The sequence below is a fragment of the Paenibacillus sp. SER-28 genome (genome assembly GCF_052906305.1).
The window spans coordinates 173,014-230,028 of record NZ_JBRECM010000004.1; the positions used below are offsets into that span (position 1 = coordinate 173,014).

At 45.1% G+C, this 57,015-nt stretch carries 60 protein-coding genes and 2 riboswitches (1 of these 62 only partly in view); of the genes, 31 read left to right on the forward strand and 29 right to left on the reverse strand.

The window, feature by feature from the left end; genetic code table 11:
* The 9 genes from ACUYLD_RS13265 to ACUYLD_RS13305 form a co-directional block, all read right to left on the reverse strand.
* Window positions 1-422, reverse strand: the 5' portion of a protein-coding gene (locus ACUYLD_RS13265) for an ABC transporter ATP-binding protein (protein ID WP_446675248.1). The gene continues 403 nt to the left of window position 1, outside the view; only the first 422 of its 825 coding nucleotides appear in the window; it begins with the start codon at window positions 420-422; the stop codon falls past the left edge of the window.
* A gap of 20 nt (window positions 423-442) precedes the next feature.
* Window positions 443-1,273, reverse strand: coding sequence for a nickel ABC transporter permease subunit NikC (gene nikC, locus ACUYLD_RS13270; protein ID WP_348622549.1), 831 nt, complete (start codon window positions 1,271-1,273; stop codon window positions 443-445).
* Entirely contained in the window at window positions 1,273-2,217 is a 945-nt protein-coding gene (gene nikB, locus ACUYLD_RS13275; protein ID WP_071558037.1) for a nickel ABC transporter permease subunit NikB, read from the reverse strand. Before nikB (ACUYLD_RS13275) ends, nikC (ACUYLD_RS13270) begins: the two co-directional genes overlap by 1 nt.
* Window positions 2,218-2,263: 46 nt before the next feature.
* A complete protein-coding gene (nikA, locus tag ACUYLD_RS13280; RefSeq protein WP_446675249.1) occupies window positions 2,264-3,889 on the reverse strand; it encodes a nickel ABC transporter substrate-binding protein in 1,626 nt (541 codons plus the stop codon).
* A 142-nt stretch (window positions 3,890-4,031) separates the two neighbouring features.
* Entirely contained in the window at window positions 4,032-4,808 is a 777-nt protein-coding gene (locus ACUYLD_RS13285) for an ABC transporter ATP-binding protein (protein WP_446675250.1), read from the reverse strand.
* Complete coding sequence (locus ACUYLD_RS13290; protein WP_446675251.1) at window positions 4,805-5,722, reverse strand: ATP-binding cassette domain-containing protein; 918 nt, start codon at window positions 5,720-5,722, stop codon at window positions 4,805-4,807. Before ACUYLD_RS13290 ends, ACUYLD_RS13285 begins: the two co-directional genes overlap by 4 nt.
* Window positions 5,722-6,537, reverse strand: coding sequence for a nickel transporter permease (gene nikC, locus ACUYLD_RS13295; protein WP_446675252.1), 816 nt, complete (start codon window positions 6,535-6,537; stop codon window positions 5,722-5,724). Before nikC (ACUYLD_RS13295) ends, ACUYLD_RS13290 begins: the two co-directional genes overlap by 1 nt.
* 14 nt (window positions 6,538-6,551) lie before the next feature.
* Complete coding sequence (nikB, locus tag ACUYLD_RS13300; RefSeq protein WP_446675253.1) at window positions 6,552-7,481, reverse strand: nickel ABC transporter permease; 930 nt, start codon at window positions 7,479-7,481, stop codon at window positions 6,552-6,554.
* Window positions 7,482-7,496: 15 nt separating this feature from the next.
* Window positions 7,497-9,077, reverse strand: coding sequence for an ABC transporter substrate-binding protein (locus ACUYLD_RS13305; RefSeq protein WP_446675254.1), 1,581 nt, complete (start codon window positions 9,075-9,077; stop codon window positions 7,497-7,499).
* Window positions 9,078-9,294: 217 nt separating this feature from the next.
* Window positions 9,295-9,498, reverse strand: a riboswitch (cobalamin riboswitch).
* A gap of 364 nt (window positions 9,499-9,862) precedes the next feature.
* Between ACUYLD_RS13305 and ACUYLD_RS13310 the strand changes: the two genes are divergently transcribed.
* Together ACUYLD_RS13310 and ACUYLD_RS13315 are read left to right on the forward strand one after the other, a co-directional pair.
* Window positions 9,863-10,054 (forward strand): hypothetical protein, encoded by a 192-nt coding sequence (locus ACUYLD_RS13310; RefSeq protein WP_446675255.1) that lies wholly within the window; start codon window positions 9,863-9,865, stop codon window positions 10,052-10,054.
* Window positions 10,055-10,720: 666 nt separating this feature from the next.
* Complete coding sequence (locus tag ACUYLD_RS13315) at window positions 10,721-11,404, forward strand: hypothetical protein (RefSeq protein WP_446675256.1); 684 nt, start codon at window positions 10,721-10,723, stop codon at window positions 11,402-11,404.
* A 509-nt stretch (window positions 11,405-11,913) separates the two neighbouring features.
* Here the strand turns inward: ACUYLD_RS13315 and ACUYLD_RS13320 are convergent.
* The 3 genes from ACUYLD_RS13320 to ACUYLD_RS13330 form a co-directional block, all read right to left on the reverse strand.
* Window positions 11,914-12,084, reverse strand: coding sequence for a hypothetical protein (locus tag ACUYLD_RS13320; RefSeq protein ID WP_254328087.1), 171 nt, complete (start codon window positions 12,082-12,084; stop codon window positions 11,914-11,916).
* Window positions 12,085-12,265: 181 nt separating this feature from the next.
* A complete protein-coding gene (locus ACUYLD_RS13325; protein WP_250260081.1) occupies window positions 12,266-13,573 on the reverse strand; it encodes a nucleobase:cation symporter-2 family protein in 1,308 nt (435 codons plus the stop codon).
* Window positions 13,567-14,184, reverse strand: a complete 618-nt coding sequence (locus ACUYLD_RS13330; protein WP_446675257.1) for a xanthine phosphoribosyltransferase — start codon at window positions 14,182-14,184, stop codon at window positions 13,567-13,569. Before ACUYLD_RS13330 ends, ACUYLD_RS13325 begins: the two co-directional genes overlap by 7 nt.
* A 157-nt stretch (window positions 14,185-14,341) precedes the next feature.
* Window positions 14,342-14,445, reverse strand: a riboswitch (purine riboswitch).
* A gap of 353 nt (window positions 14,446-14,798) precedes the next feature.
* Between ACUYLD_RS13330 and rhaB the strand changes: the two genes are divergently transcribed.
* From rhaB to ACUYLD_RS13355, 5 genes are all read left to right on the forward strand, one after another.
* On the forward strand, window positions 14,799-16,280 hold the full coding sequence (gene rhaB / locus ACUYLD_RS13335) for a rhamnulokinase (RefSeq protein ID WP_446675258.1): 1,482 nt from the start codon (window positions 14,799-14,801) through the stop codon (window positions 16,278-16,280).
* A 12-nt stretch (window positions 16,281-16,292) separates the two neighbouring features.
* The gene (gene rhaA, locus ACUYLD_RS13340) at window positions 16,293-17,549 is read left to right on the forward strand and encodes an L-rhamnose isomerase (RefSeq protein WP_446675259.1); all 1,257 of its coding nucleotides are present in this window, start codon (window positions 16,293-16,295) and stop codon (window positions 17,547-17,549) included.
* Between the two features lie 53 nt (window positions 17,550-17,602).
* Window positions 17,603-18,448: a rhamnulose-1-phosphate aldolase gene (gene rhaD / locus ACUYLD_RS13345; RefSeq protein WP_029518813.1), complete on the forward strand. Its 846-nt coding sequence runs from the start codon at window positions 17,603-17,605 to the stop codon at window positions 18,446-18,448.
* 197 nt (window positions 18,449-18,645) lie between these two features.
* Complete coding sequence (locus ACUYLD_RS13350; RefSeq protein ID WP_446675260.1) at window positions 18,646-19,539, forward strand: helix-turn-helix domain-containing protein; 894 nt, start codon at window positions 18,646-18,648, stop codon at window positions 19,537-19,539.
* 138 nt (window positions 19,540-19,677) lie between these two features.
* Window positions 19,678-21,948, forward strand: a complete 2,271-nt coding sequence (locus ACUYLD_RS13355; protein WP_446675336.1) for a GDYXXLXY domain-containing protein — start codon at window positions 19,678-19,680, stop codon at window positions 21,946-21,948.
* Between the two features lie 112 nt (window positions 21,949-22,060).
* Here the strand turns inward: ACUYLD_RS13355 and mmuM are convergent, their stop codons facing one another.
* Window positions 22,061-23,008: a homocysteine S-methyltransferase gene (gene mmuM, locus ACUYLD_RS13360; protein WP_254349852.1), complete on the reverse strand. Its 948-nt coding sequence runs from the start codon at window positions 23,006-23,008 to the stop codon at window positions 22,061-22,063.
* A gap of 319 nt (window positions 23,009-23,327) precedes the next feature.
* Here mmuM and ACUYLD_RS13365 point away from each other — a divergent pair, with 319 nt between their 5' ends.
* Together ACUYLD_RS13365 and ACUYLD_RS13370 are read left to right on the forward strand one after the other, a co-directional pair.
* The gene (locus ACUYLD_RS13365) at window positions 23,328-24,383 is read left to right on the forward strand and encodes an AEC family transporter (RefSeq protein WP_446675261.1); all 1,056 of its coding nucleotides are present in this window, start codon (window positions 23,328-23,330) and stop codon (window positions 24,381-24,383) included.
* Window positions 24,384-24,400: 17 nt separating this feature from the next.
* The gene (locus ACUYLD_RS13370) at window positions 24,401-25,420 is read left to right on the forward strand and encodes a 2-hydroxyacid dehydrogenase (RefSeq protein WP_235306733.1); all 1,020 of its coding nucleotides are present in this window, start codon (window positions 24,401-24,403) and stop codon (window positions 25,418-25,420) included.
* A gap of 50 nt (window positions 25,421-25,470) precedes the next feature.
* Here ACUYLD_RS13370 and ACUYLD_RS13375 read toward each other — a convergent pair whose 3' ends face one another.
* Both ACUYLD_RS13375 and ACUYLD_RS13380 read right to left on the reverse strand, forming a co-directional pair.
* The gene (locus ACUYLD_RS13375; RefSeq protein WP_322159011.1) at window positions 25,471-26,208 is read right to left on the reverse strand and encodes a response regulator; all 738 of its coding nucleotides are present in this window, start codon (window positions 26,206-26,208) and stop codon (window positions 25,471-25,473) included.
* Window positions 26,205-27,854, reverse strand: a complete 1,650-nt coding sequence (locus tag ACUYLD_RS13380; protein WP_254328076.1) for an ATP-binding protein — start codon at window positions 27,852-27,854, stop codon at window positions 26,205-26,207. The genes ACUYLD_RS13375 and ACUYLD_RS13380 overlap by 4 nt, the downstream gene beginning before the upstream one ends.
* 225 nt (window positions 27,855-28,079) lie before the next feature.
* On the opposite strand from ACUYLD_RS13380, the gene ACUYLD_RS13385 reads away from it, so the two are divergent.
* Entirely contained in the window at window positions 28,080-28,262 is a 183-nt protein-coding gene (locus ACUYLD_RS13385) for a hypothetical protein (protein ID WP_061829813.1), read from the forward strand.
* 97 nt (window positions 28,263-28,359) lie between these two features.
* On the opposite strand, the gene ACUYLD_RS13390 is transcribed toward ACUYLD_RS13385, so the two are convergent.
* The 3 genes from ACUYLD_RS13390 to rlmN form a co-directional block, all read right to left on the reverse strand.
* Complete coding sequence (locus tag ACUYLD_RS13390; protein WP_061829812.1) at window positions 28,360-29,292, reverse strand: dihydroorotate dehydrogenase; 933 nt, start codon at window positions 29,290-29,292, stop codon at window positions 28,360-28,362.
* A complete protein-coding gene (locus ACUYLD_RS13395) occupies window positions 29,273-29,974 on the reverse strand; it encodes a dihydroorotate dehydrogenase electron transfer subunit (protein ID WP_069290692.1) in 702 nt (233 codons plus the stop codon). The genes ACUYLD_RS13390 and ACUYLD_RS13395 overlap by 20 nt, the downstream gene beginning before the upstream one ends.
* Before the next feature lie 139 nt (window positions 29,975-30,113).
* A complete protein-coding gene (rlmN, locus tag ACUYLD_RS13400; RefSeq protein WP_446675262.1) occupies window positions 30,114-31,211 on the reverse strand; it encodes a 23S rRNA (adenine(2503)-C(2))-methyltransferase RlmN in 1,098 nt (365 codons plus the stop codon).
* Between the two features lie 316 nt (window positions 31,212-31,527).
* Here rlmN and ACUYLD_RS13405 point away from each other — a divergent pair, with 316 nt between their 5' ends.
* Window positions 31,528-32,397 (forward strand): AraC family transcriptional regulator, encoded by an 870-nt coding sequence (locus tag ACUYLD_RS13405; RefSeq protein WP_446675263.1) that lies wholly within the window; start codon window positions 31,528-31,530, stop codon window positions 32,395-32,397.
* A gap of 102 nt (window positions 32,398-32,499) precedes the next feature.
* Here ACUYLD_RS13405 and ACUYLD_RS13410 read toward each other — a convergent pair whose 3' ends face one another.
* A complete protein-coding gene (locus tag ACUYLD_RS13410) occupies window positions 32,500-33,396 on the reverse strand; it encodes a LysR family transcriptional regulator (protein ID WP_254349846.1) in 897 nt (298 codons plus the stop codon).
* A gap of 157 nt (window positions 33,397-33,553) precedes the next feature.
* On the opposite strand from ACUYLD_RS13410, the gene ACUYLD_RS13415 reads away from it, so the two are divergent.
* A complete protein-coding gene (locus tag ACUYLD_RS13415; protein WP_446675264.1) occupies window positions 33,554-34,294 on the forward strand; it encodes an SDR family NAD(P)-dependent oxidoreductase in 741 nt (246 codons plus the stop codon).
* 89 nt (window positions 34,295-34,383) lie between these two features.
* Here the strand turns inward: ACUYLD_RS13415 and ACUYLD_RS13420 are convergent, their stop codons facing one another.
* Entirely contained in the window at window positions 34,384-34,872 is a 489-nt protein-coding gene (locus ACUYLD_RS13420; protein WP_446675265.1) for a hypothetical protein, read from the reverse strand.
* 161 nt (window positions 34,873-35,033) lie between these two features.
* Window positions 35,034-35,384 (reverse strand): winged helix-turn-helix transcriptional regulator, encoded by a 351-nt coding sequence (locus ACUYLD_RS13425; protein ID WP_069290696.1) that lies wholly within the window; start codon window positions 35,382-35,384, stop codon window positions 35,034-35,036.
* Window positions 35,385-35,546: 162 nt separating this feature from the next.
* Between ACUYLD_RS13425 and ACUYLD_RS13430 the strand changes: the two genes are divergently transcribed.
* Window positions 35,547-36,257 carry an SDR family oxidoreductase gene (locus tag ACUYLD_RS13430; protein WP_165178166.1) on the forward strand — a complete coding sequence of 237 codons (711 nt, stop codon included), beginning with the start codon at window positions 35,547-35,549 and terminating at the stop codon, window positions 36,255-36,257.
* Between the two features lie 115 nt (window positions 36,258-36,372).
* Here the strand turns inward: ACUYLD_RS13430 and ACUYLD_RS13435 are convergent, their stop codons facing one another.
* On the reverse strand, window positions 36,373-37,101 hold the full coding sequence (locus tag ACUYLD_RS13435) for a YheC/YheD family protein (RefSeq protein WP_231109436.1): 729 nt from the start codon (window positions 37,099-37,101) through the stop codon (window positions 36,373-36,375).
* A 279-nt stretch (window positions 37,102-37,380) separates the two neighbouring features.
* Here ACUYLD_RS13435 and ACUYLD_RS13440 point away from each other — a divergent pair, with 279 nt between their 5' ends.
* From ACUYLD_RS13440 to ACUYLD_RS13455, 4 genes are all read left to right on the forward strand, one after another.
* Window positions 37,381-37,926 carry a glutathione peroxidase gene (locus tag ACUYLD_RS13440; protein ID WP_446675266.1) on the forward strand — a complete coding sequence of 182 codons (546 nt, stop codon included), beginning with the start codon at window positions 37,381-37,383 and terminating at the stop codon, window positions 37,924-37,926.
* A gap of 132 nt (window positions 37,927-38,058) precedes the next feature.
* Entirely contained in the window at window positions 38,059-38,637 is a 579-nt protein-coding gene (locus ACUYLD_RS13445; protein ID WP_061829804.1) for a TetR/AcrR family transcriptional regulator, read from the forward strand.
* A 30-nt stretch (window positions 38,638-38,667) separates the two neighbouring features.
* Complete coding sequence (locus ACUYLD_RS13450) at window positions 38,668-39,408, forward strand: SDR family oxidoreductase (protein WP_446675267.1); 741 nt, start codon at window positions 38,668-38,670, stop codon at window positions 39,406-39,408.
* Between the two features lie 36 nt (window positions 39,409-39,444).
* A complete protein-coding gene (locus ACUYLD_RS13455) occupies window positions 39,445-39,981 on the forward strand; it encodes a Crp/Fnr family transcriptional regulator (protein WP_069290701.1) in 537 nt (178 codons plus the stop codon).
* Here ACUYLD_RS13455 and ACUYLD_RS13460 read toward each other — a convergent pair.
* The 3 genes from ACUYLD_RS13460 to ACUYLD_RS13470 all read right to left on the reverse strand — a co-directional run bounded on the left by ACUYLD_RS13460 (window position 39,914) and on the right by ACUYLD_RS13470 (window position 41,920).
* The gene (locus tag ACUYLD_RS13460) at window positions 39,914-40,435 is read right to left on the reverse strand and encodes a DinB family protein (RefSeq protein WP_254349840.1); all 522 of its coding nucleotides are present in this window, start codon (window positions 40,433-40,435) and stop codon (window positions 39,914-39,916) included. The genes ACUYLD_RS13455 and ACUYLD_RS13460 overlap by 68 nt on opposite strands.
* 67 nt (window positions 40,436-40,502) lie before the next feature.
* Window positions 40,503-41,447, reverse strand: a complete 945-nt coding sequence (locus ACUYLD_RS13465; RefSeq protein WP_446675268.1) for a helix-turn-helix transcriptional regulator — start codon at window positions 41,445-41,447, stop codon at window positions 40,503-40,505.
* A 116-nt stretch (window positions 41,448-41,563) separates the two neighbouring features.
* Window positions 41,564-41,920 (reverse strand): nucleotide excision repair endonuclease, encoded by a 357-nt coding sequence (locus tag ACUYLD_RS13470; RefSeq protein WP_023991017.1) that lies wholly within the window; start codon window positions 41,918-41,920, stop codon window positions 41,564-41,566.
* A gap of 215 nt (window positions 41,921-42,135) precedes the next feature.
* Here ACUYLD_RS13470 and ACUYLD_RS13475 point away from each other — a divergent pair, with 215 nt between their 5' ends.
* From ACUYLD_RS13475 to ACUYLD_RS13485, 3 genes are all read left to right on the forward strand, one after another.
* Window positions 42,136-42,759 (forward strand): acetate uptake transporter, encoded by a 624-nt coding sequence (locus ACUYLD_RS13475; RefSeq protein WP_254328068.1) that lies wholly within the window; start codon window positions 42,136-42,138, stop codon window positions 42,757-42,759.
* Between the two features lie 110 nt (window positions 42,760-42,869).
* A complete protein-coding gene (locus ACUYLD_RS13480) occupies window positions 42,870-43,241 on the forward strand; it encodes a winged helix-turn-helix transcriptional regulator (protein ID WP_446675269.1) in 372 nt (123 codons plus the stop codon).
* 139 nt (window positions 43,242-43,380) lie between these two features.
* A complete protein-coding gene (locus tag ACUYLD_RS13485; RefSeq protein WP_016822569.1) occupies window positions 43,381-43,674 on the forward strand; it encodes a DUF1330 domain-containing protein in 294 nt (97 codons plus the stop codon).
* Window positions 43,675-43,881: 207 nt separating this feature from the next.
* Here the strand turns inward: ACUYLD_RS13485 and ACUYLD_RS13490 are convergent, their stop codons facing one another.
* Window positions 43,882-44,550, reverse strand: coding sequence for a hypothetical protein (locus ACUYLD_RS13490; protein ID WP_446675270.1), 669 nt, complete (start codon window positions 44,548-44,550; stop codon window positions 43,882-43,884).
* Window positions 44,551-44,707: 157 nt separating this feature from the next.
* On the opposite strand from ACUYLD_RS13490, the gene ACUYLD_RS13495 reads away from it, so the two are divergent.
* The 6 genes from ACUYLD_RS13495 (at window position 44,708) to ACUYLD_RS13520 (ending at window position 48,762) form a co-directional block, all read left to right on the forward strand.
* On the forward strand, window positions 44,708-46,246 hold the full coding sequence (locus tag ACUYLD_RS13495; protein WP_446675271.1) for an FAD-dependent oxidoreductase: 1,539 nt from the start codon (window positions 44,708-44,710) through the stop codon (window positions 46,244-46,246).
* 172 nt (window positions 46,247-46,418) lie between these two features.
* Window positions 46,419-46,670, forward strand: coding sequence for a spore gernimation protein GerQ (locus ACUYLD_RS13500; RefSeq protein ID WP_446675272.1), 252 nt, complete (start codon window positions 46,419-46,421; stop codon window positions 46,668-46,670).
* A gap of 41 nt (window positions 46,671-46,711) precedes the next feature.
* Entirely contained in the window at window positions 46,712-47,092 is a 381-nt protein-coding gene (locus ACUYLD_RS13505; RefSeq protein ID WP_250262153.1) for a spore coat protein, read from the forward strand.
* Complete coding sequence (locus tag ACUYLD_RS13510; protein ID WP_446675273.1) at window positions 47,089-48,225, forward strand: zinc-dependent alcohol dehydrogenase; 1,137 nt, start codon at window positions 47,089-47,091, stop codon at window positions 48,223-48,225. Before ACUYLD_RS13505 ends, ACUYLD_RS13510 begins: the two co-directional genes overlap by 4 nt.
* Before the next feature lie 31 nt (window positions 48,226-48,256).
* A complete protein-coding gene (locus tag ACUYLD_RS13515) occupies window positions 48,257-48,466 on the forward strand; it encodes a hypothetical protein (RefSeq protein ID WP_348621000.1) in 210 nt (69 codons plus the stop codon).
* Window positions 48,463-48,762, forward strand: a complete 300-nt coding sequence (locus tag ACUYLD_RS13520; RefSeq protein ID WP_274483253.1) for a spore coat protein — start codon at window positions 48,463-48,465, stop codon at window positions 48,760-48,762. The genes ACUYLD_RS13515 and ACUYLD_RS13520 overlap by 4 nt, the downstream gene beginning before the upstream one ends.
* 99 nt (window positions 48,763-48,861) lie before the next feature.
* On the opposite strand, the gene ACUYLD_RS13525 is transcribed toward ACUYLD_RS13520, so the two are convergent.
* Window positions 48,862-49,848 (reverse strand): aldo/keto reductase, encoded by a 987-nt coding sequence (locus ACUYLD_RS13525; protein WP_322159027.1) that lies wholly within the window; start codon window positions 49,846-49,848, stop codon window positions 48,862-48,864.
* Between the two features lie 175 nt (window positions 49,849-50,023).
* On the reverse strand, window positions 50,024-50,653 hold the full coding sequence (locus ACUYLD_RS13530) for a YfbR-like 5'-deoxynucleotidase (protein WP_069290707.1): 630 nt from the start codon (window positions 50,651-50,653) through the stop codon (window positions 50,024-50,026).
* 218 nt (window positions 50,654-50,871) lie between these two features.
* Between ACUYLD_RS13530 and ACUYLD_RS13535 the strand changes: the two genes are divergently transcribed.
* The 5 genes from ACUYLD_RS13535 (at window position 50,872) to ACUYLD_RS13555 (ending at window position 55,940) form a co-directional block, all read left to right on the forward strand.
* Window positions 50,872-51,567, forward strand: a complete 696-nt coding sequence (locus ACUYLD_RS13535) for a response regulator (RefSeq protein WP_446675274.1) — start codon at window positions 50,872-50,874, stop codon at window positions 51,565-51,567.
* Complete coding sequence (locus tag ACUYLD_RS13540; RefSeq protein WP_446675275.1) at window positions 51,560-52,564, forward strand: sensor histidine kinase; 1,005 nt, start codon at window positions 51,560-51,562, stop codon at window positions 52,562-52,564. Before ACUYLD_RS13535 ends, ACUYLD_RS13540 begins: the two co-directional genes overlap by 8 nt.
* Window positions 52,565-52,666: 102 nt before the next feature.
* Window positions 52,667-53,428, forward strand: coding sequence for an ABC transporter ATP-binding protein (locus tag ACUYLD_RS13545; protein WP_061829789.1), 762 nt, complete (start codon window positions 52,667-52,669; stop codon window positions 53,426-53,428).
* Entirely contained in the window at window positions 53,418-55,358 is a 1,941-nt protein-coding gene (locus ACUYLD_RS13550) for an FtsX-like permease family protein (RefSeq protein ID WP_446675276.1), read from the forward strand. The genes ACUYLD_RS13545 and ACUYLD_RS13550 overlap by 11 nt, the downstream gene beginning before the upstream one ends.
* Before the next feature lie 186 nt (window positions 55,359-55,544).
* On the forward strand, window positions 55,545-55,940 hold the full coding sequence (locus ACUYLD_RS13555; protein WP_336076570.1) for a hypothetical protein: 396 nt from the start codon (window positions 55,545-55,547) through the stop codon (window positions 55,938-55,940).
* 6 nt (window positions 55,941-55,946) lie between these two features.
* Here ACUYLD_RS13555 and ACUYLD_RS13560 read toward each other — a convergent pair whose 3' ends face one another.
* Window positions 55,947-56,921 (reverse strand): aldo/keto reductase family protein, encoded by a 975-nt coding sequence (locus ACUYLD_RS13560; RefSeq protein WP_446675277.1) that lies wholly within the window; start codon window positions 56,919-56,921, stop codon window positions 55,947-55,949.
* Between the last annotated feature and the right edge of the window lie 94 nt (window positions 56,922-57,015).

Consider the following 57,015-nt stretch of genomic DNA (forward strand, 5'->3'; position numbering starts at 1 on the left):
TTTTCCAGAGCCGTAATGGCAAGATCACGCGCCTGTCGTTTGGTTAATCCAGTGTGCGTACGGACCGTTTCCATAAACTGAGTTCCGATCGTATACACTGGCGTAAAGGCGCTCATCGGATTTTGCATAATAAACGCGATTTCCTTGCCCCGAATACGCCGCATTTCCTCGGCCGCCATTCCGTTCAGTTCACGCCCGTTCAGACGGACACTACCTTCCACGTCCATCGTCTGGCGATCCAGCAATTGGAGCAACGCTTTACAAGTCACCGTTTTGCCGCTTCCACTCTCACCGACAAGACCCAGAACTTGTCCCCTTTTCAGCTCAAAATGAGTTGGCTCCAGCAGAGATACCGCCCCGGCATCGGTTTTGAGCTTCACCTGTAAGCCGCTGACCTCCAGCACCTTCGCCCTGTCGTCCATCGTTGTAACTCACTCCTGTTTTACTGACGTTTGGCAATTCCGTATCGGTCGGACAGCGCCTCCCCCAATATATTGAAGGCCATCACCACCACCAGAATCATAACCCCCGGATAGATCATTAATTCCGGGTGACTGCGGATGTATCCCGTTCCCTCATGAATCATCGCTCCCCATTCGGGAGTCGGCGGTTGGATGCCCAAACCGAGAAAAGACAACGCAGAAATATCCATGATCGCCCAGCCCATTTCCAGCGTACCAATGACCACAATCGGCCTTAGTACATTTGGAATGATATGCCGGCGGATAATGGCCCCTGAGGAGGACCCGCTAATCCTTGCGGCAGCTATAAAATTCCGTTCTTTCAGACTGACGACCATATTGCGGCACATTCTGGCATAATACACCCACTGCACCATCATTAAAGCAAGCAGTACCTGCATGAGGCCCGGCCCAAAAATACCGACAATGCCCAGCACAAGCACCAAATTCGGAAACGCCATAATACCTTCGCAAAACCGCATCAACACACTATCGACCCAGCCACCCACATAACCTGCAAGCGACCCGATCACAACGCCGATACTAAGCGAGGACAGGAAAATTAATGTCGCAAAGCCGAGGGAAATCCGCGCTCCATACAGCAACCGGGATAAATTGCACCGACCCAAATGATCGGTCCCCAGCCAGTATTCTTTCGAAGGTCCCTCCAGCTTGTGCAGTAAATTGACTTTAACCGGATCATGGGGAGCCAGCCAAGGAGCTAGCGCCATAATGATAAAAAGAGCAGCCAGTACGACAGAGCAGACCACGATTACCTTTTGACTTTTGAACATTGTACGCAACCTTATCATCACTGCTCTGCTCGTCCCTTCGATGAAATTCGGGGGTCCATATACAAATGCACCAGATCAACGAGCAAATTGCATACGATGAACAGGCATGCCGCCAAAAACACATAGCATTGTATGACGGGAATATCCCGGTTAAAAATCGCTTCCACAAAATAACGGCCAAACCCGGGCCATGAAAACACCTGCTCCACAATAATTGTTCCGGTCAGAAGCTTGCCCAGATTCATACCCATACTTGTAATCAGTGGAGCAATGGCAATTTTCAGTACATGCTTGAGCATGATCACCCGCTCACGAATTCCTCTAGTTCTGGCATACTGCACATACGTTTCCTGAAGCTGCTCCAACACACTGGAACGCAGCAGGCGCGTATATAAAGCAATCAGAACCAGCGACAGGGTTAACGTGGGCAACACCAGATGCTGCCACGTTCCTCGCCCCTCTACAGGGAGCCAATCTAATCGGACAGAGAAAAAGAAGATTAACAAATATCCCAGCCAGAACTGGGGTATAGACGCGCCAAAATATGAAATTCCTCGACTAAGCATGTCGATCCAGCCATTTTTACGCATCGCCGCCAGCACGCCCAGCGGAATACTTACCACAATAGATAGCACCATACTGCTCACAGCCAATTCAAAAGTGGCGGGCAGCCGAACCTTGACCTCATCCCACACCGGCTTGTTGGTTAGATACGAAGTACCAAAGTCCAATTGACTGATTCTTTGAAGTGTATGCATATACTGCGTCAGCAAAGGCTGATCCAGCCCGAACTCATGTCTTTTCTGCTCCAGAATCTCTGGAGTAGGGTAAATATGAGCAGCCGTCAAATAGGCCTCGGCCGGATCAACTGGTGAAATATGAATGAGTGCAAAGGTAACGAGGGTGGCAAAGAGAACAATAGGAATGACCGCTACCATTCGCTTCCCGATATAGCTGATCATGAGTTGTCCTCCTATCCTGTAAACTACCGTTACCCATCGGCTTCAGCTACTTTCCGATTTCAATTCCCTCAAACGGATTTTCATCCCGATTAGCCGGGAATACAAAGTTTGTAATCTTTTTCTGGTACACTGCCGTTTTCTTAATATACGAAATAGGTACAATGGCAGATTGCTCCTGGAGCGTCTTCAGAATCGAAGCATACAGCTCTTGGCGCTTGGTTTCATCTGTCGATGAGAGCGCTTGGTGTACTTGCTGATCCAGGTCTTTCTTCATCGGAAGGGCGCTCAGCACCTCGGAAATTCCGAAGCTCTTCTTAGCAATAACATTAATAAAGGAATGCGGATCATAAGGCGCACCATAGTTGTACCAGAAGTACAGATCAAACTGGTTAGATCTAAGGCGCTTAATTTGAACCGTCAGCTCCAGTCCGGTCAGGTTCACTTTGACACCCAGTTCTCCCCATTCAGCCTGAATGGTTTCAGCCATCGCCTTTTGGATCGGATCAGTCTTATCAAAAATCAGCTCAAAATCCAGCTGTTGTCCGTCTTTTTCCCGTACTGTACCGCCTGCGGGCAGCTTCCAGCCAGCCTCATTCAGCAACGATTTGGATTTTTCCACATCATAGCCAACAGGCTGTAAGTTTACATTCGTATACGGATAGTTTTTGGATAAAACCGTATCGGCTGTTTCCTCCAGCCCCGAGGTTACACCTTCCACCATTGCCTGCTTGTTAAAGCCATGCTGGAGTGCCAGACGTACCCGAAGGTCTGCCAGCTTGGGATTGGATGAGTTGAGTAACAGGCTTCTTGTACCGACAGGCTCGGACAGCGTGGTAACATACTGATTCGTGTCGCGAAGCTGTTTGAAAGCATCCAGACTAATGACACCCTCTCCATAAATCAGATCCAGATCGCCTTTTTCAAAGGCTATTACACGGGTTTCGCCATCAGGAATGATTTTTACCGTAATTTTATCCACCTTTGGTGCAGTGCCCCAATAATTTGGATTACGCTTAAAGGTTGCATATTCATCTTGCTTGTATTCATCCAGCATCCAAGGCCCTGTACCTACAGGTTTCTTGATTCCTTTGGACGTATCTCCATCATCCGGGAACCCCGCTTCACCCAGAAAACGGAACGGGCGAACGACAGACAAATCCTGAAGCACTGGGTAGTATGGCTCTTTGAGCGTCATTCGGAAGGTGCTGTCATCTACAGCTTCAGTTTTGTCGAGAACGTCTACTATACCAAGCCAGCTGTGCGTCTTCTCATTTTTCATAATAGCGTCAAAGTTCTTTTTGACAATGGCTGCATTAAATAGCGTTCCATCCGAAAATTTCACACCTTTGCGCAGCTTAAATGTATATATTTTGCCGTCCTTGGAAATGGTCCAGGATTCAGCCAAAGCAGGCTCCAGCTTGCCTCCTTGCTTGTAGCTGACTAACGGCTCATAAACCATGGATTGTGCAAAAAGTTGGGAAGGATTATATACGTGAGGATTCATCGTACCAATGTCACGCGGCCACGATAGCGTGATCGACTTTTCATTGGCAGCTCCCTCAGTAGAGGTGGATGCAGGTGTGTTCTCCTGCTTCGCGCAGCCCAAAACAACGGATAATAAGAGGAGCGCCACCAACATAAGGGTGGCAGTCTTGCGGTGTCGAACGGACATCAATGTATTTCCCCTTTTCTATATATGTGATAATGATTATCATAATCATATTTAGAATAGGTACCACGTGCTATTTTGTCAACAACATTCGACAAGCCATCCTCTTATTTATTTTAAATTTGTAGAATATTAAATTTATGGCTTAATTCGCCAACGTTTGAAACAGAGCACGCGTGTACTCATGCTGTAACAAGTCTTTATCCCATTCCTTAAATATTTCCACGATCTCCCCCTGAACCATGACGGCAACGCGGTCACAAAACTGACGAGTAGATTGGAGATCGTGAGTGATGAATAGGTAGGACAACTCACGTTCCTGCTGCATTCTCTTAAGCATGCCCAGTACGGAAAACTGCGTTGTCGTATCCAGATTGGCGATCGATTCATCGAACAAGATAATATCCGGCTCCACCGCCAACGCTCGGGCAATACATACCCGCTGTTTTTGCCCGCCACTTAGTTGTGTTGGGTATTTTTCCAGACATTCCGTGTCCAGCCCCACAGATTCCAGTAAAGACTGGCAAATATCCAGTGTTTGCGCTTTTCGTCCGGGAAAATAATTGTGGATTGGCTCCTCCAAAATATCTCGTATGGTCATGCGAGGATGGAGCGAGGAAGACGAATCCTGTGCGACCAGTTGGATTCGTTTGTACAGATGGATATCCTTCATCCTTCCGGTGTGAATGGGCTGGTCATCCAGCCAAATCTCTCCTGAAGTCAACGACTCCAGCCCTAGAATACATTGTGCCAGCGTGCTTTTGCCACTTCCACTTTCTCCAACCAGTCCGAGACATTCCCCCTGTCGTAGCTCCAGACTCACCTTCTTCACGACCTGCTCGCTATCTTGCGTGCTGAACCAGCCTTTTCTCCGTTTGCGGACAGGGTATGCTTTGGTCACATTCTTCAATTCCAGCATCACTGGTGCATCCTTCCTTCCGGGCTCATCTCCAACACTCGATCTGCTATGCGACTCATCCCCTGGCGATCATGTGAAATCAGCAATATGGTGAGATCAAAGTCTTCTCTCAACTGTTGCAGCAATGCCAAGACCTTGTCCCGGTTGATAACATCCAACGCCGTAGTAGGCTCGTCGGCAATAAAGAGGCTCGGACCGGAGCTTAACATTGCAGCCAGCAGCACCCTTTGACACATGCCTCCGCTTAGTTCAAAAGGATATGACGACAAAATATGCTCAGGATTTGCAAATCCAACCTTGCGGAGCAGAGAGCGCAAATAGGCCTCCCGCACTGGAGTAGCACCTCCTCTGGCTATCTCCGTGGCACGGCTCAGCATCTGCCGCATCCGTGGCAGCACGCCCAGCGGGTGGACTTGCTGCGATGCAGTATGGGATGGGACAGCATCAGCGTGCCCCGGCTCCATCTGGTCATGCGGCATCCGACGCCGCCCGTGCAGTCTAAGCGTGTCCATCAGCTGGGCGCGGACAGTCCGGATCGGGTTCAACCCGCTCAGCGACTGTTGAATGAGCAGGGCAATATCCTCTCGGCGCAGCCTTTGCCAGCGCCGTTCCTGGAACGGGAGAATGTCTTCCCCGTTATAGTAGATACGCCCTTGCGTAACATTAATACCTGGCTCCAGCATGCCTGCGATTGCCTGTGCGGTCAGGCTCTTGCCGCATCCGCTCGGTCCGGTCAGGGCCACAATCTCCCCTGAATATATGGAAAAGCTCACATCACGCAGCAGTGGTTTGCTCCCACTTCCGCTTGCTCCTACGCCTGTGCGGCAGATTTCCAAATGTTCCACGTGTAACAACGGTTTTCGCCCTGCCACTTGCTCTATCGTATCCTTGCACCCAAGGGCTGTTTGATCCTCCACTATTTGGCCGCCCCCTTTTCCGAAAAGCGGTCGCCCAAAAGCTGGCAGGCAAGTACGAATAGCATAATCGCCAAGCCCGGGAAAATCATGACATGCGGAGCCACCTGAAAATACGAGGTTGCATCATGCAGCATCACGCCCCACTCTGGCTTGGGCGGCTGTACACCCAGTCCAAGAAAGGACAGCCCAGCGATCATCAGCACCACGCGTCCGATATCCCATACTGCATAAACCAACAACTGTGGCAACGCTTGTGGCAATACATAACGTCTCAGTATACGTACGTGTGAATTGCCGGATAAACGGGCATATCGAACGTAGTCCTCCTGACAGGCTTTTTGAACCAGACTACGGATATACCGGACATAGCCCGCCCACCGTACCGCAATAATCGCAAGGGTCATGTTAACAAAACCTGGACCCAAAATGCCCACAATTGCCACCGTTAAAATAATATCAGGAAAAGCCAGTACGCCGTCGATTCCCCGCATGATCAGCTGATCCACGCGTCCGCGCACATAACCAATGAGCAACCCTATAGGCAGACTGAAGCACAACGTAGCTACAGTAATTGCACATGCGATTAGCACGCTCATCCGAATCCCGTAAATTAGCCTTGACAGCACATCCCGACCCAGATGATCCGTACCGAAAGGATATTTCCGACTGGGAGGTGCCAGACGGTTCAAAAGATCCACTTGAAGAGGATCATGAGGAGCGACCCATGGAGCCAATAACCCAAGCAGCACGATCAGGCCAAACAGTACGCCTCCTGCCAGCAAGCTCCCTTGAAAGGAAAGCCGTATCTTTTTCATTTTCAGCTTCCCCCTTAACGCAAACGCAGCCTCGGATCTATCGCCGTCTGGACCACATCCACCAAACACTGAACTCCTACAATTAAAAATACGGCAAAAATAACATACCCCTGAATCACCGGATAATCTCGCTGTGTAATCGCATCTATAAAATAGTTGCCCAACCCCGGCCATGAAAAAATGGTCTCGACGATGACATTACCTGCCAGCATAAATGATAGATTGGTACCTAGCAGTGTAATTATAGGCAGAACCGCATGCTTAAATATCTCAAAAAACAGGATATGCATACGGGAAAAGCCTCGAGCCTTCGCTGCTTTCACAAAATTCCGGTCACCCAGCTCTAGCATTTGAGCGCGCAGTACACGGGCTTGCACAGCTCCCAAACCTGCGCCAAGAGTCAGCGCTGGGAGCACTAGATGTGTCCAATCCTCCCTTCCCATGGATGGGAGCCAGCCCAAGCGAACGGAGAACAGATAGATCAACAGAAACCCAAGCCAAAAAGAGGGGATCGACGATCCCAGCAGGGCGAACAGCCTGCCCAGACGATCCAATGGGCCGCTAATTTTTAACGAGGCAGCCAGCCCCAACCCCAGCGTAAGCACCGTCATGACGGCAAAGCCCGCAGCAGCTAGTTCCACAGTAGCAGGCAGTCTGTTCCACAGTTCGGCTAGCACGGATTCCTTGGATACATACGAGGTGCCCCAATGCCCTGTGAACACATCCCGCAGCCAGTTCACATATTGAATATGAAGCGGTTCGTTTAAGCCCAGTTCCTGCCGTAGCGTCGTCAACGCCTCCTCGGAGGCAGGGACATTATGCGCGGTGAGCAAAATGGTAGCAGGGTCTCCAGGAGCCAGCCGCATCAGTACAAAAGTCAGCGTGGATACAACGAATACAATGATGAGCAGCTGCGCCACACGTTCCAGTATAAAACGAATCATAGGATACGCCGCTCGTTATTCCGCAATATCGGATTGCGCTGTAATGTAGTAATACTCGATCGGATGGGGTGTAAAACCCTCTACCCCTTTTTTCACACCAAACACATTGTCAGGATGCACAATGAACGACTGTGGCAAATCCGTATCGATGATATCCAGCGCTTGTAGTGTCACAGCATTACGCTGCGCTGTATCCTTCGCCAGCTTCAAGCTGTTAAGAATACTCTCTAGCGGTTTGGAACTATAACGGCTTACATTGGCTTCGCTTTTCGAAGAATAAAACATGTCCATAAAATATTGTGGCTCTCCTGTATGAGCAGTAAGCATACTGTACATAGCAAAATCCCAATCGTTTTTGGTCAACGCCTCGTCGATATTTTCCACCTTGCGAATCTTGACCTGGATTCCCTCTTTCAGCAATTGGCTTTGGATGACCTCAGCCATAACAGAGAGCTCCGGACGCTGAGGAAAAGTCAGCAGCGTAACCTCGAACGGCTTGCCTTGCTTAGTCCATGTCCCTTGGGCGTCCTTCTGCCAGCCATCCTTCGTTAACAGCTGATCCGCCGTTCCGTCCAGCGCTTTACGCTCAACTTTACCGAAGGGAAGAATGCTCGGGAACGGACTGCTTGCTTCCGTACCGAAGCCCCTCATGACGGCGCTCACAATCGATGTGCGTGGAATCAGGCTGTCTACCACCTTACGGTTCGCCGCATCCTTGAATACTGGGGATTCCATATTGTACACGAGCATATGGGTGCGCAAGGAGGGAGCCGACAGCACTTGTAGCCTGTCGTTCTTTTTCAGTACCTCTGCGTTATCAACCGGAATATCCGTCGCTACGTCCACCTCGCCGGATTGCAGCGCCATCAGGCGCGAATTCCCGTCCGTAATGAACCTCATTGTCGCCTCAGCCAAACGGGCCTTCTCGCCCCAGTATCCGTCATAACGCTCTACGACCAAGGATTGGTCCTTGCTGAACGCTTTAATTTTAAAGGCGCCTGTCATCGCTGGGTAACTCTGCTCATCTTTCATCGATGCCACATCCAGTACAATCGTCGATGGATCAGCTAGATTGGACACCAACGCCGCATTCGGCTGGTTTGTCGTAATCTTTAAGGCCAGCGGGCCGCTTACATCAATGGACTTCACATTCAGTAAATCCTTCGCCAGATGGCTTTTCTCGATAGAGCGTAGCAAAGATGCTTTTACACTTGCTGCATCCATACTTTTTCCATTATGAAAAGTGACTTTATCCTGCAAGCTGAACGTCCAAACTGTAGGACTATCCTGCTTCCACTCCTTTGCCAGCCAAGCCACAGGCTCCAGCTTTTCATTCAAACGTACCAGTGTCTCACCTACACCGGATCGCATCACATCCCAGCTATTATCTCCGTGCGGGTCAACACCTGACGGTTTCCATGTATACGCCATTACCAGCTTTTTACCTGTCGCTGTTTGTTGTACTGACGCGTTCTCATCTTTGCCGGAGCTATTCGACGTCTTATTGCTAGTACATCCCGAAAGAGCCATAACTGCCAGTAACAGCATCACCCCTGTACATATCAACCATGAGCGCCTGCTACGATTGCTAATCATTCGATGAATCCCCCTCTATCTTGTAAAATCATATAAACCTAACGCAAAACGCGAAAAAAGCATTCCGGACCACTTGATCAGCAGTCAGAAATGCTTTCATTATAAAATGTCAAAACACACCTCGAAACCAACTCCAAAAACATAGAAGGGATCAGATCGGTTTCAGACATTCCGTATGCAGCACGCCTAACCACCTCCCCAGCATCCCGTGGGTCTGACAGTGATGTCAAAACAGGCAGGTCTCCTGACTCCAAGCGTATCTTTCAGGCCTTCCCGGTTCTTCACAGTTCCAGTGGCTGTTCTGAAAGCTCCAGCAGTATCCTGCTGATGCCTGTATACAGTGGCGGGCCCGTGTCGGAATCAACCGAACTTCCCTTTTAAGTGAACACGCTCAACAACTATCCACATGGTCTCAACAAAACCCCGTACATAGAGTCGTCCGGCTCACACCTGTTTTCTTCCTTTATTTCTTTCCATTACGATCTTATTTTGTTGTCACAGGCTTGTCAATAAATGCTGTATAATAATTTAAATTTGAACAATATAGTGAGAATGAAGGCAATGGCTATTCATTGCGTGCACGAAATGACGGTCATTCCGTCTCCCTCATGCTGTCCCGAAAACTGTACCAGACTACTTAATGAATCTAAAAGAGAAGCATAAACGAAAATTTAGCAGCGAGATTGCAGATCAATTGTACAAGCTATTAAAAAAGATACATTATTCCAAAGGCCTGAAAAAGCAGTTGGTTATTTCTTCTCCAAAAAATTGAGGAAGAAAAAGATTTGAAAAGCGACAAAACCAAAGAGTTGATCGGAAAATTAGTGAGCAAACCTTGTGGAATTTCTATTATAAGGATAACAGCATGGGGAGCAGCTACCAAACAAAAGAACTATATTGTTGATTCTTCTCAGACAGCCTTTGAGACAAATTTAACTATTAGAGAATTTACCCGTAAACATTCCTTAGTGAGTTAGAGAATGAGTTTGAAAAGCCTCCGGTGATTAGCCGGGGGCTTAATTTGTTAACTGACCATTTCCTGACAAGCCATGTCAGCGTGCCGTTTAGGTGCCTAGCAGTCCAGTTATTTTTTAGCTAGTAAGTGAGCGAAGCGAGGGATCTTGCAGGTCGTTCACAGCGTCGTACTGTAAACCAGGACGACGCGACGGCTTGCTTTAACGCTCGAAAAGTTGCGGAGCTAAAGAGTTTTGTACGAACAACCAAACGGGGAGGCACTTGCTATTAAACCGTCAGTTAATAAAAGGACCGTTGCGATCAATACGGCTCTCTTCTATCTTATTTTAAATTTTATCCATTAAATAAAATTATTTACAAACATAAAATTTACAGGTAATATTTACTTATTCCTTCTTATGGATAAAAAAACAATTGTATACACGACTCCAGAGAGGAGACTTAGTAGAAATGAGGTTGATAATGTTCTGAAAATAAAAGTAGATGCGGACACTGTGTAAAGTTGCAATGAGCCGTTAAGCGAAGAAGTTGTCGTCGTTGGTCCTTGAATAAAGGAATAATATATTCCTACCAAAAAACCGTAAGACAAATACTTAAACAGATTTTTTTCAAATTTACTCATTTCTTAGCCCCCAATAATATTTTTCGAAGAGGAGAATTTTAATACTATGAAACCATTCAAAGTCATGACTAAAACAGCAATAATTGCAGCATTGACAGCAATATTATTACCATATGGAGCCATTGCTTCTGCAAATGATGCGCCGAATCCATTGTCATCGACGATACAATCAGAAGCCGGAAAATGGGAACCGACAGATGAAATAAAGGCCAAGGAAGGACAAGTCTACAAATATATCGATCCTAGTAGTGTTAACGATGATGTTTATTACTATTATGTCAATTACGACAATTTAAATCAAGAAAAAGGTAATAATGATAGAATTAGTACCCAATCCATTGGGGTGACTCCTATTGTTAAAACCCATGAAAATCTAGGTTATTGGGTTGATACAAACAATGCAATTCGTGTAAGTACATATACTGGGCCTGCTGCTGCAAAAATTGCAGTGAAAACTAATATTAAAGTGAAAGCGGAAGGAGCAATAACAGGTGGCGTTAAAGCTATAGAAGGCACATTGGGTTTTGGTATAGAAGCTGATATTGGCCTAGATGATGAATATTCAATCAATGTTCCTAAAGGAGAAAGATGGGTCATTAGTGCTTTTCCACGATATGAAAAACATAGATTAGGAATGTATTGGCCAGCTCCATTCATAGGTGATCCTTTCATAGGTTATGTGAGAGTAGACAAGCCTGTGGGAATTGCTTTCAGAGTAGAAAAGCACTAATCATATCAAATAAATTGAAATAAAAAGAGAGGCCGTTGCAACCAACACGGCTTTTTTTTTATAGCGGAAAGTAGCGGGACTCTCGCGAGTCTACTCAGTTACTTTGGACTGGAGCTGTGGCGTCCGAACGATCTATTGCGTTCAAAGGACTCTATATCATACCTAGACAGGGTTACACGAAAGAATGTCGAATAGAGCGGGCAAGTAAAAGAATGATGAAACAGGATTGTAATTCGTCGTGACGGACAATTAAATACTTGGTACTACGGGCTTTTTATTGACAAGCACGGAGGGTGATGAAATTAACAAGACAGCGAAATTTGAGGATTGGAAGACCGGACATATGCACTCACAAAACTCTGGGTTTTGGAATTTAATTTCGTATGGAATCTTACTGTATCAGCATAGGGAGGCATTCACTTTATCTATCTGCTAACGCATACGGTTCGAATAATCTTCCGTGATTTTTGCTAGGATAAAAAAACCAACACGTTCCCAAAGAATATTTTCTATCGTCCACGACTTTCACGTCCAATAGTCATAATTCTGGCCCCCTGCTTTAGCTTGTCCAAATCCAGGAAATAAAGCAGCCCCCTTGTTGACGATCCGCGACTGTTGCGCATCTGCTTACGCTGGCTGCGAACCAATGTAAGCAGCTTCGTTAGGTTATAGCTGTCCAACTCCAAACTCAATCAATTTGGGTGTGCTGCGTCTGGCTCCGGCCAGCCTGACGCCTGCCGTAATAGATACCAGTTTGCACAGCCTATCTTCTCTGCTCATCTTCCCCGGATAAGTCCATGCCAAAAAGCCGGAAAAAAGGCATACGTTCTCTCTCCGGCTATCTTTATTTATTCCTAATCATCAAACCTTCTGTGGAACCTCTGAAACCGTCACGCTTTTGACCGATTCCCCTTGTTTTCTCGTCAAAACAATGTTCAAGACAATCGCTGTAATCGAACCCGAAACGATACCATTTTGCAACAGCATTTTGGCAAAGCTCGGCAGCTGGTCGAACATTTGTGGCAGAACGGCAGAGCCTAGGCCCACGGCAATACTGCATGCTGCGATCAGCAGATTGCTTTCCTTCCGCAGATCCACTTCTGACAAAATAGACATGCCTGATGCAGCAACCGAGCCAAACATGACGATCATCGCCCCGCCTAGCACAGCGTTAGGAATCACTGTCGTTAAGGCAGCCAACTTAGGCAGCAAACCGAGAACAACCATGATACCGCCCGCAGCAAAAATAACGTTCCGCGATTTGACGCGTGTGAGTGAGATCAGGCCAACATTTTGCGAGAATGCTGTATAAGGAAACGCATTAAAAATACCCCCAAGCATAATCGCAAGTCCTTCGGAACGCAGACCATTGACGATCTGCTTCTGCTCCACCTTCTGATCAATCGCCTTGCCTACTGCCAGATAAACGCCTGTAGACTCAACCATACTGACAATATTGACGATAATCATCGTACAAACTGCCATCATGCTAAACTCTGGCTTACCAAAATAAAACGGCTGCGCAATACTCACCCATGAGGCCTCCGCCACGGGGGCAAAGTGCACCATTCCCATTCCATAAGCAACCACCGTACCCGCGAACAGACCAATAAGCACGGAAATCGAGCGCAAAAAGCCTTTTGCCAACCGATTCACAAGCAGAATAACCAGTAGTGTAACTAACGCCAACAGCAAATTCCGTGGCTGTCCAAAGTCCGAACTACCCTGGCCCCCTGCTACATTGTTCATCGCCACCGGAATGAGAGATAGACCGATAATCGTAACGACCGAACCCGTAACAACCGTCGGGAAAAAGCGTAACAGCTTGCCATACAACGGTGCTGCTAACACCACAAATATACCGGACAAAATAATGGCACCGTACGCTGTCGCTAAATTTGAGGTCGAAGCAATTGCGATAATGGGCCCTACTGCCGTAAACGTACAGCCTAAAATGACAGGCAGTCTACTACCGAAAAAGCGTGTGCCCATAATCTGTAATAACGTAGCAATCCCGCAAGTGAACAAATCGGCAGCCACCAAATAAGCCATCTGGGCTGGTGTCAGGTGCAATGCTCCCCCTACAATTAGAGGTACAGCAATTGCTCCAGCGTACATGGCCATGACATGCTGGAAGCCCAGCGCGAATAACTTTTGTTTACTTAACATCCCACATTCTCCTTAACGGGAGGAATCACCGCTCCAGCTTCCTCTATAAAATGAACCTCGCCTGGTGCCATGAAAGCGATACGCGCAAGAGAACGCACGGCAATGCCTCTTTGCTCCAACAGTCCACGACCTTCCTGGAAGCTCTTCTCAATTACACAGCCAACCCCGGCCAGCTCCGCTCCTGCTTCCTTCACAATATCCGTAAGTCCAACCAAGGCTGCGCCAGTAGCCAGAAAATCATCCACGATCAGCACATGGTCGCTGGCATCAAGATATTTTTGGGAAATGCTCACCTGATAGGTTTCCTGCCGAGTGAACGAATGAACCTCTGCGAAGTATACCTGCTCATTCAGCGTGATTGCCTTCTTTTTCTTCGCATAAATGAACGGGACCCCCAAGGCAATAGCAGTAGCCATAGCAAATTGAATACCACTAGCTTCAATTGTAAGCACCTTGGTGATCGGAGCACTGCCGAAAAGGCGTGCAAACTCCTTACCAATCTCCAATGCTAATGCTGTATCTACCTGATGATTCAAAAATGAATCTACCTTTAATACGGTGTCAGATAAAATTTGTCCTTCTTGACGAATACGTTCCTCCAAAGCTTTCATTATGCGAGTATCGCTCCTTCTGTACTTTAAAATAGTATAAAACCTGCCAAAACCAAAAAAGGACAGGCTCCCTTGAGTTGTTTCTCAAGTGAAGCCTGTCCTTGGGGTTGTCATCCCTGACGGATTGGCGCACAAATAAATGCCCGCATTCATCCAAAGCCGATGCGCTATCACTCATAGTCGGACGATTACAGTGGTCATCCGGTAGAAACTTTTGGGCCATATCCCCAATATTATACGAGTCATATGAAATTGATATCTTGTATACTACACCCTCTGGCGGGCGGTTTCAAGACTATTTTTCATACAGACAGCGGCATTTGGAGAACCTTCCACAATTGGAATATCGTAAAATCAAATCGACCTTTGTTCAAGGTATATATATTGTGAGGACTTTGCATTATCCTGATTGTAGAAAACAGATAAAAAAACAAAAATGCATACAAAACAACACTTGATTTTAATTATAATTTTAAAAAACAAAAATAAAACCACAAATCCCACTTCCGTTTCTGTTGACTGCAAAGAAAAACGGAAGTAGTATGGAGTTAGTTAAGAAAACAAAAGGCAGACTTTCAGGCTGCCCGTATTTTATCCATGCAAGGAGATTGGATATGAATAATTATCTTGCTGTTGATATTGGAGCTTCAAGCGGAAGGCTCGTAAGTGCAACTCTGCAAGGTGACCAGCTACACTTGCAAGAGCTTCACCGTTTCAACAACTCCTTTACCGAAAAAAACGGACACGATTACTGGAATATCGACGAACTATTAAATGAGATTATTCAGGGCTTGCAAAAAGCTAAACAAAAAGGGATTCATTCCTGTACGCTCGGCATTGATACATGGGCTGTAGATTACGTGCTGCTTGATCAGAAAGGTAACCGCATTCATGAGGTATACGCTTACCGGGATGCACGTACCCTCCATGCACCCGACAGGCTGCATCAGCTCATCAGTCAAGAGGCTGTGTATGAGAAAACAGGCATTCAGGAATTAAACTTTAATACCCTTTATCAACTGTTCGTCCATGATCGGGAACAGCTTGCCCAGGCGAATAAAATATTGATGGTCCCCGATTATCTGTACTATCGCCTGACAGGCATCATGATCAATGAAATGACGAATGCGTCCACGATGCAGCTTCTCAACGTGAACTCCCGAGAGTTTGATGAAGACCTTCTCTCCCTGCTCCAACTGCGACGCAATCAGTTTTCAGAGCTTGCCGAGCCTGGACGGGTTCTGGGTTCTCTTTTGCCGGAGCTTGTTCAAAAATACGATCTTCCGGACTGTCAGATCATTCTAGCGCCGACTCACGATACTGCATCGGCTGTTGCAGGTGTTCCGTCACAGCGGGAAGAACCTTGGGCTTATATTAGCAGCGGAACGTGGTCACTACTGGGAATGGAACGATCCGAAGCCTTGAATACCAAGGCAGCCATGCAGGCGAACTACACGAATGAGTGGGGCGCTTACGGTACGTACCGTTTTCTGAAAAATATTATGGGATTATGGATGATTCAGGAGGTTAGAAGAGAGGGCGGTTCCGCACATAGCTTTGCCGAATTGGCCGAACTAGCTTCAGCAGAGGCACCGTTTGTCAGTCTCGTCCTCTGTAACCAGTCATCCTTTTTAAACCCGGATAGTATGACCGTTGAAATCCAGCGATTCTGTGAAGAAACAGGCCAGCCCATCCCCAGGACGCCGGGTTCACTCGCCCGCTGTATTTTTGACAGTCTGGCCTTAAGCTACCGCGATGCCTTACACGAACTGCAATGTTTAACAGACGAAACGATTACCAGATTGCACATTGTCGGCGGAGGCGCTAACAACGAATTACTATGTCAGCTAACCGCCGATCTCTTGGGAATTGAGGTTCAGGCAGGTCCTTCCGAATCTACGGCCATCGGCAATATTGTCGTGCAATTAATTAGCTCTGGTGTTCTTGAGGATCTCAAAGCTGCTGGCCGAACCATCGCCCGCTCCTTTCCGACTCGGCTATATGAGCCACAATTGGTGGAAGGCATGCAAGAACTTTTGGATCGCTGGGAGCACCTTAAGATACAAGCAACATCCTCTATTCACATATCTCAATAAAGGAGTAAAGCCATGAACGAAGCTATTGAAGCCAGTTATAACGAAGCGAAAAAGCTGTATGCCCGCCACGGTATTCAAGTTGACGATATTTTACGGAAGCTTTCACAAATCAAAATATCACTGCACTGCTGGCAGGGAGATGATGTTCAGGGATTTCTGTTCAAAGACAAACAGCTTAGCGGGGGGATTGCCGTAACGGGCAGCTACCCGGGCAGAGCAGGCACGCCGCATGAGTTGCGTCAGGATTTAGAAAAAGCTCTATCACTCATTCCGGGTAAACACAAGGTCAATTTGCACGCAATCTATGCGGACACCACAGAACAAGTGGATCTGGATCAACTGGAGCCACGCCATTTTCAGAACTGGGTAGACTGGGCTAAGCAGCAAGGGCTTGGGCTTGATTTTAATCCAACACTGTTCTCCCATCCCAAAGCGGAAGACGGCTTCACACTGAGCCATAAGGATTCGAAAATTCGTGATTTCTGGATCACACACTGTAAAAAATCACGTAGGATTGCAGAGCATTTTGGAAAAGAACTCGGTCAGCCCTGTGTCACAAACCACTGGATGCCGGATGGTTACAAGGATACCCCTGTTGGTCGGTTGGCTCCAAGAGAACGGCTGCGTGATGCGCTGGACGAAATTTTCAGCGAGGAAATCAGCGAGGAATACAACATCGATGCGGTTGAAAGCAAGCTGTTTGGCATTGGCTCGGAAAGCTATGTCGTGGGCTCCCATGAATTCTATATGGGCTACGCCCTGACACGCGGCAAATCCATCTGTCTCGACTCTGGTCACTTCCATCCAACCGAAGTCATTTCGAACAAACTGTCCTCTGTGCTGATGTTCACCGATCAATTATTGCTCCATGTCAGCAGACCGGTTCGCTGGGACAGTGATCATGTCGTGACAATGGACGACGAATTGCTGGACATTGCCCGTGAGCTGGTTCGCGGTGAATTGCTTTCCCGAACCCATATCGGTCTTGATTTCTTTGATGGAAGTATCAATCATGTAGCAGCATGGATCATCGGAACACGCAACACGATCAAAGCGCTGCTTCGCGCTATGCTCGAACCGATTGAAGCATTAAAGCAGGCGGAAGAGGAACGGGACTTTACCACTCGTCTTGCTCTGGTCGAAGAGTTTAAATCGTATCCGTTTGGTGCCATATGGGATTACTATTGCGCTCAAAACGGCGTTCCTGTTCGTGAGGAATGGCTGGCCGAAGTTAAAAATTATGAACAACAGGTACTGCTGAAACGTTAACCACTGTACTGATAATGCTTATATTCATATCATCCAAAAGGGAGAGATTATCCATGACTACTGTACTGGAGAATCAAAAAGAACGAAAATCGGGACTGGATATCCCATTTGTTCGCGAGATGGCGGAAATTACACAAAACATGTGGAAATTCGGCTGGGATGAACGCAATGGAGGTAATGTAAGCTATATTCTGGATGAAGCTGAGGTTGCAAAATATATAGATATTCATCAGGTCATTCGGACGATTAAACCTGCTTTCCCGGTGAATGAACTGGCTGGTAAATATTTTATCGTCACCGGATCAGGGAAATATTTCAAAAACGTAATTGCAGATCCAGAAGCTAACTTAGGAGTCCTTCGTGTCTCCCAGGATGGCGAGCAATTGGAAGTCTTGTGGGGCCTCAAACATGGCGCAGTGCCTACCAGTGAGTTGCCTTCCCATTTTATGAGCCACATTGAGCGCTTGAAGGTCGACCCTAACCATCGTGTTGTGATTCATAATCATGCCACCCATGTTATTGCCATGACCTTCATTCATAGTCTGGACGAAAACCAATTCACCAAAACGCTGTGGGAAATGTGTACTGAATGTATTGTCGTCTTCCCAGACGGTATCGGTGTAATCCCTTGGATGGTACCGGGTTCCAGCGAAATCGGCCGCGAAACGGCTAAAAAAATGAAGGATCATCACGCTGTATTATGGCCTCATCATGGCATTTTCGGAACGGGCAGCTCCATTGATGAAGCATTTGGCCTGATTGAAACGATTGAAAAAGCGGCGCAAATTTATATGCTCATTGCTCACCATGATATTCAGCAACGGATTACAGATCAGGAATTGGCCGATCTGGCCAAAGCCTTCAACGTTACTCCAAAAGAAGGAATCCTGAACGTATAAATATAGACTAATCTCCATCTCATAATATAGAACTTAAAAGGCTCCAAGGCTCGTCTCAACCGGCCATGGAGCCCTTGGCACACCTAGTTTTAATTACATAACCCTTAATTCCAATGAATTAACTTGTAATTATGCTTTCCTTTATATACAATAAAATCAAAATTCCCTTATCTCCACCAAAGGAGAGGTGACAAGTTATGAAAAGAGCAAAAAATGAAGATCACTTCGACATCGTGGAAGACCATTATTTCACAGCCACCGAACTGGAAAAATCCAGCGCCGTTTGGCCTGTCAGACTAGGTATGGATATTTCGAAAACAAGCTGCCATGTCGGTCCCAAGGCTGTTCCTTATTTTTATTTGATATTTGTACTTGAAGGTCAGGCTGAGTTTATTTATAAACAACAAAAATACCGTGTCCAAAAGTCTGATTTATTCTGTTTTTTTCCGCATCTTGCCCATGAATATTACACCGATCAGGAGCACCCGTTGCAAAAGGTATGGATTGCCTTTGAGGGACCCAAGTCCCTCGCATTGCTGGAGCGGATCGGAATTAATCCCTCTACGCCATTGATGGCTAACGCAGTGAGCGAGGAAATCCTCAGACTTATCTCCAACCTGTTTTCCATCGTACACGACAACAGCAGACAGCGCAGCGATCTGGCCCGCTTGATTACACTGCACCAGATCTTCGAGGAGTTATCCCGCAACACATCTGACGTGCTGCGCAACTTTGTATGCTCTGATTATTGGCTCCAGCAGGGGAAAGATTACATTGAAATGCATTATTGTGACCGTGTTACGATTGAACAAATTGCCGAGCATGTAGGTGTGGATCGTGCGCATTTTTCACGTAAATTCCATTCCACCTTCCTCATCTCTCCCGCCAAGTATTTGCAAAACCTCAAGATTAACGAAGCCAAAAGATTACTGGAGCAGACGACTTACAATTTGTCGATCATAGCCCAGTCCATCGGCTATACCGATATGTCCACCTTTTCCAAGGCATTTAAGAAAACAGCAGGGATTCCACCGCGTGAGTATCGCTTCCGACATCAGTCCCGGCAAGAGATTCGTACCGTCAACGCTTAGTCGGAATCCAGTAACGTTAAAGAGAGCCACTGTATACGGTGTCTCTCTTTTTATGACCTGATCCTAATTCCCACTTGGTTCTGAGCCCTTTCAACGCTATAATAGGCATCAAACCAACAGGAAAGGTACGTGAAATCCATGCTGCGATTCAATGCGATACGTACGGGCTATCTGCTGGGCATCTCACTGATACTGGCCGCAATTATTTATTTTTTCGCCTCCAATTGGGGTGGACTGGATCGGACATTCAAGATTGTACTTGCTGCTGCACTTATTGTTCTGTTCTACGGCTTGTCTTTTGTATTTGCACGGATACGTGCTGTTCCCGGTCAACAAGCTTTTCTGTCTAATATGTTTTTGGTGGCTGGCTGTATAGCCTTTGGCGTTTCCGTGGCATTGCTCGGTCAAATTTACAATTCCCATGCGGACAGCTACGGATTGTTTTTCATTTGGTCGGTGCCGGCTCTACTGCTTAGCTGGATTACTCGCTACAATCCTTTTTATATGCTGTCTTATGTACTAATTCATCTTGGTTTGTGGCTTTATTTTTACCCTACGATGCAAAGTGTGCCTTATAGCGAGCTGGAATCGTTGTCCATTGCCGGAATGTTCGCAATAGTCAATCTGCTGCTATGTTTATTGGCGTTTCTCGATCGTATACATTCTGCTCCACTACAATATATGAGCTTTACGGTTTTCCATATAGCTATGTTAGCGATGACCAATTCCTTTGCATTTGATGAGTATGGCATGGTCATGAATGTACCGCATATTGCTGCGATTGCTTTAGGATTTTATATATTTATCAAGGTGCGGCTGAATAAAACGCTACTGACCTTGAATGCATTGGCACTTTCGGCGTTTGCTGTCTTTAAATTTATAGAGCTGGCTGAGGCGTACTCCTCATCTCTGTTTTTTGTTTTTGGTTTGATTTTTGTGGCGTTGCTGCTGACGGGTAACGTGTGGTTTTTCCGCTATTTGAATCGTTTGGGGAAAACACTGCCGGATTCAGGGACAACGGACATCAGTACATCAAAGAATGAAGCGACCGTCCACGAGGAACATGGCAGTGAATGGATTAGCAAAACCGTATCCCGTGTGATCAAAGTGGTTGGAGTGCTGATCGGCAGTATATCTCTCATCGGATTGATTATGATTAGCACGAATGTAAACCACACCGAATATGTACTGTTGGTTGTGTCGTTGCTGCTTATGATTTTGATGATTGTCATACCGGAATCCAAGCTGGATTCGGTAATACGTTATACACTGCTGACCATCAGCTATATTACAGGCTTGGCGGCCATTCTATGGTCAGATCAGTCGCTGCTTTCGGTATTATTTCTGATCGTTTCCATCGCTGGATGGTTTCGCTCCAAGGGGAAAAGGCAGTTGTTTTTTGCCTACACCTTTGTAAACCTGAATCTGGCGACCATTTTATTTCAGCAGTATCAGGAGTGGGATGGTTGGAACTGGACCTATAAGTTCATCATCTTCTCTCTTTTCATCGTCAATGCCGTGTTATATGGGGTAAGTTACTTTATATCCAAGACGGAGTTAAAAGAACATCTACGGAATAGCTCATTATTTTTCAGCTTGCTGTTCCTGTTTTGGGCGACGTTTTTCGAGGATGTCGTTCCACACTCTTATATGTTCATTAACATTTTTTATTTTGTTATCGTTACCGGGATGGTCTTTGCCTTTGCCCGTCTGAAACAAAAATCGGAGGCTATCACGAGCGTTGTCTTCTGGTTTATTTTTATCGGCTTCAAATATTATGATTTATTGTGGACGCTACTGTATAAATCTTTTACGCTGGCGCTACTGGGGATCATTGCGCTCGGAATTACCTGGTGGGCGGATCGGCGAATGGCCCATAGCGGCAAAGCAGCATTCGATGCCGACCACCGCAGCTTTAGCTTTATGCGCTTAAGCCCGTTACTCATTGCCATTGTCATCGTGCTACAGCTGGGGATCATCGGCTATCAGACGGCGAGAAGTGAAACCCTGCTCGCCACAGGGGCTTCCATTAAGCTCAAACTAGCTCCTGTAGACCCGCGCTCCCTGCTGCAAGGCGATTATGTGGCACTGAATTACGACATATCTACCCCGCCTTCCAAGTCCCCTCTTCAGGAGGAGGAATGGAGCCGAGGCAAGGTCAAAGTCGTTCTCACACCAGATAGCCAAGGAGTATACGTCGCGGATCGCCTATATCAAGATGGTGAAAAACTTGCCAGCCATGAGGTCATTCTAAATGGACAATGGTATGGTTCCCGTATTCTGTACGGTATTGAGAATTATTTCATTCCTGAGGGAACCGGACGTACTGTAGAACAGAACGCACATTTTGCCCATATTCGGGTGAGCCGCAATGGAGACGCGCTGCTGGAACGTTTGGCAGAAAGCTGACCGGATCGGCGCAGGCAGTAAACAAAGCAGGCTGAACCAAGTTGTGCTCCATTACTGGAGCACAACTTGGTTCAGCCTGCTTGTTCTTTTTCGGGCCATCGTTTATCTCCGTTTATTCATCTCTCGACCATGATGCTATTTCTTTAATATCCTGCGGCTGAGTCCGGCAACAACCGCCAATCAGACGAGCTCCCGCTTCATACCATTGGCGGGCACTTTGTCCGAATGTCTCTGTACAAGTGCTGCCGTGCCATGTCTTGGTGACCGGGTCATATTCCTCCCCCAGATTGGGATATACCACCACAGGCTTATCCGTGTGGCTGCGTATTTCGTGAATAAGCGATGGAACGAATTTCGGCAAAGTGCAATTGATTCCTACAGCAGCCACTTGCTCATGCCCATTCAGCCACTCAGCACATGCAGCGGCAGACTCACCATTGCTGATATGCTGCCCATCCTTTGCGCTAAAGCTGATCCAGGCATACGTGCCAGGGAATTCCTTCAGCAATCGGGCGATGGCCTTGGCTTCAACCAGACAGGGTATCGTTTCACAAGCTAAAATATCTGCACCCGCCTCAATCAGAGCTTTCATACGCGGCCTGTGGAACTCCACTAGCTGTTCCTCGCTCAGTTTGTAATCGCCGCGATACTCTGATCCATCTGCCAAAAACGCCCCGTAAGGGCCTACAGAGGCCGCGACTAGCGGCTTGGGACGATGCCGCTGACTTGCAGTAGCCGTCACGTCAGCCCAAAACTCATCGCGTGCCTGCACAGCAATCCGCACCGATGATTGAATCAGCTCCAGCGCCTCATTTTCGCTTAGGCCTCGTTTAACATAGCCTTCAACGGTAGCCTGATAGCTCGCAGTAATCGCACAGTCTGCCCCAGCCTCAAAATAATCTCTATGCACACGCTTGATCGACTCCGGATGCTCATGGAGGATTTTAGCTGACCATAAGCTATCGTTCAGATCATGTCCATGACGCTCCAGCTCGGTCGCCATTGCGCCGTCCAGCACGATCAGCTGAAATTCGTCCAGTATATGTTGTATCGGATTCATGCGGCCCCTCCTGCTCGTCTTTTCTATTTAACCCACTAATCAAGTGGGTTTTAATGATTTACATTATAGCACGAATGTTGATGAGCACTAACAAAGCCAAGAAATAATCATTCCGTGAAGACGTCCCCTCTCGTTTCATTTGCCATCTGATGTAACGTATAAATTTTTTAAATTAGTTTCATAAGTTAAATTAATTAGATATTGTTCTTTTTTTCACAAAGTCATTTTACTATAAAAGTGCAAACCAACACTTTGGCCAAAAGATCAGGGAATTGCATCGTCATTTATGTGAAAAAAGGTACAAGAGAGGGTTTTATTTATGTCTTTACTAGAAATGATTACAGCGACCTTAACAGATAACAAAATTGTCAGTTCTATCGCTTCCACCGTTTTTATTATCCTTCTTGGTTTCTTTTGCCGCAAGAAGGGGATTTTTAACGCAGCAGTAGGAAAGTTGTTATCCAAGGTTGTTCTAACCGTGGCTCTACCAGCACTAGCCTTTAATTCTTTCATGCAGGACATTAATCCTACAATGTTAAAACAAGGAATGAATGTTTTAATATGGGGAGTTCTAATTTATATTATTCTCATCTTTATTTCTAAACCGTTCTTTCTGAGCTACAACAAGGATAAACAGGATGTTTTGCGGGTGTTAACCATTTTCGGTTCTACGACTTTCTTCGGAATTCCAATTGTCGGAGCCATTTACGGTCCTACCGGAGTGATGTACAGTTCCATTTTTAACATAGGGTACCGCATTTTCTTATACTCCTATGGCTATATCAAAATGAGCGGCTTGAAAATGGAGCTTAAAAATCTCAAAACCATGTTTTTGAATCCGATCGTTATCGCCACGTTTCTAGGCCTGTTTGTTTGGTTGTTTCAAGGTTATTTGCCACAGATGAGTGTAGCTACAGAGGATGGGGCCATTCAGCAGTTCGCCTTTCTAAGAATTGATCAAACCGCTGGCTGGCTGTTCAAGCCCATGACCTACCTTGCTGGACTAGCTTCTCCGTTAGCCTGGTTATCGATTGGCTCGACATTAGGGGAGATCAGCTTCAAGTCGGCAGCTACTGATAAGACCTCTTGGTATTACAGCATAGTTAAGGTTTGGCTTGTACCCATTGTTAACATCGTCTTGCTGGCTTTGTTGACTGTATCTCATATTCTGTCAGTCGATTCTGTCGCTTTAGCTACTATTGTCATCATGATGGCTACTCCAACAGCTACCGTAGCCGCAGCCTATGCGATCAGTTTTGATAAGGAAGCCATATTGACCTCCAATGCATCGCTTCTATCAACTATTACTTCTGTCGTCATGATTCCAGTGTGGATCGTTACGCTCAATGTCATTGATAAAATTGGAATTTTCTAAATCAGGGGGAAAACAACATGTTAAAAATCATTTGCTATGGTGTCCGTTCTTATGAGAAACCCTATTTCCAGGATCTCAATAAATATAACTTTCAACTAACGCTGGTAGAAGAGTTGTTAACCACTAGCAATGCAGAATTGGCACAGCATCACGATGCCGTTTTGCTAAGAGGAAACTGTGCTGCCAATCGGGAAAATATCACAAAATTCAATGAATACGGCATTCGATATGTTTTTACCAGAACAGTCGGAATCAACCACATTGATTTGGATGCCTGCAGCGAATTCGGAATGAAGGTGGCACGCGTACCATCCTACTCTCCGAATGCCATCGCCGAGCTCTCCTTAACCTTAGCAATGATGCTGTTCCGACACACCGCTTATATGACTACCAAAAGCTCGTTCAAAAATTTTATTGTGGACGAGCATACATTCAGCAAAGAGATCCATAACTGTAAAGTTGGGATAATTGGGGTCGGCCGCATTGGTCTGACAGAAGCCAAATTATTTAAAGGATTAGGTGCTTCTGTTATCGGCTATGATGTGTACCAATCGGACGCAGCCAAGGAAGTCATTCCATTCACAACCTTGGATGAATTACTAGCAGAGTGTGATGTCGTTAGTGTGCATGTTCCTTATCTGCCGGGACAGAACGACAAAATGATTAACGCCAGCTTTTTAGCAAAAATGAAAAAGGGATCTATTCTTATCAATACATCACGTGGAGAATTACAAGATAACCAAGCCATTTTGGACGCTTTGCTCAGTAACCATCTGGAAGGCTTCGCTACGGATGTCTTCCCTAAAGAAGATGAATTATTCTTTAAAGCATTTGAACCATGGCAAATGCTCCCGGACCCAACGATCCAGAAGCTTGTGGAGCTGTATCCAAGAGTTTTGGTAACGCCTCATGCTGGCTCGAATACCGTTACGGCGTTATCCAACATGATTGAAACTAGCTACGACAACTTCCATGATATCGTTACAACTCATTCTTCAGATAACCTGGTCCCACTTCCTGTTCTCTCTATGAAATAATTAGGAAGCTCGGTACTCTTGTGAACAAAAAAAGAACCGCTATTTCCAGATTACAATGGAAATGGCGGTTCTTTTATATCAGGATTCAACTGATATAGCATTAGCGGCCTGCCAACCTTGTGATATTCTATCGATTCAACCAGGAAGCCATCGTCCACCAGGAACTGAATATATTTTTTTACCGTGATACGGGACAAGTCCACTTCTCTGGCTAACGTTTCAACCGAGAATGGTCCGTCCAGCTCTTGAATACTCTTCAGTATCGTGGTCATGGTCAGTTTGGACAAATTTTTAGACAGGTTTTTCGGTAGATTATGCGATGGATGTTCAACAGGTTTTTTCTTCTCCACACCCGTATACTCTTCTTTATTAAAATAATGGTCAATGACAGCTTGATTAATTCCGTTCCCTTCCTCCATCACCGTGGCTAGGCGCTGGATTTTCTCAACAGCCAGTCTAAAGCGTTCGAATGTAAAGGGTTTAATTAAATAGTCTGCAACACCATAAAAAACAGCTTCCTTCACCGTCTGAATATCTTTTGCAGCCGTAATTAAAATAACCGAAGCATGATATTGATGCTCCTGCATATGTGATAATAAAGTTAATCCGCTTTTTCCAGGTAAATAAACGTCCAGTAATACCAGATCCGGTTTCCATTTTTGAAGACAGTCCTGTGCTTTCTTGACGGTATCTGCCTTACATACAACGTCCAAATTGTCCATGCGCTCGATAAACTGTTGATTGAGCTCAGCAACCATCGGATCATCCTCAACAATTAGAACTTTCATTCATTTGTCACCTCCAATGTACAGGGCAACTCTACATAAATACTTGTTCCCAGACCCGGTTGGCTATCAAGCTCAATGATTCCTTGATGATTTTCCACCATGGTTTTAACCAGATTCAAGCCGTAGCCTCTGTCTTCTCCTTTGGTTGAAAAGCCATGCTCGAATATTCTTTTTTGCATCTCAAAATCAATCCCCAACCCATTATCTTTCACTTTCAAAATAAATACATTTCCCTCACACTCATAGTTCAATTTCAGCTCAATTTTGCCGGGTTCTTTTTTTTGTAAGATGGAATCTATGGCGTTGTCAAAAAAATTACCCAGGATGTGTATGACATCATGAACGATATCCTGCATCTCCACATTAGAGACATTCGAGCTTTCTGCAAGAAGAACCGAAATATTCTGTTCGCGTGCTTCGTTGATTTTACCCATAATAAAACCTGCTAATGCCGGAACTTTAATTCTCTCAGTCAGAAAGCCTACCTCGTCTTGATACCGGTGATTTAGCTGCTGAATATATTGACTGACCTCCGCATATTTCCTCATTTCAATCAGCCCGGATATTACGTGCATTTTGTTCATAAATTCATGAGTCTGTCCACGAAGGGAGTTAATATAATATTTTGTACCACTTAACTGGTTACTAAGATGAATCATCTCGGATTGGTCGCGCAACGTTGCAACCGCCCCAAAAAACTCATTTTCAATATATATAGGGGTTACTGTCGCAATGACTTCTATACCATTCACATAAAATGAGCGATCCTTGATCTTCTTCTTATCATCAAACACTCTCTTGAAGAGTACGTTATAAAAGTTGGTATCTAGCTGCTCGCCAATCGGGGCTTTTATCTCTTGGTTCGCCAGTTGGTACTTGGCCTGAGCTTCTTTGTTCATGAGCATAATTTTCTTGTCCGCCGAAATGGCTATAATTCCTTCAGCGACCTCATTTTCAATAATTTCTTTTTCGCGCAATCGTGTTGCTATCTCTTGCGGCTCAAGCCCAAATAAAATCGTTTTGATTTTCTGAGCCAGAATGATCGCGCCCAAAACTCCACTAAAGAGTCCCAGCATCAGCCCCCCAAAAATGGTATACTGCGCCTGCATCAAATCATGATTTAGGGTCCTCATGGTCAGCCCTACACATACAATGCCAATGACCTCATGCTGTTGATTAAATATCGGCGTAAAATATCGGTAACCTTTGCCCAAAATACCTATATTCTCAGAAAAATGTCCCTGACCGGATAGCGCTCTTCTGGCATCATTCAAATCAGAGAACGGTTTGCCAACCATCGTTGCATTCGGATGAGATAGCCGAATTAAATCGTGGTTCAGAATGACTACAAAATCCACATTAACGTTGTGCATGACTCCAAGCGAGTAGTCTTGGATCTGCTTCACAGGGACTCCCTGCTCAACATTACGAATAACATCGTTGTCACTAGCGACCACCTTGGCAATACCCGAAAGTTTTTCCTTCGTATTATCAAAATGTTGGTTAATTACGAAATTACGAATGAGAAGCAAGGATATAATTAAGGAAATAATAATAGCTAAAACAACCAAAATAATAATCATGAATTGTAGCGAAACTTTGAATTGTCGTCTCGGCTTCGACTTACCTATTAACCGCAACCCCATCACCCAGCTTCTTTGTCAAGCTCTCCATTAGGAAAAAGAGCCTATCTCTTTCCCTATAATCCCTTGTTATTCGACACCGTTTGACAATTTCCTTCTTCATCTGCAAGCTCTATGCATTCCAGCGACAACAACGTAAACTTTATCTGAATTAAGACAATATGCTGAATAAGGAAGTATCAACTCTCCATAATAAGGACGTATACCTAACGAAATGGAGGATATAGGATGATCGAAAATCTCGAAAGTAACTACAACTGCGCCAATGCAGGGCAGGATCTTCATCAACTAAAACAGGAACTCGCCGCGCTTCAGGAACAAGGTGCGAACGACCAGGCATCCGAGGATGCCATCCATCGACTGGAAAATCAAATTTCGTTCATCTTGAACAAGTGCGATATTAACCACTAGTTGAAGCTTGGCTATTTCAGTAAATAAATAAAACCGGCTTGTCTTTTAAAGACAAGCCGGTTCTATATGAATTAGTGTATGCTAAAAGGTTTCAAATTCACAAAATTCCCCGTATCTCATCCAATGACTGCACCTTTTCCCGCTGCATCCATTGTTCAAGTCCATGTACCAGTTCAGCCCCTGCATGTAAATGGACAAAGTTGTACGTTCCCACCTGAATGGCAGCGGCCCCTGCCATGGTGAATTCAATAATATCCTCTACCGAGCTAATCCCGCCCATCCCGATCACCGGAATCGACACCGCCTGTGCCACCTGGTGAACCATGCGCAAGGCAATTGGCTTAATTGCCGGGCCGGAAAGACCAGCATACGTGTTGGCGAAGACACTGCGACGCCGGCGTATATCTATTTTCATTGCAGAAAATGTATTGATCAGCGAAACTCCGTCTGCGCCTTCTTCCTCGCACATAACCGCCATCTGCGTGATGTTCTCTGCGTTTGGAGACAGCTTGACGACCAACGGAAGCGCAGTCACATTGCGCACCTGACGCACAACCTCCCGCGCTACCTCCGTCTGGATACCAAATTGCATTCCACCCTGCTTCACATTGGGACACGAAATGTTCAATTCCAGCATATCGACGCCTCTTCGATTCATCGTGCGTCGTTTTTGTGCGTTTTCCGTAATCATCGCTACGGCCTGAACATATTCCTCCAGATTGGAGCCGCCTACGTTGGCAATAATAGCCGTGTTCCAGTGAGTCATGTCATCCAGTTCATCCTTCAAAAAGGCGGCAACCCCCGGATTCTCCAGCCCTACACTATTGAGCATGCCGGATGCTGTCTCATGTATTCGTGATCCCGTATTACCAGCCTTCGGATGCAGGGTTAGTCCCTTGCCGACGATACCGCCCAATAATTCAGGAGAATAAAATTCCGCATACTCACGTCCGAATCCAAACGTACCGGAAGCCATGATGATTGGGTTCTTGAACGGTACACCCGCAATATTACACGCCATGGAGATCATCGAACTCCACCTCCTCCACCGGGAATACAGGCCCTTCTTTACATACCCTCCGATTGCCTCCACGGGTACGCATCGTACAGCCCAAACATGCGCCAATACCACAGGCCATGTGTCTTTCAGTTGAAATATATAAACGGGACGACGTATCCACCGTTTTCATGGCGAGTGCTTGCAACATCGGAGTTGGCCCGCAGGAGAACATATTTGCATAAAGCGTCGGATCGACCTGTTCGACGATGCTTCCCCCTACCTTGACCTGTACAGATGCCGCCACAGCTTCGAACGCTTCAACCCCGAAGGCTTGCTGTGCAAACCCCAGGTAAACATGCGCATGCGGGTAGTACTTTGCAGCCAACAGCAACGGAGCTGTACCCATGCCACCGCCGATTAAAGCCAAACTACCCTCTACCTGCGGAAAACCGTTTCCGAAAGGTCCTTCTAACTGAATCTCCTGACCAGGCTGTAATTGGGAAAACAAATTTGTCCCCTCTCCAACAACCCGGTACAAAAAGGAAATACTCTCTTCCCCGATATCATAAATGCTGATGGGTCTGGGCAGCAGTGGATAACCTGTCCCGCTGCGCAGCATGTAAAACTGCCCCATGTTCCCTTTAAACTTTCCCTCTATTTTCATCACATAGATGCCCGGAACGAGCGCCACATTCGAAATTACGTTAGCCATATAACCCCTCCACTAACCACTCACTATAACGTAAAAGCAGCAACTATTACGTGACTATTTTCACATTTTAGGGCAACGTTTCGCCCTACGACTCGTGATATAAAAAAGCGTACTCCTGTTAGAGAGTACGCTTGTGTATTTAACTAATGGCTTCGCGCTCCGCATTGCGGCTACCCTTGGCATCCTTACGGATTTGCTTGCTGCGTAGCTGTCCGCAGGCTGCGTCAATATCGACTCCATGCTCCAGCCGAACACTACAGCTAATGCCTTGTTTTTTCAGCACATCATAGAAGCCCGTAATCGACTCCGACTCACTCCGCTGGTATTGGCTATGCTCATCCACCGGATTGTACGGAATCAGGTTTACATTGGCCAGATTACGACGATGGCCCACCAGCTCAGCCAGTTCGAGCGCATGCTCCTTACCGTCATTAACATCCTTCAGCAGGATGTACTCCAGCGTAATCCGACGATTTGTTTTGTCCAAATAATAATCAATCGCCTGCATGAGTTTCTCAATCGGAATCGCACGGTTGATCTTCATAATGCGAGTACGAATCTCATTATTCGGAGCGTGGAGGGAGATCGCCAGATTGACATGCAGGTCGGAATCTGCAAATTCAATGATTTTATCGGCAAGTCCACTTGTGGAAACGGTAATATGCCGCGGCCCAATCGCCAGCCCTTTGTGATCCTTAATGACCCGAATGAAATCGGACAGGTTCACGAAGTTATCAAACGGTTCGCCAATTCCCATCACCACGACATGACTGACTTGGTCGCCCGGACGTTCCTGATCCAGATACAGCTGGACCTTCATAATTTGCTCTACAATTTCACCGCTGGACAGGTCACGGCTCTTCTTCAACAATCCGCTCGCACAGAAGCTGCACCCAATGTTACATCCTACCTGCGTAGTCACACATACGGATAAGCCAAACTTATGCCGCATCAATACCGTCTCAATCAAATTACCATCCTGAAGCCGGAACAAGAACTTGACCGTCCCGTCTGCTGACTGTTGCTTCACGTGTTCTTCAAGTGTTTCAATGGAAAAGTGCTCTGCCAACAGGCGAGTACAATCCTCATGTACCTCTGCCATTGCTGCAAAATCAGTAACCCTCTTCCGATACAATGCGTCCCATACCTGCAATGCCCGGGATTTCTTATGTCCATGCTCGATGAGCCATGCTGTCAATTGAACTAGCGTTAATCCATAAATGGATTCTTTTTTCATGTTCGATCCTCATTTCAAAACATTCAAATTCGTCTTCCTCTATATAAAACTAAGCACGCACCATTCGTCTCAACCATCATTGCATCATAGCATGTTTAAGCTATCTGCGCTATTTAAGCGCCTCTTTCATTGTCCCAAATTTTAATTATGAACACAAGGGGGCAGGCACATTGTTTCTCCAAAATTTCATTGTGAAATTATGTCTTGAAACCAAGTACAAGCCACATTAAACTATGCGACAGAACCTGTTCAACAAGAGCACGCAAAGACAGGATTACAGATACTCCTAATGATATGATTACAACTAAGGAAGGTGATGCGGTTGGAATGGTTGCTTCAGATCAAGAACGCACTCGATCTGATGGAAGAGAGAATGCAGCAGCCACTCGATATCGAGGAAATTGCAAAGGCAGCCTACTCGTCTCCTTTCCATTTTCAGCGCATGTTTCATATGCTAACCGGCGTCACGGTTGCAGAATATGTGCGCAAACGTCGATTGACCTTGGCTGCTCAGGAATTGAGTCTTTCTTCCGCCAAGGTGCTGGATGTAGCGTTCAAATACGGATATGATTCCCCCGAATCTTTTTCTAAAGCGTTCCGGAAGGTACACGGTATTTCTCCCTCTGAGGCCAGAAGCCCTGGGGTGAACCTGAAAGCCTTTCCACGCATCACCTTCCATCTATCGTTGAAGGGAGATCAGGAAATGGATTACAAAATTGTAGAGAAAACGGCCTTTACGGTCATTGGCAAGTCCATTCAAGTCACCACTAAGAACGGCGATAATCTTCGAGAAATCCCAAAATTCTGGAACGAACTGAATGCGGATGGTACATCGGATCGGATTCATGCCTTGGGGACAGGCGACGATATACTCGGTATATGCTTGGACATGAAACATGGGGAGGAGACGTTTAGTTACTTAATCGCCGCAGAAGGCAGCGAAGACGTAGCGACCGCGAATGGGCTGGAATCCAGAACCATTCCGGCTTCAACCTGGGCAGTGTTTACATCCATCGGCCCTATGCCTCACTCGATCCAAAAGGTATGGCAAAGAATTTTTCAGGAATGGTTCCCTGCCAGTAATTATGAGCATTCAGGCGGCCCGGAACTAGAAGTGTATACTATGGGAGATTCACATGCTGAAGACTACCGAAGTGAAGTTTGGATTCCGATTAAGAAAAAGTAAACAAACCGAACCGACTGCCGATTGCAGTCGGTTTTATACCGTACTGCATTTACATCATAAGATGACAGAAAACACAATTCCCTGCATACTCGCTACTCTAGCTCAATGCACCGAGGACCATTCCCCAAGCTCCTCCTTCAACACAGAATATAGCCTTGAGCTTGCCAGCCTTAGCGGATAGTCTGTTGCTTTGCAAAGAAGGCCGAAGGTCATATCGATCAGGCTGCCGCTTAATTCCCTCACCGCTACTCCTGCCGGGATAGGACTGACCAGAATTTGTGGCACAAGGGCAATACCCAAATCGCTTTCCACATAAAATTTCAGAGCCGTCATGCTGCCAATTTCCATCGTGTCTAGCGTGGTTATTCCATATTCCTTCATGACCATTTCAAGTTTGCGACGATATGGACAGCTGGCCGATGTAATAAGCAACCGATGCCCCTGTAAATCCTCTGGCCCAATGTTTTCTTTTTCCGCAAGCGGGTGATTTTCAGGCATTAAAACTACAAAATTCTCCTTAAATAAAGGTTCAAAATATAGCTCTGTTCCCACATCCGGTGTGGAACACAGCGCTAAGTCAATATCTCCCTTGAGAATACGCTCGCTTAAGGTAGGGGTATTCCCAAACTCAACAGAAACCCGAATATTCGGATAATGGGTTAAGAAGCGTTTTAAAATTTCTGGTAGTCGATAACTGGCAGTCGGTTCGGTCACTCCTATACGAATGTTACCTGTAGTCCCTCTTTGCAGATTGTCCATATTTTCATACAATTGCTCCATATCCTTTACAATATGTAGACTTTGCTCGTAAAACATCCTACCCGCTTCAGTTAACTTTATTTTCTTGCCCCGTTCGATCAGTTGAATTCCCATATCGGACTCCAGCTTCTGTATTTGCATCGTCACGGTAGATTGTGCATAATTCAACTCTTCCGCTGCACGCATAAAACTTCCGTAATTCACAATCATTTGAAATGTTTTGAGCGTTTTAATGTCCATTCTCAGTCTCCTATACGCACAATTAATTCAATTTTATTGAATCATAAATTCAGTTAATTCAATTATACAGAACACAATACATCCTCTACAATGATACATATCAGATCATATTATTTTCAGACGCAAAATGAACTGGTTGGAGAAGGAGCGAATATATATGGATTTACATCAAAAAGTAGCACTGGTTACAGGTGGAGGTACAGGAATTGGGAGAGCCGCATGTATGGCCTTGGCAGATCGAAAAGCTACAGTAGTCGTAAACTATTCCCGCTCTAAAAACGATGCTGAGGAAACGGTACGTATGATCCTTGAAAAGGGCGGACGTGCTATCGCATTACAGGCAGATGTTTCCCGAGATCAGGAAGTTCGAACTATGGTTGACCAGATTGTCCAGCAATTCGGTACGATTGATATACTCGTGAATAACGCTAGCATTACACATCACATTCCTATGGATGATCTGGAGCCAGCCACGGAAGAGGTATGGGATGATCTATTTGATGTAAATGTAAAAGGCATGTTTTACTGTGCCAGAGCCGTAGCTCCTTTTATGAAGCGTAGTAAACAAGGAGCTATCGTCAATCTTGGAAGTATAGCAGGGCAAACAGGGCTAGGTTCCTCTCTTCCCTATGCGGTATCCAAAGCGGCCGTCCACGGACTGACCAAATCTTTAGCACGAGCACTGGCACCGGATATTCGCGTCAATTGCATCGTGCCGGGAGCCGTAGCGACAAGATGGTGGGCAGGCAGAGAAGAACAAATGAATCAACTGTTTCCTCATTTGCTCCTACAGCGCATTTCCACGCCCGAAGATATCGCGAGCATGATCTGCTCTGCTTTGGAACAGGAAGCCATGACAGGCCAGATCATTACGGTGGACAGCGGACAAACACTGTAAAGATACTGGGACTTCTGCGTAAAAAAACAAGCCGCCTTCTCAGACAGAAGGCGGCTTTTGAGCTATCGTATACCGTCGTTGACTACGTTTTAGCTTATAGATACCGCAATTCGTGTACCTTTCACGAATTTAGCAAATAAGTACCGAACAAGCGGCCCTACAATTAAGATCTGCAGAGGGAAAGCAAAAATAAAATTATTAAAAACTAAAGATAAGTAATTTTTAAATAATGAATCTCCCGAAAGACCATTAAAAAAGTAAGCTGTCCCCAATCCATAAAGTGACATACAAAGAACCATTCCAATGACCATACAGCATGAAAGGGACAGAATCACAAATACCTTTTTAGATTTGTCGTATGGTAATGAGAAGGCTATTTTCTTTGCTAGTGGACCGACAATAAATAATTCCAATACGAAAGCAATGATAAAACATAAAATAAATTGAAGAAACATTACTTTTAGAGATATTGTGCCAATCAAGTCATTTGTATATAGATTATAAAATGTCATGAATACGACCATCCCCAAGCACATCATTAAACCAAAATAAAAATTTTCTTTCTTCGTTGTTGGCAATTCCATCATCCCTTCTGTGTACCTTGGTAATTATATAAATAGTCGAAACCTCCACATAAGTGAACTTTCTGTGAACTTTATAGTAAGCGCTTCCCTTTATATATATAAGAAATAGGCATCGTTCAGCTCAACGATACCTCGGAATGTTGCAGTCATATCCCTCAATGATCTGCTTCTAAATCTAAGCCAAATCTCTTCAGCTCAATAAAAACACTTTCCAGTCGCTTCCCTTTTTCCGTTAACGAATATTCAACTCGCGGTGGAACCTCGGCATATACCTTTCTTTCTAACAGGCCGTTATCTTCAAGTTCCTTCAGGCGTAGGGAAAGCGTTTTGGGACTAATCCCCTTCATGGATTTCTGAAGTTGGCTGAATCTCAGTGTTCCTTCGATAAGCAGATCACGGATGATTAGAAAAGTCCATTTCGTTCCGATCAAATCAAGTGTTTGGGCAATAGGGCACGGCTTGCCTGGTATTCCTTTGGTCAATTCAATAGGTTCTTGGGCGTGCATGGGAACTCCTCCAAAAATCATCTGTTAAAACCAATGGTATCACAATAGTTCCTTTTGGGAAACTATATGAATTAAATATCACTACTTCCCTAAATAAACTTACTACATATACAATATCGCTGTAGCAAGTCATGTTTTCTCTAATACGAGGAGGTAATCCATTTGCAAAACAAAAAGATTGTCATTATTGGTGGAAGCTCAGGTATCGGTTTAGAAACAGCTAAGCAAGTCATTTCGCTTGGAGCGGAAGTGGTAATCGCCAGCCGCTCGGAGGATAAATTGCACAAGGCCAAAGAAATGCTGGGCCCTCGTGCTGCAATATATGTGCTGGACACGTCAGATGAGCAGCAGGTAAAATCTTTCTTCGAAAAAGTCGGTCCCTATGATCATCTTATCGTTAGCGCCGCAGAAACATCAGGCGGGTCATTCCTTCAGTTGGAGACGGATCAAGCCCGCAAGCTATTCGAAAACAAATTTTGGGGCCAATATTATGCAGCTAAATACGGGGCTTCCCAACTCTCAACCAAGGGTTCCATTACTTTATTTTCAGGAGTGGTGGCATACAAGCCGATGATTGGCTCCTCTGCGCTCGGTGCTGTGAATGCAGCGGTTTCGAATCTTGGTCAAACCTTGGCGTTAGAACTTGCTCCCATCCGCGTGAATGTCGTCTCACCCGGCATTATTGATACACCTTCCCGCAGCAAAATGCCTGAAAATACGCGTAATCAATTCTATGATACGGTCGCGCATAAGCTTCCTGTAAAGCGAGTTGGACTTGCGGAGGATGTTGCACAAGGTGTACTTTATTTGATTCAAAATCAGTTTGTGACCGGAACCGTCCTTCATGTGGATGGCGGACATATTTTAACATAAAAGCTTCGTCTTAAATCCGTCAGTCATTTAACAAAAAAAACGGAGAACGCTCCCGCACCTTTGCTTGGGCGTTCTCCTCCTTTTCTTATCAATGAATGATTTCAAAAACTTTATCCTAATGATGAATACGACGTTTGTTTCTCAATATGTTGCGAATCATCTTGTGATTGGGGAGCTGCCTGAACAACATATGTCCGGGATGCGGATTAGCCTCGATAATCCAGATTTGACCGCTCTTTTCAATAGCAAGATCGATACCCAGCTCGCGAACCGGATGATTTTTATCTATCGTGTCGGCAATGATTCTAGAAAGCTCGATGATCTGGTCCAGAATCTCTTTCATTTTTATTCTGTCATTTTTAAAGACCCTTAAAAGCACTTTGGACAACGGCGCCGCATGTCCTCCCTTCCGATAGTTGGTAACGACTTTTCGAGGTGCAGCGACACGACCGGTTATTCCTGAAATGACCCATTCCGATTCCGGCTTCTGCATATACACTCTGGCATCAAAAATGGAACCTTTGTACTTGGCTAACTTAAGTCCTTGCTGTACCAAATAACGACGATGAGGTCTCCGATAGGTTCTAACTGCTCTTCTTACGGCGTGGGACCTAACGACTCTGCGACTGGAGCCACAACGAACCTCATACTTCCTCCCCAGCTTTTTCGCACGTATGATGCCAGTTCCTCCACTCCCATAATTAGGCTTGATAAAGACTGTGCGATAGGTATCCAGCATCCGTAAAGTCCTTGCATTACTGATCCAGCGGGTTTCGGGCAAGTGAGAACGTAAAATGGGATGTTGTTGCATTTCCTTGTATTGAATCATCTTTCCAATGGGCACGAATATCCCTCGATTCTGTTGGGTTTTTGCACACATTACATGAATATGCATCTATATTCTATCTTGGTAACGGCGAATGCCACAGTTTGCTATGAAAGAGGCAAATCTCCTACTTTCTTTAAGGCGAGTCTTCTTTGATTTCAAGAGAGAGATGGACAATGTGTTCTGCATGACGAAGTTATTGTAAATACCTATAAAGTTGATCCCAATAATATATTAGACCAATAATAATTCTGGATATATGATGTATTAAATAATAACCTGAGGAGGAACGTTAACATGTCTATTTATGATTTTCAAGCAACCTCAATTAACGGGGAACCGATTGAATTCTCAGACTACAGAGGAAAGGTTCTCCTCATTGTAAACACAGCCAGCAAGTGTAGCTTCTCCAGTCAATTCGCGGATCTGCAGAGGCTCTACGAGAGACGGAGGGAACAAGGCTTTGAAATCCTCGCGTTTCCTTGTAACCAATTCAATGAAAAAGAGCCAGGTAGCAATTCGGAGGTTCAGGGATTCTGTCAAATTAACCATGGAGTAACCTTCCCGCTCTTTGAGAAGACGGATGTAAGAGGCTCATCTCCTCATCCTTTATTTCAATATCTGACCCAACAGGCACCGTTTCAAGGCTTCGATACCCAAACCAAAGACGGTCAATGGATGGAGGATTTCCTGCGGGATAAGTATCCAGAAATATACGCTGGCGACGGTATCAAGTGGAATTTTTCTAAATTCTTGGTCGATCGCGATGGCCAGATAAAAGGAAGGTTTGAAGTAACAACGGAGCCCTGCGCCATTGATCCTGTCATCGAATCGCTATTGTAGTTTTTCTGTTCATTTCTTTGGATTCTTTAAAAAAAGAGTATCAAATGACAAAAATGAATATTTGTCATTTGATACTCTTTGTGTTATCCTGACTTCAAGGAGGTGACTCACACGGCACTTGACCGTGTCCCTATGGAAAAATCCTCAGATGTGCTAACCAAGGAACAGATTCTCATTGCTACTGAAGACACACTTAGGCGTTTTGGTGTAGCCAAAACCTCCGTAACCGATGTTGCCAAAGTATTGGGAGTAAGTCATGGCACCATTTACCGACACTTTAAAAGTAAGGCCGAGCTTCTTGAAGGCGTGACCGAGAAATGGCTGAATGAAAAGATTATTGGCCCGTTAACGGAGGTCTGTCAGAATTCATCTATACTGGGAACGCCACATTTAAAACGATATATACAGACCTTGGTTGAACTCAAACAGTATTATGCTCGCGACGACGAGGAAATGTTCGAGATGTATACGAGGGTCACCGAGCAAGCCGCTGATTTAATCGACCAGCATATCGCCCACATTGTGGATCATCTCGCTGATATCATTGCACGCGGGGACATCATATCAGATCAGCCAGCCCAACTGGCGCGTACCCTTTTCTATGCCACAGCCCGTTTTCATCACCCCGCTCATGCTTACGAATGGAAGAGCCCTGTGATTAATCAGGAGTTTTCGGATGTGTGGACGCTTTTAGAAAAAGGAATCACTTAAAATAGATATGGAAAGCAGGGCTGAACACATATGAAGCATTTGGACGGAAAAACAGCAATTATCACCGGGTCCTCCAGAGGGATTGGACGTGCCATTGCCGAGCAACTGGCTGATCTAGGCGCTAATGTAGTCATCAATTATGCCAGCAGTCCGGACAAAGCCCAAGAAGTCATGGAGAGCATTATCCAAAAAGGCGGCAAAGCCATAGCACTTCACGCTGATCTGGGCAAAATGAGTGATATTGAAGCATTATTTACAAATACGATTGCTAAATTTGGTAAAGTGGATATTCTGGTTAACAACGCTGGGCTGATGATCACCCAACCTCTGGCTGAGGTAACCGAAGTTGATTTTGACAAACAATTCGCACTGAATGTAAAGGGCACTTTCTTTGCCTGTCAGCAAGCCATGAAATATATGGAGGACTACGGAAGAATTGTGAACCTGTCCACATCCGTAATCGGACAAATGTTCCCGGCATATAGCGTATACGCAGGTACCAAGGGCGCAGTGGAGCAATTTACACGTCAGCTAGCCAAGGAGTTCGGAAGCAAGCAAATTACGATCAACGCCGTGGCTCCCGGTCCTGTGAACACCGAGCTTTTCCAAGCAGGAAAAACCGAGCAGCAAATCGAAGGCATGAAAAAAATGAATGCTATGGGTCGGCTCGGCGAACCGGAAGATATCGCTGATGTGATTGAGTTCCTGGTCAGCGCCAAATCACAGTGGGTTACCGGGCAGACGATCCGCGTCAATGGCGGGTTCATCTAAAAGCTGGAATACATGGAATGGAGGCTGTTTACGTTCATGATATTACACAAAGGCGAGACCTTATTTCGACAAGGAGAATCCGGTCCTTTATATCACTTAAAGAGCGGCTTGTTAAAAATTGTCCGAGTCCATGAAGACGGCTCGCAAATTTTAGTTAATGTGATTGTGCCCGATGAAATCATTCCGCACCACTCCCTGATCAGCCCCAATCCTTATTATGGTACAGCGGTGGCGTTGGTAACCTCTGAGATTGGGGTTTTGTCGCAAAAAGAATGGTATCTAAAGCTGGAGCAAGACCCAGCTCAATGTCGGGAGATCGCTTTGCAGCTACAGGACAAATTGCGCATGATGCAGCAACGAATTGACCAGCTCACCGAGGTGTCACCTGCTGAGAAGCTTCGGAAGCTTCAACGCTGGTTCCACTCCTACATCGCACCCGCCACGTTAACGGACGTGCTGACGCAGGAGGAAATCGGCCAGTTTATAGGGCTGCGTCGGGAGACGATTAATCGGCTATTGCGTGCTTCAAGCGCTCCTTCTGCAAAAGATGATGACGATAATGCATCTCGATGAGCGAAAACCATTCTCCAGCATTCAGCGCGCCGAAACTGGGATGAGAGACGGTAGACGGCCCTGTTGATTTCCCAACGGTTGGCTCAATCTCTCTCATCTTGCGGATCACGACGTTTAATCCCTCCACAATCTCTTCTTTGCTAGTGGGTTGTTGGGGAGTGTACTGCGGGGATGGTGGAACTTGGATGCGCATTGGTGGAAAGCTCCCCAGATTAAAAATGGCCGTGCCTGCCTCCGTTTTAACTCCGGTCTCCCCATTAGGCTGTAGACAAAGATCAATGTTCTTAAGATGCATATACAGTGCAGAGTTCACCAAATGAAGATACATTTGTCCAAGCGACCATTGACCCTCCTGAGTTGTGTACTGCAATTGCTCCAAGCTAAAGCTGTCCAATTCAAGAAGATAGTGTTGTGCCGTTTCTTCGAAACGCTGTAATGTTTCAGTTGTATTCATATATTAATAATTACCCCTCTCTATCAAAGTAGCTTTACTATACAAAAATGCTACTGACAGCATTATGTCAGTAGCATTTTAACATTTTTTCCACTTCTGTACGTATCCGCTCCCGGAGCGACTCAGGCTCCAGCACAACCATATCCGCTCCCCATCCAAGTACCCATTGCAGTAATTCCTCCGGCTGTCTGACGCGGAAGAGTATATGCAGTCCATCTGCACGCTCCTCTATGGCCTCCATATAAAAGTTGTTCGCTTCCTTCACCTTATCTACAATATCCGAACGTGCTAGTATGCGAACAGTTACATGACGGTCATCGGTTTGCTTGTAATCCTGCAAATGAAAATCGACAGGCAACTGAAACCTGTCCTCCAGCACGATAAGCTCGTCCATACGTGACAGACGGAAATGGCGAAGCTGCTGCCTCAATTCACATTGCCCAATTAACACCCAAGAACCACGGAGCAGGACAAGACCATAAGGAGCGACCACACGCACACTTTGACGATTCCCGTCAGCCTCTGGCATTCTTTTGGAGTAGCCAAACTGTACTTTCCGTTTTTCCAATACAGCGAGACGCAGCGTTTCCAGATAGGTTTTCTCTCTATGGTTTGCTCCTTCACCCACTGCGAGCAGTCTGATGGTCGTACGCACCCGGGAGACTTCCCTGCGAACGCTCTCCGGTAAAATGGCTTCAATCTTTCTGCGGGAAGCTTGCGCCTTGATACCGTAGTCTGTATCAAATTTTTGTTCGACAAAATCCGTTCCGATTAGCAACGCCACAGCCTCTTCTGCGGTAAAGCTCAAGGGGGGCAGGAAGTACCCCTCCATCAAGGAATATCCAATGCCCGGTGCTCCTACAATCGGTACGCCCGATTCACTTAGAGCCTGAACATCCCGATAGATGGTCCTCACACTCGTTTCGAATATGGCTGCCAAATCCTCGGCTCGTACAATATTCTTACGCTGCAACTCTAGCAAGATCGCTAGCATACGATCTGTTTTATTCATACCACGGCCCCTCTCTGGAAGGATCAAAAATGCAAAAATGCAGAAATACAAAAAAGCAATAAGGGCAGTACAGTCACTGCGACTTATTGCTCTTTTTTCATATGGAAGTTACTCCATTACTTAAAAAATACTTTTTCGACGTTATATTTAGCCTTTTGTGAATTGATGATGTAGGTTTCATAAATTTCTCGCTCTACTGCATCTTCCACAATACAAACCTCAATAATCGCTACTTCGTTCCGCTTGTCCTTGATCGGCGATACGGTATCTTCAAAATGTTTTTTGATTCTTTGTCTCAGCTTTCTTGCTTTACCAACAAACAGCAATTCCTCCTGTGTGTTGTAGAACATAAAGATACCAGCCTTATCTCTAGGGATCAGGTGAAAGTCGGTAAATCCGTAAATATGGCTAAGCTCAGGGTTAACCTGTTTGGTAATCGTGATATCCGGAGTTGGAATTGTTATATTAATCACTATGTCACTTCCTCATTCTATATAGGTGTAAATATTATCACAAATCCTGCGGTAACACCATTTAATAATCCTTGCCCATCACAAGACAGATCGGTAGAAATTTTATAACTTACCTACTATGCGAGTACGTCGGTTTCCGTTACAATATGTCAGTGTGATTCTGGCATCGGCAGATTGACGCGTACTTGAACATTATTGGAGGCTCCTATTTTTTTATGCAAAATGAATCTCATTCTAACGTAAAAATCATAACGGCCGATCCGAGTGCGATCGGCCTGTTTGGCTTGGCTATTGTAACGCTTGTGGCTTCATCCCAAAAGCTTGGCCTCACCGACGGCTTAAGCTTCATCATCCCTTGGGCTATATTTCTCGGTGCTTTTGCACAGCTATTTGCTTCCATTCAGGATGCAAAACATAACAACACCTTCGGCATGACGGCATTTGGTGCTTACGCCTTCTTCTGGTTGGCCGTAGCCAGTAGCTGGATGATAAAAATGGGCGTATTCGGCTCAGAGCTGGCATCTGCTGTAGATGGCAAACAGCTCGGCTTTGCCTTTGCGGGCTATCTCATCTTTACGCTTTTCATGACCATTGGAGCGATGGAGACGCATAAGGTTTTATTCTTTATTTTTGTGTTGATTGATTTTCTGTTCCTCGGTCTTAGCTTCGATGCATTTGGCGTTGCCCCAGAGGTGTTCCATACCATCGCCGCTTATGCTGAAATGGGCATTGGTCTGCTCTCACTGTATGGTACAGGAGCTGCCGTCCTGAATGCTCATTTTGGTCGTACATTTCTGCCCGTCGGGCGTCCTTTCGGCATTTTTAAGCCACGTCCTTAGCTGTATATGTAAACCTGCAAAGCCGCCTTTCGCGCCGATCCGCGTTAAGGACGGCTTTGGGGATATAAGGATGGAATTGGTATAATAACAAAGTGAAAGGAGATGATATCGTGAGAAAACGGCTGAACAATGGAGTTAATTGCACGCCGACTAAAGGCTGTCCGGTGGAAGTAACCTTAAGCATTATCGGCGGAAAGTGGAAAGGAATCATTCTGTACGAATTGCTGGGCGGAACTAAGCGGTTTCAAGAACTGCGGCGGGCACTTCCCACGGCCACTCAAAAAATGCTGACCCTCCAACTGAGAGAGTTAGAAGCAGACGGTCTCATTCACCGCGAAGTTCATCACCTTGTTCCGCCTAAAGTGGAATACTCGCTAACCCCGCTCGGATCTTCGCTTGAGTCAATACTCATCCAACTGAAGGCTTGGGGAGAACGATTTCAGGCTGAACCTCATCTCTCCGACTTTTCAAACCTGAAATAACGAACCGGTGTAATAAATGAAACTGAGGATAAAAAAAGTGCCTAATTTACAATCTCCGCGTGTCGGATTAAGCTAAAGATGCTCGCCGGCGAAATCCTAGGACGTATGATCACCGTCCGACATACAGAGGAGAATGGATATGAGCGCATATGTTATCGTAGATATAAAAGTAGAGGAAGAAGCTGTTTTCAAACAATACGCAGAGCTAGCAGATGCGCTGCTGCAGAAAGTGCCGGGATTCCGCAACCTTACGCTAGATCCACAGCCCGAGACACTGGAAGGCACATGGAAGCCGTCAATAGTCGTAGTTCACGAATTCCCGACTTACGAGGCTGCCAAGCAGTTCTATTATTCCGATGACTACGCCCCCTTAATTAAGCTGCGCCAATCAGGAACTCAAGCTAATGTTATTCTGGTTAACGGAAGAGCATAACTCCTGTTCTGCTACTTTTCATATACTAGGACAATTCGCACTCGAATTAGGTAACTAGCTTATCTAATTTCATAGTCATTAAATAAAACAAACTGCTACGTCCTATTAAGGACGTAGCAGTTTTTCCAGTACAACGTAAAAAATGAAACCGTACCCTTCGCCAGCATCTTGTTCTCCCCCGGATGAAGGTAACACCGCTCCATAAAATTATAGAGTGTCCCCTGCGACAGGCTTCAACGTTTTCTCCGCCATTCTGTCGAGTGTCCAGACTAGTCCCCCCACGGCAAGAGTGGCGATGACCGCCATAATTGCAGTTCCGCCGACATGCAGCAGCAGCACGGGAACCCACAGCAGTCCAAGTATACGATGGATGGTTCGCATCCACTTGTTGCGTACTTTATTAATATAGAAGCCGTACCCGGAGATAGCCAGTATAATAGCAAAGGCTGCTAGACCGGAGTAGGTTTTGTGATCTTGAAATTTGGTAATCAGGAAATAGACACCATGAACGGCAATAAGAATCAAGGTCGCCCAACCCAGCAGTTTATGCAAGGAGTGAAACAACTTTCCGGCCTTTCGAACCAACATTGACGGCGATCTCAGTTTCTTCTTAAACCAGAACCAACAGAAAGAGGCCGCCCCAAGAAAAACGGAGATCGTACCCAAGGTATTAAATATTTCCCCGTTTCCCCCACCACCTTTTCCGCCGGGACGTCCGCCCATGTGTCCTGGTACATTGCCGCCTCCCGGAGGTCGCATGCCAGGCTTGCCGCCGGAAACCGAGGACATGTAGTAATAGTAGATTATGAGTAGAGCTGCTACCGTAACTGCGATGATAGCCGGAATCCAAACCTTCCTTCTCATTTTTGTTTTCATTAGTTATGCATCCTCCCCGGGAAAATTGCCTTGATTGTACCCGGTCAAGCTGAAAACAAGATGAAAGCTGGCTGAAAGTATCCCTTTTTAGGGTATATAAAATCATACAATGATAACAATGTATACAATAATTGTAATCAAAGGGGTGCTTGTGAAAATGAAACAAGACGAATCTCGTACCACATTTCCGCAATTTCCCGAATCATATTGGTTAGCTTCAACTGACATCCCCAACTTTCCCAAACTTAGTGAAGATATTCAGGTGGATGTTGCCATTGTAGGTGCGGGGATTACTGGTATTACCACTGCTTATTTACTTTCTAAAAAAGGACTAAATGTCGCAGTCGTCGACGCAGGGCGGATACTTCATGGAACAACGGGCCATACGACCGCCAAAATTACCGCACAACATGATTTGATCTACAGCGAGTTTCTTTCACATTTTGGCAAGGAAAAAACCCGGCTCTATTACGAAGCCAACCGTGATGCTCTTCAATTTATCAAGCAAACGGTAGAAGAGTATCATATCGATTGTCAATTTACAGAAGAAGATGCTTACGTTTATACATGTGCAGATACGTATGTGGAAAAAATCTCCGCTGAATATAAAGCCTACGAGGAACTTGGCATCCCGGGAAGTTATGTCGAACAAACGCCTCTGCCCTTTTCAACTAAAGCAGCTATTATGATGGAAAACCAAGCTCAGTTTAATCCGATTCCTTTCTTAAGGTATCTAGCCAATCAAGTCATCCGGCAAGGCGGAAAGATTTATGAGCAGACCACCGTTGTGGGTGTGGATAAGGGAACCCCCTCCATTATTAATACAAGCGACGGGCACAAAATCACCTGCAACTATGTCGTATCCTCCTCGCATTTTCCGTTCAATGATCCAAACAGTCTTTATTTTGCGCGATTGCATGCCGAGCGGTCTTATGTACTAGCTGTCAAGACGGACAAAACCTATCCGGGTGGTATGTACCTTAGTGCGGAAACCCCCAAACGCTCGCTTCGCTCTGTACTAATAAACGGTGAACCGATGGTTATCGTCGGTGGGGAAGGCCACAAAACGGGACAAGGAATCTGTACTTTCCAGTACTATGAAGCTTTACAAAAGTTCGCAGAGCAAACCTTTGGATTAAAGGAGATCGTTTATCGCTGGTCGGCTCAAGACTTATATACACTAGACAAACTCCCTTATATTGGGCAGGAACTATCTAACACTTCTAACATCCTCGTTGCTACGGGGTATAGAAAATGGGGGATGACCACAAGTGTAGCGGCAGCTTTATTAAATACGAATCTGATTACCAGAGAGGAAAGCCCGTATCAGGATCTTTTCTCCCCTTCAAGATTTCATATGGACCCCGACATTAAAACATTTGTGACTCAAAATGCGAATGTGGCTAAACATTTGATTGCTGGGAAATTGGGGATCAACTACAAAAAAGCCGAAGAACTGCAGCACGACGAAGGGGCGGTCATTCGGGTGAACGGCAAAAGAGCGGGCGCATACCGAGACCCACAAGGAGCATTACACCTAGTGGACACAACATGCACCCATATGGGTTGCGAAGTCGAGTGGAATGAAGCGGAAAGAACATGGGATTGCCCTTGTCATGGCTCACGCTTTTCATATCAAGGCGAAGTCATTGAAGGTCCGGCCAAAAAATCGCTTGGCAAGGTTGAAGGGGAATAGCACCAACCTTTGTATGCTTAAGGAGACTCAAGAGCACAGGCCTTACTGGAATCGCTCGCTGTTCTTCCAAAAGAGTCCCCCTCGTTCGGTAACCTAACCTTTTCATAACTCTGAATAAACATAGTTACGCTGGACAACATACCCTTGAGAATCATAAAAGAAAGGTGATCCTATGATAAGCCAACAGTCTGCATTAGCGGCGCATGAGTCCCTAGAGATCCACGAAGCGCTAAATTTTAAAACGTTATGCTTAGCTAAGTCCAAATTAATGCAGGGCTTGGTATTCGATCAAGAGCTAAAGGATTTAATGGAAAAAGATGTTCAGCAATCCATACAAGCTATTGCCGATTTGCAAGCAATCTATGCCAAGGCACCGTTTCAGGCACCTGTACCGAAATTCCGACCAACACCAATTTTAAATTGAGGTGAAATGATGTGACATTAAATCAGACCCAGTCCGCTAAAATGGATTATGTGGATCCAAAAAACTCATTAAATATGCCAGAAATGGCAGACATGACATTTGCAATGGACTTTCTTATTCGCGTCAAGGAAGGGGTTCGAAATACAGCCATAGCCTTGACGGAAACCGTCTCTCCAGATGCTAGAACTCTGTTGCGCGATCAATTGCATCAAGGCATCGCGTTTCATCAGGAAATCACTGATCTTATGGTACGAAAAAAATGGTTTCATCCCTATGATCTGCAAAAGCAGTATCAATTGGATCAACTATCAGCCAACAAGACGGTGGACATCAGTAAAATGAAACTGTTCCCAGACGATACCACCCGCAAGGGTATGTTTGATCGCACGCCGGACGAACATATGGGAGGAAACCAGGCATGAAAGCAGTGACCTACCAAGGTATCAAAAACGTTGTGGTTAAAGATGTTCCGGACCCGAGTATTCAAAAAGCCGATGATGCGATTATCAGACTGACAACAACCGCTATTTGTGGTTCAGATCTGCACCTCATTCATGGAATGATTCCGAATCTACAAGAGGATTATGTAATTGGGCATGAGCCGATGGGGGTTGTAGAAGAAGTCGGCAGCGGCGTAACCAACTTGAAAAAGGGAGACCGCGTGATCATTCCGTTCAACATAGCGTGCGGTGAATGCTTTTATTGTAAAAACCAATTGGAAAGTCAATGTGATCATTCTAATGAGCATGGAGATATGGGCGGTTTTTTCGGCTATTCAGGAACAACTGGTGGATATCCGGGTGGACAAGCTGAATATTTACGTGTGCCTTTTGCCAACTTCACTCACTTCAAAATTCCGGAGAGTTGTGAACATCCTGACGAGAAGCTTTGCCTGATTGCTGATGCCATGACTACTGCATTTTGGAGCGTCGATAATGCCGGAGTGAAGAAGGGGGATACTGTCATTGTTATTGGCTGTGGGCCGGTAGGTCTGTTAGCGCAAAAGTTCGCCTGGTTCAAAGGGGCAAAACGAGTCATTGCGGCAGACTATCTGGATTATCGTCTGCAACACGCGAAGCGCACCAATCACGTGGAGATTGTTAATGTGGAGTCGCAAGAAAACATCGGCAACTACCTGAAGGAGATGACCAAAGGAGGCGCGGACGTAGTTATTGATTGCTCCGGCATGAGCGGTAAAATGTCTCCGCTGGAATCCTTGGCTTCTGGTCTCAAACTTCACGGTGGAGCTTTAGGAGGATTGGTCATAGCCACACAAGCTGTCCGCAAAGGCGGGACCATTCAAGTTACCGGGGTATACGGCGGACGATATAACGGGTTTCCTTTGGGAGACATTTTTCAGCGAAATGTTAATTTACGTACGGGACAGGCTCCCGTTATTCACTATATGCCATATATGTATGAGTTGATTGATACGGGAAAGGTGGACCCAGGAGACGTTGTTACACACGTCATTCCGTTAAGCGACGCCAAACGTGGATATGAAATTTTCGATACCAGACAAGACAATTGCATCAAAGTGGTGCTTAAACCTTAACTATTATTGGAGTATTGGAGGTAAACGTCATATGGTGTATGGCCTGCACGAAACCCTTGAAGTCCATGAACTGTCAGCGTTCAAAGCAGTATGTCTTACTAAGTCCAAAACAATGCAAGCATTGATCTCTGATCCGACTCTCAAAGCTATATTACAGCAGGATGTTGACTTATCGACCCGCCAATTACAAGAACTCGGCACCCTCTTAGATCAAGCCAGTTCACAGGAGGTTAAGCCATGAATACACTATTGGAGCATTTGACCGGACTGAATACCTTAACGGACCAAGTCATTGCAGCCGATTTTCTGAACGCGGCCAAAAGCGGTGTGAGAAATTACGCTATGGCCGTAACAGAAGCGGGAACTCCAGAAATTAAGGCAATTCTTACAAAGCAACTGGATGAAGCTATTGATACGCATGAGCAAATTTCCACATACATGATTGAACGCGGCTGGTATCACCCTTGGAACGTAAAAGAGCAGCTTTCGATGGATTTGCAAAATATCAATACTGCATTGCAAGCTCCCGTTTTGTAAAAAGAAAAAGTACGTTCTTGCTTATCTATGAAACCCACAAAGCCGCCTTTCACGCCGATTCGCGTGAAAGACGGCTTTGGGTTTATCTCATTATCTTCATTATTCGGCTTGCCAATTTGGCATCCGCTCGGCCGGGTAACGAAGGCCTGCTGCCATTCCTTTGGGGATGATTGCGTTAATAGTCTCCATTTCTTCTGCGGACAAAACCACATCGACGGCTCCTGCATTTTCCTCTAAATACGTAACCCGCTTGGTTCCTGGAATCGGTACAATTCCCTCTTGCGCAAGCAGCCATGCCAACGCCAGTTGAGAAGGTTTGACCCCTTTTTGGGCAGCAAGGTCCTTAACATGCTGCACGAGATCCAGATTTTTCTGGAAATTCTCAGGTTGAAAACGTGGCACAGAGCGACGGAAATCATCTTCTGCAAAATCATCAAACTTCTGAATTTGCCCGCTCAAAAATCCGCGTCCAAGTGGACTGTAGGCCACAAATTCGATGCCCAGTTCCTTACACGTCGGTATAACTTCATCTTCTGCTTCCCTGCTCCATAAGGAGTATTCCGTTTGCAGGGCTGTAATCGGATGTACCTTGTGAGCGCGTCGAATGAGCCCAGGAGAAGCTTCGGACAGCCCCAAATAGCGGACTTTTCCCGCCTGAACCAGGTCACTCATCGCACCCACCGTTTCCTCGATAGGTACATTCGGATCGACACGGTGCTGGTAGTACAAATCAATCACATCTACTCCTAGTCTTTGCAGACTGCGGTCGCATGCCTCTTTTACATATTCGGGACGGCCACTTACCCCCATAAATGCGCCATCTTCCCCACGCATAATAGAAAATTTAGTAGCTAACACCACTTCGTCACGGCGGCTCCGTAAAACTTGGCTAATCAGTTTTTCATTTTTCCCCACACCGTAGACATCAGCAGTATCCCAGAAGTTTATCCCTAGCTCCAGCGCACGATGAAGCGTTTTGATCGACTCCTGATCATTCAACTCACCGTAATATTCGGACATACCCATGCAGCCCAGACCCAGTGCAGATACTCGAAGGTCACTGTTACCCAGTTGTTTCTTTTTCAATTTGTATCACTCCTCAATTGTCAGAATAGTCATCGCATTTCCTAATCACTACGTCACATCCCGTATGTTACTACTTAAAGTTAACTTGAAGTCAAGCGTTGTCTGGTTTTGAAAGGGGAATTATTATGTATGAACAGAAGCGCTTCAGTAGCTTCTGGACGGTAGGGGAATTCATTTACAAAGCTAAGGCTTCTTCCGTAATCTTTTTGATATCAATGGATGAGGGCGTTTCTTCCTTGACCATATCGGGCAGGATATTTTCCAAAAAATAATTAACGCAGTGTAATTGAATATTCTTGATTTTCACAAGTGCATTACGGTACATGACTATAAATTCCTTTTCAGTATTTCCCCGCTGAAGCTCAGCAAATGCCTCGTACACCTGATCCATTTTGTCCGCAACTTCAAGGATTAAACCTTCTACAGAATCATCTTTACCCTCCCTTAGCTGTTTGCGAAAAATGGCTTTAAAATCCTCGGGAATATTCTCTTCAATAAAATACTCAACCATACCTTCTTCGACCTGCTGGATTAATAGCCGTAGTTCCTTAGAGGAATGCTTAACTGGCGTTTTGATGTCTCCAATAAAAATCTCCCCGTAATCGTGACTGCTCGTAATCTCGTATAGCTTTTTCCAGTCAATACTGACACCATTTCTTTCTTCAATATCAGCTAGCGTTTTGGCATATTGCACCACTTTCCAGGAATGAGCCGATACGCTGTGTTCCTCAAATTTAAACTTACCTGGACAACGGATGATTCTTTCCAGCTCATTTAGCGACCGAAAATACGTGTGAATTCCCATCATTGCATCCATCCTTTAAAATATATGAGATAGTCAATATAAACCCACTATAAACCTCAACTATTAACAGTAGATTATCGCAATATCAAGTTGAGTCCACCATATAGCACATACACAATTTTTGCTATACACTTTATAAAAGAGGAGTTTGCAAAATCCAATAAGCGACTGGAATCGAATTTTCCAAAAAACAAAAAAAGTAAAAAGTGGTGAAATCGTTGTTCAAAATCTTACTAATTGAAGATGACGAAACTTTGTTCCATGAAATGAAGGATCGGTTAACTCAATGGAACTATGATGTGTATGGCATCCAGGACTTTAATAAAGTCATTCAGGAATTCACAACGATAAAACCTGATCTGATCGTGATAGATATTCAATTGCCGAAATTTGATGGGTTTCATTGGTGTCGAATGATTCGATCCCACTCTAACGTCCCCATCCTTTTCTTATCGTCACGGGATCATCCTACGGATATGGTGATGTCGATGCAGCTTGGAGCGGATGATTTTATCCAAAAACCGTTTCATTTTGATGTACTCATTGCAAAATTACAGGCGACACTCCGCCGCGTATATAATTACAATACAGAACCCGTCTCCCTGAAAACATGGTGTGGAGCGACGGTCGATTATGAAAAAAACGTAGTAGCCAATGAGGCTGGCTCCATCGAATTAACCAAGAACGAGATTTTTATTTTGAAGTTGCTAATCGAACAAAAAAATAAAATTGTCGCACGAGAAGAATTAATTAAAAGCCTCTGGGATGATGAACGTTTTGTCAGCGACAATACCCTGACCGTCAACTTGAACCGCCTGCGTAAAAAATTAGACGAGCTGGATTTGGGCCGTTTCATTGAAACGAAAGTCGGGCAAGGCTACATGGCTATAGAAGAGACACCTTCCTATGATTAAAAAATATCTTATAGAGAGGCGGAGCTGGATTCTACTGTTTGTATGCCAGCAATTTCTGATCCTGTTCATTGCTTATGTGGATGCAGCAATTCCGTTAATGCCCATCCTTTATATCGTCTTCTTATCCATGATGATATTCTTGGTTTTTTTAATCATTCGCTATCCCAAGGAAACCAAATTCTATACAACACTAGAAGAATGGAGGAGCCCTCTTGAACTAACGGGTATAGGCGAACCGGAGAGTCCGTTTGAGCAAATCATTGAACAAAAAATCACTGACCAGACCGAACGGTTACAACAGATCATCTCGCAAAATCAATTGACACTTGAACATGAAAAAGATGAACTATTATCCTGGATTCATGAGGTAAAAACGCCTTTGACCACCATGCATTTGATGATTGAGCGGTTGGACGATAAGCCCCTAAAAGCTCAGTTAACCTATCAATGGCTACGAATCCACTTACTGCTGGATCAGCAGCTCCATCACAAACGCATATCCTTTATTGAAAATGATCTGTATGTCGAGCAAGTGAATTTAAAATCTCTGGTTTTTAATGAAATCAAAGCATTACAGTCATGGTGCATCCAAAAAGGGATCGGTTTTGACATCCAATTGGAGCACATGGAAGTGCTGAGTGATGCCAAATGGCTGGCCTTTATCATCAGACAGCTCTTAACTAATGCCATCAAATATAGCGATGCCAGTGATATTATCATTCACAGCTATGAACAGAGGGATCGAATACAGCTTGAGATCCAAGACTTTGGGCGCGGTATTGATCCGAAGGATATACCCCGTATTTTCGAGAAAGGTTTTACCTCCACAACCCAACATTCTGATCATACTTCAACGGGCATGGGGTTATATTTAACGAAAAAGGCAGCCCAGTCCTTGCTCATACATATAGATGTGCACTCCAAACCGAACGTGGGTACTACCTTCACTTTAATTTTCCCCAAACGAAATGATTTCGTGAGTATGGTGAGCATGTGACAGAGATGTCACATGCTTTTATGCATTGTTCGCCCAATCAAAGGAAAAACATCGGCTCTATTTTTATAATAAGGCTACAAGAACAATAAGGAGTGCATCGAAGTGAATATTTTAGAAGCCCATAAAATTCATAAAAGCTACGGTAATAAGTTAAATATGCAGGAGGTTTTGAAGGGAATTGATATCGTCATTGAAGAAGGGGAATTTGTCAGTATTATGGGAGCCTCCGGCTCAGGTAAAACCACACTGCTGAATGTTCTTTCCTCTATTGATAAAGTGAGCCAAGGTTCCATTAAAATCAATGATATCGAAATGACGAAAATGAAAGAAAAGCAACTGGCTGAATTTCGCAAACAGCATTTAGGCTTTATTTTTCAAGAGTATAATCTGCTGGATACGCTAACCGTGAAGGAGAACATTCTCTTACCGTTATCCATCACCAAAACGCCTAAAAAAGAAGCCAACCAAAAATTTCAGGAAGTAGCTACAGAACTGGGAATTTATGAGCTCAAGGACAAATACCCCAATGAAATCTCGGGTGGACAGAAGCAGCGTACATCTGCGGCCAGAGCGTTTATTCATGAGCCCAGTATTATTTTTGCCGATGAACCTACGGGTGCGCTGGATTCCAAGTCTGCTTCCGATTTATTAAATAAGCTGGGCCAGTTGAACCAAAAACGCAAGGCGACCATTATTATGGTCACGCATGATCCTGTCGCAGCCAGCCATTGCAGTCGGGTCATTTTTATTAAGGATGGGCAGATGTATACGCAGCTTCATAAAGGCGAGCAGGAAAGACAAAGCTTCTTCCAGGATATCATGAAAACCCAAGGGGTCTTAGGCGGGGTCCAATATGAACATTAATCTGCTCATTCTAAAGAATTTGAAAAAAAATCTAAAGAATTATTACCTGTATGTTTTTGCTCTCATTTTTAGTGTTGCGCTCTATTTCGCTTTCGTCACATTACAATACGATCCTTCCATGGACGAAGTGAAGGGTTCTGTTAAAGGGGCAGCTTCCATAAGGGCAGCTTCCGTTTTATTGGTCGCCATTGTCTGCATCTTCCTTTTATATGCTAATAATATCTTTATAAAAAGACGCAGCAAAGAAATTGGCCTATTTCAATTAATCGGAATGACCAAAAACAAAATTTTCCGCATCCTGAGTGCTGAAAACTTAATTCTATACTTCAGTTCCCTGTTTATCGGAATCGGAGTTGGATTTTCCTTTTCCAAATTAGTGATCATGATCTTATTTAAAACGACAGGCGTCGAAGCCATTGCCACTCTATATTTCTCTAACCAAGCACTGATTCAAACACTCATCGTTTTTTGTATCATCTACCTGTTGATCATGCTCATGAATTATTCCTTTATCAAGAGACAAAGTATTTTGTCTTTGTTCAGAGTGAACTCAACCACCGAAGGGAAAATCAAGAAAATAACGATCTATGAGATGATCATCGGGATCATTGGCATCTCTCTCATCGCTTTAGGTTACTATGTTTCCTCCAAATTATTTGGCGGAGACTTTACATCCATGAATGAATTGTTTATGGCTATGGTGTTTATTTTGGGCACTGTCATCATCGGAACACTACTTTTTTATAAAGGATCTATCCGCTTTATTTCCAATATCATCAGAAAAAGTAAAGGCGGCTATTTGAACATTAATGAGGTGCTATCTCTCTCATCCATTATGTTCCGCATGAAATCCAATGCTTTGTTGTTGACCATTATTACAACAGTATCGGCACTTGCCATCGGTTTACTTTCCTTAAGCTATATCGCCTACTATTCTGCGGATCAATCAGCTGAGGACAATGTACCTTCCCATTTTGCAATGACGAATGAACCGGATGCTGAGAAATTCAAAACGTTACTTCAGGAGCATGACATAAAGTATCGTGAGAAGAAAATTGAAGTTATTCAAGTCAGTGTGGACACAGCGCAAATCATGGAGACTCCTCTGGAAGGGTTAAATATCGGTGCGAATTCCATGACGTTGCCTGTCATAAGCGATCAATCTGTGGAGGGTACAGATGTATCTCCAGGTCAAGCAATTTTAATGGGCTATAATGATCTGTTACAGAAATTTATGTCCTTGAAAAACTTTGGTCCATTGGATTTGAAGGGAAAAAAAGAAGTCATACATCAACAATATTTGGGTCTAAAAAAGGAGTATGTGATTCCCTACTATTTTACAGCCGGGGGACTACCCACTGCCATTGTAGACGAAACCATATTTGAGCGGTTAAAGAAAGATGTAAATCCTGAGATTCAAAAGAAATCATCCTTATATATTGGAATTGATATGATAAATGCAGAACAGATTGAAGAAGCCAATCGTCTCTTTGCAGCTGCGGATTTTAATGATCAACAAACATCACGCCTTGAAATGAGCAGCAATCAGAAGCGGAACATGGGAGTGATCATGTTTGTCGTTGGATTTTTAGGACTCACCTTTCTCATTACATCAGGCTGTATCCTTTATTTTAAGCAAATGGATGAGAGCGAAGACGAAAAAGCCAATTACACCGTGTTAAGAAAGTTAGGGTTCACACAGAGCGACCTGCTTAGAGGCATTAAAATAAAACAACTCTTTAACTTCGGCATCCCATTAGTGATTGGCCTTTCACATAGCTATTTCGCCGTCCAATCCGGCTGGTTCTTGTTTGGAACTGAAATTTGGATGCCTATGATCATCGTTATGGTGCTGTACACCGCCTTATATTCCATTTTTGGGATACTATCCATCCTGTATTATAAAAAGGTCATTAAATCAGCATTGTAATTGGTAAAAAGCAAAAAAGTCCCAGGCGAAAGTGCTGGGGCTTTTTCAAATATTTGAGCATTTTCGTTCCTACATGTACAATAAAATAACTATCATCGTAACCCCAAAGGGGGAGAGCTTATTTTATTATTAATCATCAATGGCATCGGCATCTTAGCCAATATCATACTTGGTTCCTCTGTAGGCGTGGCTATTATCGTAGGAATCGTCTTTTTCCTGATTGGCTTGCCTGAGTTTAAAAAATCGCCGAGACTTACGAAAGAGGCTAAAAAAGATATCACCTATATTATGTCGACCCTATTAACTCTTGTTATATTCGTAGTTATCGTTTCTTGGAACCTCCATACTTCAGGTGACCTGTTTCTTGAAGGTCCGCTAACACCGCAAATGAAGTTTCACTGGGGACAAAAGGTGTTGATGCTAGGATTACTGGAGGGTTTATGGGCTGTCATCAGCCTAAAATGGCTGTTGCCCATCTTTTTTGATCCGCTGGATCTCAGTAAAAAGCAGATCCTTGTTTTAGTGAGCGGGATTGTATTTAGTGTGGGTTCAGGTATTTATGCCATGCTTGAAGCAAGTTAAAAATGCTTAACGCAAAGGTGCAAAACCCTCTGCTTGCTTCAGAATTCGCTCAATTTCCACGCATGTCTCCGGTTGTAGCGTCACTTCGACTGCTTTCACATTCTCTTCAATTTGTGCCGGTTTAGTAGCCCCAATGAGTGCAGCGCTGATACCCGGTTCTCTCAGAATCCAGGCAAGCGCGAGCTGTGACAGGGTGACACCCAAGTCCTTCGCCAGCTTATCCAGATCCTGAACACAGTTTAGAACGGTATCGTTCATGTAACTGCTGATGACATTATTGACAGAGGCATCAGCCCCCCGGCTACCCGTCGGTAAAGGCTGTCCCGGCTTGTATTTACCCGTGAGAATCCCTTGAGCCAGAGGCGAAAATACGATTTGGCCAATACCTATCTGTCCGGATACAGGAAGTACCTCATGTTCGATATAACGTTCGAACATATTATAGATTGGCTGATTGGCAATCAGTGGCCGCAAATTCAGGCTTTTTCCAATCCCATAAGCATCCGTGAGCTGGGCAGCACTCCATTCACTGACAGCAGCGTACAGAATCTTCCCCTGAGCCTGAAGGTCATCGAGCGCTCGCAGCGTCTCTTCCAAAGGAGTATCCGAATCATAACGATGACAGAAGTACATGTCGATATAATCCGTACCAAGACGCTTCAGACTCGCTTCACATTGCTCCATAATGTGCTTGCGTGACAGTCCCCTGTCATTGGGACCGGAGTCCATAGGGAAGTACACCTTGGTAGATAACACATAGCTCTCTCTTCGATAAGGCTTCAAGGCAGCTCCCATAGCCTTCTCGCCTTCTCCCCGGTTATACGCGTTCGCGGTATCAAAGAAATTAATCCCGAGTTCAAAGGCTTTGGCAATACAGGTATGAGCTGCTTCCTGCTCGGCGGCTGTACCGTACGTCAACCAGCTCCCTAGACCGATTTCACTAATTTTAAGACCACTGTTGCCCACATTTCTATATTTCATATCTACTCCTTCTTTCATAAGAAGATCATATTTTTATATTTTAACATGTAAACCCTTTCATTAAAACAAATGAGGATTTTGCAAAATCCTGAAA

Excerpts from the sequence above, each read along its gene's own strand:
- ACUYLD_RS13475 (WP_254328068.1), top strand. The coding sequence starts at position 42,136 with ATGCAAAATGAATCTCATTCTAACGTAAAAATCATAACGGCCGATCCG.
- ACUYLD_RS13410 (WP_254349846.1), bottom strand. The coding sequence starts at position 33,396 with ATGGACATTAAAACGCTCAAAACATTTCAAATGATTGTGAATTACGGA.
- rhaB (WP_446675258.1), top strand. The coding sequence starts at position 14,799 with ATGAATAATTATCTTGCTGTTGATATTGGAGCTTCAAGCGGAAGGCTC.
- ACUYLD_RS13370 (WP_235306733.1), top strand. The coding sequence starts at position 24,401 with ATGTTAAAAATCATTTGCTATGGTGTCCGTTCTTATGAGAAACCCTAT.
- ACUYLD_RS13315 (WP_446675256.1), top strand. The coding sequence starts at position 10,721 with ATGAAACCATTCAAAGTCATGACTAAAACAGCAATAATTGCAGCATTG.
- ACUYLD_RS13505 (WP_250262153.1), top strand. The coding sequence starts at position 46,712 with ATGGATTATGTGGATCCAAAAAACTCATTAAATATGCCAGAAATGGCA.
- ACUYLD_RS13305 (WP_446675254.1), bottom strand. The coding sequence starts at position 9,077 with ATGATTAGCAATCGTAGCAGGCGCTCATGGTTGATATGTACAGGGGTG.
- ACUYLD_RS13465 (WP_446675268.1), bottom strand. The coding sequence starts at position 41,447 with ATGAATAAAACAGATCGTATGCTAGCGATCTTGCTAGAGTTGCAGCGT.
- ACUYLD_RS13455 (WP_069290701.1), top strand. The coding sequence starts at position 39,445 with ATGATATTACACAAAGGCGAGACCTTATTTCGACAAGGAGAATCCGGT.
- ACUYLD_RS13450 (WP_446675267.1), top strand. The coding sequence starts at position 38,668 with ATGAAGCATTTGGACGGAAAAACAGCAATTATCACCGGGTCCTCCAGA.
- nikB (WP_071558037.1), bottom strand. The coding sequence starts at position 2,217 with ATGATCAGCTATATCGGGAAGCGAATGGTAGCGGTCATTCCTATTGTT.
- nikC (WP_446675252.1), bottom strand. The coding sequence starts at position 6,537 with ATGAAAAAGATACGGCTTTCCTTTCAAGGGAGCTTGCTGGCAGGAGGC.
- ACUYLD_RS13530 (WP_069290707.1), bottom strand. The coding sequence starts at position 50,653 with ATGGGAATTCACACGTATTTTCGGTCGCTAAATGAGCTGGAAAGAATC.
- ACUYLD_RS13550 (WP_446675276.1), top strand. The coding sequence starts at position 53,418 with ATGAACATTAATCTGCTCATTCTAAAGAATTTGAAAAAAAATCTAAAG.
- rlmN (WP_446675262.1), bottom strand. The coding sequence starts at position 31,211 with ATGAAAAAAGAATCCATTTATGGATTAACGCTAGTTCAATTGACAGCA.
- ACUYLD_RS13405 (WP_446675263.1), top strand. The coding sequence starts at position 31,528 with ATGCGGTTGGAATGGTTGCTTCAGATCAAGAACGCACTCGATCTGATG.
- ACUYLD_RS13425 (WP_069290696.1), bottom strand. The coding sequence starts at position 35,384 with ATGCACGCCCAAGAACCTATTGAATTGACCAAAGGAATACCAGGCAAG.
- rhaA (WP_446675259.1), top strand. The coding sequence starts at position 16,293 with ATGAACGAAGCTATTGAAGCCAGTTATAACGAAGCGAAAAAGCTGTAT.
- ACUYLD_RS13490 (WP_446675270.1), bottom strand. The coding sequence starts at position 44,550 with ATGAAAACAAAAATGAGAAGGAAGGTTTGGATTCCGGCTATCATCGCA.
- ACUYLD_RS13495 (WP_446675271.1), top strand. The coding sequence starts at position 44,708 with ATGAAACAAGACGAATCTCGTACCACATTTCCGCAATTTCCCGAATCA.
- ACUYLD_RS13485 (WP_016822569.1), top strand. The coding sequence starts at position 43,381 with ATGAGCGCATATGTTATCGTAGATATAAAAGTAGAGGAAGAAGCTGTT.
- ACUYLD_RS13330 (WP_446675257.1), bottom strand. The coding sequence starts at position 14,184 with ATGAAAGCTTTGGAGGAACGTATTCGTCAAGAAGGACAAATTTTATCT.
- mmuM (WP_254349852.1), bottom strand. The coding sequence starts at position 23,008 with ATGAATCCGATACAACATATACTGGACGAATTTCAGCTGATCGTGCTG.
- ACUYLD_RS13445 (WP_061829804.1), top strand. The coding sequence starts at position 38,059 with ATGGAAAAATCCTCAGATGTGCTAACCAAGGAACAGATTCTCATTGCT.
- ACUYLD_RS13325 (WP_250260081.1), bottom strand. The coding sequence starts at position 13,573 with ATGTTAAGTAAACAAAAGTTATTCGCGCTGGGCTTCCAGCATGTCATG.
- rhaD (WP_029518813.1), top strand. The coding sequence starts at position 17,603 with ATGACTACTGTACTGGAGAATCAAAAAGAACGAAAATCGGGACTGGAT.
- ACUYLD_RS13350 (WP_446675260.1), top strand. The coding sequence starts at position 18,646 with ATGAAAAGAGCAAAAAATGAAGATCACTTCGACATCGTGGAAGACCAT.
- ACUYLD_RS13375 (WP_322159011.1), bottom strand. The coding sequence starts at position 26,208 with ATGAAAGTTCTAATTGTTGAGGATGATCCGATGGTTGCTGAGCTCAAT.
- ACUYLD_RS13460 (WP_254349840.1), bottom strand. The coding sequence starts at position 40,435 with ATGAATACAACTGAAACATTACAGCGTTTCGAAGAAACGGCACAACAC.
- ACUYLD_RS13560 (WP_446675277.1), bottom strand. The coding sequence starts at position 56,921 with ATGAAATATAGAAATGTGGGCAACAGTGGTCTTAAAATTAGTGAAATC.
- ACUYLD_RS13365 (WP_446675261.1), top strand. The coding sequence starts at position 23,328 with ATGTCTTTACTAGAAATGATTACAGCGACCTTAACAGATAACAAAATT.
- ACUYLD_RS13540 (WP_446675275.1), top strand. The coding sequence starts at position 51,560 with ATGATTAAAAAATATCTTATAGAGAGGCGGAGCTGGATTCTACTGTTT.
- ACUYLD_RS13520 (WP_274483253.1), top strand. The coding sequence starts at position 48,463 with ATGAATACACTATTGGAGCATTTGACCGGACTGAATACCTTAACGGAC.
- nikC (WP_348622549.1), bottom strand. The coding sequence starts at position 1,273 with ATGATAAGGTTGCGTACAATGTTCAAAAGTCAAAAGGTAATCGTGGTC.
- ACUYLD_RS13385 (WP_061829813.1), top strand. The coding sequence starts at position 28,080 with ATGATCGAAAATCTCGAAAGTAACTACAACTGCGCCAATGCAGGGCAG.
- ACUYLD_RS13390 (WP_061829812.1), bottom strand. The coding sequence starts at position 29,292 with ATGATCTCCATGGCGTGTAATATTGCGGGTGTACCGTTCAAGAACCCA.
- ACUYLD_RS13415 (WP_446675264.1), top strand. The coding sequence starts at position 33,554 with ATGGATTTACATCAAAAAGTAGCACTGGTTACAGGTGGAGGTACAGGA.
- ACUYLD_RS13355 (WP_446675336.1), top strand. The coding sequence starts at position 19,678 with ATGCTGCGATTCAATGCGATACGTACGGGCTATCTGCTGGGCATCTCA.
- ACUYLD_RS13395 (WP_069290692.1), bottom strand. The coding sequence starts at position 29,974 with ATGGCTAACGTAATTTCGAATGTGGCGCTCGTTCCGGGCATCTATGTG.
- ACUYLD_RS13440 (WP_446675266.1), top strand. The coding sequence starts at position 37,381 with ATGTCTATTTATGATTTTCAAGCAACCTCAATTAACGGGGAACCGATT.
- nikA (WP_446675249.1), bottom strand. The coding sequence starts at position 3,889 with ATGTCCGTTCGACACCGCAAGACTGCCACCCTTATGTTGGTGGCGCTC.
- nikB (WP_446675253.1), bottom strand. The coding sequence starts at position 7,481 with ATGATTCGTTTTATACTGGAACGTGTGGCGCAGCTGCTCATCATTGTA.
- ACUYLD_RS13510 (WP_446675273.1), top strand. The coding sequence starts at position 47,089 with ATGAAAGCAGTGACCTACCAAGGTATCAAAAACGTTGTGGTTAAAGAT.
- ACUYLD_RS13515 (WP_348621000.1), top strand. The coding sequence starts at position 48,257 with ATGGTGTATGGCCTGCACGAAACCCTTGAAGTCCATGAACTGTCAGCG.
- ACUYLD_RS13500 (WP_446675272.1), top strand. The coding sequence starts at position 46,419 with ATGATAAGCCAACAGTCTGCATTAGCGGCGCATGAGTCCCTAGAGATC.
- ACUYLD_RS13380 (WP_254328076.1), bottom strand. The coding sequence starts at position 27,854 with ATGGGGTTGCGGTTAATAGGTAAGTCGAAGCCGAGACGACAATTCAAA.